This is a genomic window from Paenarthrobacter sp. NPDC090522 (genome assembly GCF_044769225.1).
GTDB lineage: Bacteria > Actinomycetota > Actinomycetes > Actinomycetales > Micrococcaceae > Arthrobacter.
In genome coordinates this window covers 74,800-131,222 of the sequence record NZ_JBIVXL010000004.1, presented here as the reverse complement: position 1 = coordinate 131,222, position 56,423 = coordinate 74,800, and the positions used below count along the sequence as shown (strand labels likewise).

Sequence of the window (56,423 nt, the reverse complement as noted above, 5' to 3'; positions counted from 1 at the left end):
TTCTGCAGGCACCACCCTGGTGGAACTGTTCGGTCTTGCCCGTGAGCTGAACACCGCAGCTGAAGGTATCGAGATTGGCCCGTCGCCGACTGACGCTGCACTTGCAGCTGACATGGCTCTGCCGATCGAGGATCTGGACCTCACGGTCCGTTCCTACAACTGCCTCAAGCGTGAGGGCATCCACACCGTGGGTGAACTCGTTGCCCGCTCCGAGGCTGACCTGATGGACATCCGCAACTTCGGTGCAAAGTCCATCGACGAGGTCAAGGCAAAGCTCGTTGAACTGGGTCTGTCCCTTAAGGACTCCCCTCCCGGTTTCGATCTCGCAGCCCGCGCCGCAGCCATCGAAGAGGACGACGCCGCGTTCAGCGACGACGAGCTCTAAAAAGCAGATCTTGGCCGCCGGGTCCAGTGATGGAACCGACCGGCCACCACAACAGGAGAAATAACTATGCCTACCCCCACTAAGGGTCCGCGCCTCGGAGGCGGCCCGGCTCACGAGCGCCTGATGCTCGCGAACCTGGCAGCATCGCTCTTCGAGCACAAGCGCATCACCACCACGGTTACCAAGGCCAAGCGCCTCAAGCCGTACGCAGAGCGTCTGGTCACCTTCGCCAAGCGTGGCGACCTCGCTTCCCGCCGTCGTGTTCTCGGCCTGATCAGCGACAAGGGCATTGTCCACGAGCTGTTCACCGACATCGCCGGTGCTGTTGCCAACCGTGACGGTGGCTACACCCGCATCACCAAGATCGGCAACCGCAAGGGCGACAACGCTCCCATGGCTGTCATCGAACTGGTTCTCGAGCCCGTTTCCCCGAAGCAGGCCGTAGTTGCTGAAGCAACCGCTGCTGCTGCCAAGGCTGCTCCGGCTGCCGAAGCTCCTGCTGCTGAGGAAGAGGTTGTTGAGACCGAAGCTGCAGAAACCGAAGCTGCTGAGGCTGAAGAAGCCCCCGCTGCCGAGGCCGAAGCTGCTGAATCCGAAGAGGCTCCGGCCGACGAGGACAAGAAGTAAATTTCAGTAGAATTGAGTCTATGAACGAACAAAAACCCGCTGCCCCCGTTTTGGAGGGCGGCGGGTTTTTGCGTATCAGGATGGATCTCTCGTACGACGGCGGTCCGTTCAGCGGCTGGGCCGTGCAACCAGGGCTCGTGACCGTCCAGGGGTCGCTTGAGGAAGCGCTTGCTCTTTTGGTGCGGCGCCCCGTCCGGGTGACAGTTGCGGGACGGACCGACGCGGGTGTCCACGCCCGTGGCCAGGTGGTTCACGTCGACTTCACGTCAGACGAATGGTGCGGCCTGACGCGGGGACACGACGTCGACCCCTCTGTTTCGCTGTTGCGGCGCCTGCGCGGCGCGTTGAGCCGCGTTCTCGGTGACCTCACCGGTGCCATCGAAGTGCACGACGCCGGTCCGGCGCCCTTGGGTTTCGATGCCCGGTTCTCTGCGTTGTGGCGCCGTTACAGTTACCGGATTGCCGATGGCCCCGGGCACTGGGACCCCGTGCTACGTGGGATTACGTTGTGGCACAAAGCTTCCTTGGATGTGTCGCTGATGAACGCCGGAGCATCACTGTTGCTCGGGTTGCAGGACTTCCGTTCCTACTGCAAACCCCGTGAGGGTGCCACCACCATACGTGAGCTCCAGCAGTTCTCCTTCTCCCGGGGGACTGATGGGATCATCGTGGCAACTGTGCAGGCAGATGCTTTCTGCCACAACATGGTGCGCTCTTTGGTGGGCTCTGCCTTGCGGGTGGGGGAGGGGCTGGAACCGCCGGCCTGGTTGCATGAGCGTTTGTTGGCCCGCGCACGCGACCCCAAGTCCCTGTTGGCTGCGCCGCATCCCCTGGTTCTGGAGGAAGTTGCCTACCCGTCCGATGATGAACTGCTGGCGCGGGCTGAACTGACGCGGGCCCGGCGGGAGTAACTCGGCGCTCAGGCGCAAGTGAGGTTCCCTTTGAGGACTTTGCCGGTCCACTGGTTGGAGGTGCCGGGGACCTTGTAGTAGCCGCGGATTTCGTAGGACCACGTGCCGATGACTTCGTAGCCGGAGGTGTAGGTCTTGCCGGCAGCCTTGCTGAGGTCACCGGTGAACTCAAGGTTTCCGGAGCGGTCGAAGATCTTGACTTCGTGGTAATTGGCGTTGGCCACCGCGCTGAAGGAATTCACTGTCACGGTTGCCCGGATGCCGAAGGTGCAGCTCATGGTGACGTTTGCACTGGCCGGGGCTGCGATGTTTGCTGCTGAGAACTGTGGAGCGGCCTGTTCGCTGTCCTTGAAGGATGCCAGAGCTGCGGTGGGTGCTGCGAGAAGTCCAATGACGACGACGGCGACGGCCATCAAGGTCCGGAGAAGGCGGTTGAACGTAAGCATCTGCAGTCTCCTTGTCCTGATGGCGGCCGGTCTCTTGGGTATTCTCGCCGGGGCTGATCGGGCTGGGGTAAAGAATCCGATCAGCCCCGGCGAAGCTCTTTGCGCAGCGCCTACTTGATGGTTTCGGTGCGTTGGGTGCCGGTGAAGGAGAAGGCGATGGTGGAGGTGGCGCCTTGGAAGGTGTTGTCCGCGGTGGTGGGGAACGCGGTGGTGACCTTGAGGTTGTCGGTCTTGGCCGAGGTCAGGGAGGTCAGGTTGCTCAGGACCTTGTTCGCGCCGATCACCGGGGCCGAGGCCAGCACGGTGGTCTTGGTCCCTGCGCAGGTGTACGGGGCAGCGGACCCGGTCCACGGCACGGAGCAGTTCTCGATGGTCAGCTGCAAACCATTGGTCGTGTCGGTGGTCAGCAAGGAAGAAGTGGCGCCGGCGGAGGTGGTCAGGGTGACGTTGTTCAGGTCCGAGTTGCCGGTGTTGGCCAGGGTGACGAGCTTTTCGACCTTGTCACCGGGCAGCAGGCCCGCGACCGGGACGTTCAGGGTGTTCGATGCCCCGGTGCCCAGGGCGATGGTCACGGTCCCGGCGGTCACGGCCTGGGAAGCGGAGGTGGAGGAAGTGAACGCACCATAGGTGCCCATCCCGGCGACGGCGGCAGCGGTGCCGACCAGAGCGACGGAGGCGAGGATCTTGCCGGAAGTGGTCTTGAGGCTGATGGCCATGTGAATCAGTGTCCTTTTCAAAGTGGCCACCGTTTCCCCGGACGGCCGTTTCCTTGTTTCCAGCCTTACTGGCTGACAAGAAATACTCTGACGGCCCCACCTCAAGAACCCATCCTGCAATCAATCAACAGTTCCTCAGGAAACCCTCAAGAGCTGACCTGGTAACGCACGGTGATACGGCCTTGCGCTTGCGTAGTGAATTAGGTCATAAAAGTATTACCAAAGTGGCTGCTTGGCGCAGCTGCCAGGGTTCCGCTCGTCCGAGTCGTTTGAATGGAGTAACCCATGACCGGTTTTTCTGAGGTGTTGAAGTCCCAGACCGCTTTGGCCCACGAGCAGGCAGAACAAACGGGCTTCGTTACAGAGCTTCTTGCAGGTCGCCTGGACGCCGAGCAGGTAGCAAGGCTGCTGCTGCAGAATCTGGTCATCTACCGGGCTCTCGAGTCGGCGCTGGCGAGCAACGGGGATCCCCGCCTTGCCGTTTTTTCGGACCCCGCGCTGCTTCGGGTCCATGCTTTGGAGAAGGACCTTGACGTCCATTTCGGCAGCGACTGGGAGGCAAGGCTCGACTCCGGATCACTGCATGTGACACCCGGGGCCGAAGCGTACGCTGCGGAACTCACATCCCTGGGTCCAGGGTCGGTGACCTACCTTCTGGCTCACCACTATGTGCGCTACCTGGGCGACCTCTCGGGAGGTCAGATCATTTCGTCATTGGTACGACGACACTACGGACTTGGACCGGAGGGCCTGAACTTCTACGCTTTCGAAGGCATCGACAAGATCAAGCCGTACAAGGACGCCTATCGTCATCACTTGGATTCGGCGCCCTTCAGCACTGAGGAGAAAGAAGAAATCGTTAGCCACGCCAAGAATGCTTTTGCCACCAACCAGCAAGTGTTCGTGGACCTCATGCAGGATTATCTGCGCTCCGGCCACGAATCGGACGCGCATACGGCGCTCTCCTGACGGCCCTGCGCCGGAGAGTGGCACGTACTTTGGGCGATCCACTCGCCGTTCCACTGAGCGGCAGCCCTAAACCGTGCCGAAGCTGCACGAATCACGGGAAGTTCCAGCACGATGGCGGGGAACGAACCAGCTTCGGCCAAGTTTTCGAGGTTGTGGCAGATGGCTTCCAGTTCCAAGGCACCCACCATGTTCGATGCCGTACCCAGGCTCAGGAGTGCCACGGTAAGCCCCTTGTCGTCGTGGTCCATGACGGAGTCCACGATCCGTTCAATGCGTTGGGGGAGCATCAGCACGAAGGCCGACAGGAACCGCTGGGCTTCCTCGGAAGAGGCAAGTTCGTCGGCCAGCAACTGCAAGCGTTTCAGGTCCAGAATGGGCGGTTCGGGATCGTGGCAGGCGCACGCGATTGACTCGCCGGGCACTACGACGGCGGCCGGTGGCAACGCCGCAGGGTTGTTGATGCTGGTCAGCGCGCTCATGAATTTGGCGTCCCTTCCCTGGATCTGTTCATGTTCTGGATGAGAGTGTGCGCGGCTTGGCTCAACTCCGGTGGTGGGAATGGCTCAAGAGTTCCTCAAAAACCTTGCCGGTCCCACCATGGCTGGCCATGGGTGATTGGTGTCGAGTGTCCGGACATCAGGGGCGCGGGCCGTTGCCAGGCTGCGGTGGTTCCTGCATCCAAGGCAACTGGGGGCCTGCGGGCGGTGGGCTGGCAGGCGACTGGCCTGCGGGGAGCTGGGCATACACGGCAGGCTTCCGCTGTTTTCGCATGTTCACGAACAGGAGGGCGGCCATCGCCAGAACAGCGAGAATCAGTACTGCGATGGTGGCGATGATCCATACAGGAATGCCCTGCCCGCCCTGGGTATTGCTCGCCGGCACATCCGCGACGGCTGCCGGCGTCGGACTCTTGGACGCCGCCTCTGCCAGCTTGACGCCATTGGACGTCAGGAAATCCCGAAGGGTTTGCGTGTCGGTGATGTAATTGGCCTGACCTGCCCCTTGGTAGACGTAGGCGGAGTTGATGCCGATGACTTCACCGGCTTCGTTTACTGAGGGGCCGCCGGACATTCCTGGTGTGATGTCTGTATCAATCTCCGTGCGGGGCACGCCTTGGGTCGAGTAGCTTCGCGAGCTCACGGCTCCCGAGCGGTAGGACGGCTTCTGCCGTTCGACATCGGAGGTAGAGCCAACCAGGTCAGGGAAGCCTATGGACGTGACCTTGTCACGGACCTTGGGAGCTTCGCTGCCCAGCGCCAGTGCCGGGGTGTCCTTCATATCCGCTATGCGGAGCAGGGCGTTGTCGCCTTTTTCGAAACCTTGCTTGGCTATGAGCTGGGCCGTGATGGCCGTCTTGCCGCTCAGGACGCCGCCGTCGATGCCGGAGGGCTGGTCAATCTTGATCTGAGGGTCGGCCAGCGACAAGGGCCAGTCAACGTTTTCCGGCTTGACGCCCGTGAGGCTCTGCTCATCGATGACCTTCGCGTAGATGCTGGTGTACAGGGCGTCATCCGCGTCCACACAATGGCCGGCAGTGGCGACGTGCCCTGTGCTGCTGACGAACCAACCGGTACAAAGCGTCACCAAAGTAGTCTTGAAGGTCTCCGTGGTTCCATCTTTAAAGGGGACTTGAACGGTTGCGGACCACGCAGTGTCCACCCACACGATGGACTTGTCGATGGTGTCCGAATTGACGTCGGCCCAGGCGGAAGTGGACCCCAAGAGCGGTGCGGTCAGAGCCGAGGCGATGGCGAAGGTTACTGTGCCTTTCTTCCCCGGTTTCCAGGACGAGCTTGATAATTTCATGGCGGCTTCCTGATGCTCAAAATGCTCTGAATAATGGCGCACCCCAGCCTGTATGTGGAGTGTAGATGAACTGAAAGGGATGAAACATGCCTTGGAGGTACTCGACTTTTCGCCAGGCCGCTACTTGCCGGGTGGACTCCGGGTACTCGGGTTTCTTGGGCAGACCCCCTCCCGGCTCTGGGTACCGGGAGGGGGCCCTGTCGGCCGCCCGTAGTCTGGGATCCACGAACGGCCGGTCCTGGGGCCGTCTCTAGTCAGCGCTGCTCATTCGGGCAACCTGATGAGGCGGGAACTTGTGCTGATGGCGTTGACGGCGGAGGCGAAGATCGGGCCCATTTCCGCGCCCGTTGCTGCGCAGAAGAAGAAGTCACCGTCCGCGTTTTCGGTGGCCCTCAACGCAGTGGTGGAGCAGTCATTGGATGCCGCGCTGGGGACACCGGCTGTCTTGGGTGAGGCGGCCGCGGCGAGCACATCCCGAACGAACGATCCTCCGCTGGTGCACCGGGCCGAGTTGGCGTCACCAAAGGCAACGGTGATGATCAGCAGGCCTTGAGCCTTGGCATTGGTTGCGACGTCCTTGAGGTTTTGGCACGCTGTGGCACCGTTCGTCGTGCCAAGATCGCCGCTGTTGCTCAACGCTGTGGTTCCGCCGGTGATGTTCTGCTCGTTCGGCTCGCCGTCGGTTTCCAGGATGATGGCCTTCTTGGCAGGGGTTGACCTGACCGGGAGCGAACCGAGGTTGTTGGGTGTCAGCCCGAGCGCGTACCTGGCTGCCGACTTCAGCGGTGATGCGAGATAGGTGCCGGTACTGGAGGCGCCCAAGCAGTTCAGGCCACTGACCAGCGTGCTGCTGTTGTTCAGTGGTGGGGTTCCGCCTGGTATTGCGGGGTTGGTGGTGTAGTTGTTGGAGAACGGCACTGGAAGCCATGGTCCCGTGGTCTGCGATGTTGATGGGGTGGTGATGCAACTGCCCGGGCTGGTGCTGCTTCGGCCGATGGTGCCCAGGGCAACGTATTGCTGTTCCTTGGTCATGGTTTGCAGGGTGCTCTTGATCCCGGCGACCATGGCGTTACGGTCCGCAGTGTCCATACTGCCGGTACGGTCCGCGACCATCACGATGTCCATGGGGTTCGGTATCTGCGATCCGCATGACCCTTTGCAGGCAGTGGAGGACAGTGCACCGGTGTTCCCTGTGTTGACCCCGATGACGGGTGCAAACGCGAAGGGAACATCTTTCGCTGCTGTCACGATGATGGTGTTGCACGTCTTGGTTCCGCCCGGAACGCACGGGATGGAGCACAGTGTCTCGTTGCATTTCGCGCCGGCAGTGGTGCCGGGATCGCACACATTGGGTACCTGGCCGGCCGCCACGGTTTTGGATGCACCCGTGGAAGCGACCAGGCACCGGAAGGTAATGACGGGGTTGGCCTCCGGGTCGTTGGTTTTCGCGTAGGCGACTGCAGCGCTCTGCGCCGTTGTGGGGTCATTCGGCAAGGATCCCGCCCCTGCCAGGGCTGCAGCGTCCAAAGCGTTGCTGAGGTCCTGGCGTTCGTAGGCGAGCTTGCCGAAATCCAGGGCCAAGGCCAGTGCGGCGAACAGCAACGGCACCATGAGCGCGAAGATGACGACTGAGGCACCCCGCTCGTCACTATTTTTCCGCCCAGCGGAGGTGGCTGTCCGGGACTGGCGTCCTGAGGTCTTTAGGCGGCGCATGTTCCACCGGTCCAGTTTTTGGCTCCTGAGGTCACGGTTGCCGTGCCTTCCATTTTCATGACGTATTTCGTGTCGAAGTAGCCGTCGAGCATCCAGCTGAAGAACCCGCTGACGGAACGTTGCGGGTAGCGCAGACAGACTACGAGCTTCCCTGGCGTGCCGCCGGTAGTGTCGACGACGAACTTGGATTGGAGCTTCGTGGCATCGAGGTTGCCTTTGGAACCGGTCACGGAGGCGATGACGTCGCCGTTGGTGACACCCTGCCGAGCGCCTTCCCGGGCTGCGGCCTGAAGGCTGATGTTTTCGCTGTAGGCGACTCCGAAGTCGATGACCCCGAGCAGCATGGACAGCAGCAGAGGGACGATGAGGGCGAACTCGACAACGGAGGCTCCGCGTTGCCGGTCGCCCTGTGTCCCGGGACGCGTCTTGACTGACCTTGACATGGTTTCCTCCCCGCTTCACTTACCAGCGAATGTGGCAATGGCGTTGATGATGGCCGGGCCCAAGATGATGATGAACAGTGGCGGGAAGATGAACAGGATCAGCGGGAAGATCACCGCGACGGGGAGCTTCATGGCTTTTTCTTCGGCCCGCAGTTTCCGCTTGATGCGCATCTGTTCGGCTTGGGGTTTCAGGATCCGGGCGATGGCCAGGCCCTGGATGTCGGCCTGGATGACGGCGCCGACGAAGCTGCGCAGGTCAGGGACCGTGGACCGGTCGGCCAGGGCCCGGTACGCCTCCCTCCGGGACCGTCCGGCCTGGATGTCCTGGAGGGTGCGGACGAGCTCCTCAGCCAAGGGACCGGTTCCGCTGCCGCCCACGCGGGCGACCGCGGCCTCGAACCCGAGGCCGGCTTCGACGGAAATCAGCAGCTGGTCCAGCACGTTGGGCAGGTCTTTCTCGATACGCTGCTGCCGTTTGATGCCGTTGTTGTAGACCAGCAGGTCGGGCAGGACATAGCCCGCGGCAGCGAGGACCACGGCCAGGAACACCCCGGCGGCGGAGCGTCCCCCGCCCAGGACCAGGACCAACAGGCCTCCGGCTAATGCGGCGAGGGGCTTGATGGTGATCAGCCGCTCCAGCGGCATGGAAGCCGGCCGTCCGGCTTTAGCCAGGATCTGGTCGAGGCGTTGAACGTAGGCGTCGGGGGTCAGTTTGCGGGCCACCCGGGTCATCATGGAGGGGCCGGCGGAAGCATCGGTTCCCGTTCCCTGCCTCACGGACTGGAGCCGTGTACGGATCAACCGGCCGGAAGCACGGTCAACGGCGATCAGCGACCAAGCGAACCAGGACGCGGGCAGAACCACGGCGGCGATCATGAGCCAAACAAGTGCGGGCATGACTGGCACCTCCCTAGAATTCGATCTTGACCATGCGGCTGATCCAGAACGACCCGATGGCCATCATGATCACGCCGACAGCAATGAAGATCCAGCCGAGCAACGACTGGAAAAGCGTGGCCATGTATCCGGGATTGACCACGTTGATGAGGATGGCAACGACGAACGGCAGACCGATGAGGATGAAGGCGGAGAATTTGCCTTCTGCTGCCAGGGCACGGACCTGGCCTTTGATCTGGGACCGTTCCCTGACCGTTTCGGCCGCGTGGTCCAGGACACCCGCGAGGTCGCCACCGACTTCCCGGTTGATCTCGATCGCCTGGCTCAGCCATTCGAAGTCCTCGCACTGCATCCGGCGCCCTACCTCGGCCATGGCGTCGGAGACCGGGCGTCCGACGCGGTTCTCATTGACGATGCGGGAGAGTTCTTCGGACATTGGTGCCGGCATTTCAAGGCTGGCGGTGTGCATGGACGAGGTGATGCTGTGCCCGGATCGCAGGCTGCCGGAGATGGCCCGGAGCATGTCGGTGAGCTGGTCCCCGAACTTCCGGCGCCGCTTCCCGGCCCCGACGGTGACGAGCATCCAGGCCACCAATGGCGAGATGACAGCGAAGAGGATGCACAAGAGCAGCCCACCGACGGCGAAGCCGGCGACTCCCAAGACCAGGCTGCCTGCCAGGATGAGCACGATGAATTCCGAGGCCTTCAGGGCCAGGCCGGCTTCCTGGAGGGCTGTGGCGCCGAAGACCCCGCCCTTCCCGGGCCCGACGCCGCGTTCGACGGCGGCGACCGTGGCGTCTGCCACCCGGGTGACCATGGAGGGGCCGGTCTCGACCGGCGCGGCCTGCCGTCGTCGGGCGACGGCGATGTCCTGGTAGCGGGGGCGGAGCGCCACGAACAACAACAGGGACAGGGCCACGAGGAGCGCACCGACTCCGGCGGGCAGTGTGAGGTCCTGCACCAAAATCACCGCCCCATCTGTCGTTGCGGCGTGAACGCTTCGGCGGGCAGGTAGATCCCCATGCCGGCCAGTTTCTCCACGAACCGTGGGCGGACTCCGGTGGCGACGGTCTTGCCGATGAACCGTCCCTCCGCGTTCACGCCAGCGGCGAAATCGAACGAGAACGCGTCCTGCAACGTGACGACCTCCCCTTCCATCCCGAGGACCTCGGTGATGTGCGTGACACGGCGGGCGCCGTCCCTGAGCCTGCTCAACTGCACGATCAGGTGCACGGCCGAGGCGATCTGTTCCCGGATGGCCCGCAGGGGCAGTTCCATGCCGGCCATCAGCACGAGCGTTTCCATGCGGGCGATCGCGTCCCTGGGGGAGTTGGAGTGCACCGTGGAAATGGACCCGTCGTGGCCGGTATTCATGGCCTGCAGCATGTCCAGGGCCTCCCCGCTGCGGACTTCGCCGACGACGATCCGGTCTGGTCGCATGCGCAGGGAGTTCCTCACTAGGTCCCGGATGGTGATCGCTCCGCGGCCCTCAATGTTCGCCGGGCGGCTTTCCAACCGGACGACGTGGTCTTGCTGGAGTTGCAGTTCCACGGCGTCTTCAATGGTGACGATGCGTTCCTCTTCGGGGATGAAGGAGGAGAGCACGTTCAGCAGCGTGGTCTTTCCGGTGCCGGTTCCGCCGGAGACGATGATGTTGAGGCGGGCTTTGACGCACGCGTCCAGAACCTGGGCCATGGCCGGGGAGATCGAGTCAAACTTGATCAGGTCCTCCACGGTCAGCGGAACAGCGGAGAATTTCCGGATAGTCAGCGAGGGCCCATCCACCGCCAAAGGTGGGATGACGGCGTTGACGCGGGAGCCGTCCTCCAACCGGGCATCGACCAAGGGCGAGGACTCGTCGATCCTCCGCCCGATCCGGGAGACGATCCGTTCGATGACCCGACGCAGGTGGGCGTCAGAGCTGAACGTCGTTCCGGTCGGGTGCAGCCTGCCGGCGCGTTCGACGTAAATGCTCTGGGCGCCGTTGACCATGATTTCGGTGACCAGGGGATCGTCGAGGAGTTTCTGCAACGGGCCCAGTCCCAGGACTTCGTCGACGATTTCGCGGATCAGGCGGCGCCGTTCCTCCGGTGTCAGGGGTACCTGTTCGTCGTCGATGAATTCGCTCAAGGCTTCACGGACCATACGCCGGACATCCCCTTCATCGAGCCCTGAGTCGGTGATGCGGCTGCCCAGGCGGCTGGTCAACTCGTCCGCAGCGCGTTTCTTGATACCGGCCAAGGCGTCCGTTGATGGTTTGACCGACGCCCGTGCCAGTTGTTCCAGGAGTCCCGGTTCGGCAGAAATACCTGACGCTGTCGAGAGCGGTGCTGGCTGAGGCTGGGTTCCGATCGTTTCCGATGCCGTTGAGGCGGTGGCAGCTTCCAGACGTGCGATGAGGCTCATGAGACGGCCACCCTTCGGCGTGAAGACCGTGCCGTGGGAGCAGTTGTTCCGGCGGCGAGTTTGGCCACGAGCGATCCGAGGCCCTTGGCGACGGGGTCGCGGCGGCCGGCTTGGAGCATCGGCACGCCGGCGTTGGTGGAGAACGGCACGGCGCGGGAATGCGGCAGCACCACTTCCACGGGCAGCCCTACGGTAGCCTCGACGTCCTTGACGGTGAGGCCGCTGCGTTTGTCCGCGAAGTTCAGCACCACCGTGCTCGATGGCGGCAATAGGTCCAGTTGGCGCAGGACCTCAAGTCCGTGATTGAGGCCTCGGATGGAGGGGATGTCCATCCCGCACACCCAAACGGCATCGGTTGCCATTTCCAGGACGGCCAGCACCACGTCCCCCAGGCCCGGCGAGGTGTCCAGGACCACGTACGGGAATTCGAGGGAGAGCTGATGAACCAGCGCAGCCACGTGGGCCGGTTGGATGAGGTCGGCCTCAGCCGGTCGCAGTGGCGCGCACAGGGCGTATAGTCCGCTGGGGTGCGGGGCCAGGAAGGCCTTGAGCACCATGGCGTCCGTGGCCGCGGATCCTTGTACAGCATCGGTGATGGTGTGGGCCGGTGCCAGTCCCAGGCCGGAGGCGACATCGCCGAACTGCAGATCCAGATCGACGATCACGGCGCCCATCGGGGCGGTACGGGCCAGTCCGACGGCGAGATTCGTGGACACCGTGGTCTTTCCGACCCCGCCCTTGGGTGACATGACCGAGACCACCCGGCCGCGCGGAGTGGCCTCCTGGGCCAGGGGCTGCGCAGCTTGCCTGCGGCCAGCCGCAGTCCGGGCCGCCCGTTCCAGGGCCTGGGCGAGGTCGTGCGCATCAAGCTCCGGGTCGATGATGTCGCGGATGCCCGAGCGGAGCGCGGCCAACGTTACATCGTTGCCAGGTGCTGCTGCGAGAACGACAACGATCTCCGGGTGGTCCACGTCGACGGTTGAGGCCAGGGCGAACCAATGCTCGGCGTTGATGTCCGGGCCGATGACCACGACGTCGATGGGCCCGCCGACGTTCCGACTCAAAACGTCGGCGGGAGCTTGGTGGGCTGCCATCCCGGGAAGGACCTGCAGTTCGTGGCCGGCGGTCAGGGACAGGGCCAGGCGTTGTTCAAACCCGGTGGCATCCGTGAGGGCTAGGAACCGGCTCATTGGAAGATCCCGGAGGTGCTGACCGGCGTCTTGGGGCTCTCCGGCGTCGTGGCCGACTGCTTGGTCAGCCAAATGTTTCCGACCCGGGCGCTCAGGATCACCTTGGCCGCGTCGGTGGAATTCCGTGCCAGGGTGACGAACGAGGCACCGCTGGGTACGGCTGAGGTGCCTTCCTGCGCGGTCCCTGTGCTGGCCGGGGCCTGCTGGATGGCGGTGACCAGGACCTTGTCGAAGACCAACTGGGTGCTGGCGACCTGGGCATTGTTCGGGTCCGTTTGAGTGACGAACAACCCGACCAGGTCACCGGCGCGGATGGTGCCACCGACGACGCTCTCCGGCGGCAACAGCACGGTTACTTCCTGCATGCCGTCGGGCACGGGAACGGCGCCGGGCATGATCCGCTCGGCAGGGTTGATAAGCCGGCTGCCGAGCAGCTGCTCGCCAGGTTCCAGTGCCACGGACGTGACCTGCCCGCTGGTCTTATCGAGAGCGGTCAAGGCCCCGTCAGCCTTCGCGGTGCTGGGGACGGACCGGATTTGAACGTAGGAACTGAGTTCCTGGACACTGGTGCCGGCCGGGACCGGCTTTTCGACGACAACGACGTCGACGGGATCCAGGGACGATTGCGCCCTGCGGTCCGCGTTGGAGACATAGTTCACCAGCAGCACGGTCCCGATGACAGCCAGGACCAGCGCGGCGATACCCCCTAATAAGCGCATTTTCATGATTGCTTCCTCACCTTTTGGTACACCTCAACACCGCGGAGGTTCACCCGGGGCCCAGACCCCTTGATGTGCTCCGTAAACGACGCTGCCGGCTGTCCTGGATGGGCGGACAGCCGGCAGAGTAGTGGCGGTAGCCAGAGTCTTCGGTTGTTTGATCTACTTCGGCTTGACCTGGTCGGCGATCTTGTCGAAGCTCAGGTCGAGGTTGGTACCGATGGCTGTGACGGCACCGATGATGACCACCGCGATGAGTGCGACCATGATGCCGTACTCAACGGCGGTGGCGCCCTTCTCGGAGGTGAAGCGTTCCTTGATGCCGGCGACGAAAGCAATCATGTTGACCATAAGCGAGTTCATGGTAAATCCTTCCCAGAATTTTTTATGTGAAATTGTGTTACATAGGTCCAGCAAATTATCGGAATTTGCTTCGAATTCCAAACTACCCCCGTTTTGCCTTTAGCGGTTCGGATTTCGATATGACAAGAATTGCTGGTTTGGGATGGATTCAACAATGCGTAGGCGTACTCGAATTTTTTTCCAGGGTCGGCTGCCAGGTACTCGATGCCGTGGAGGCGGGTACTCAGTTTTCGGCGCCAAAGCAGCGAGTGACTACTTGGAAAATTAAGGCCCCTTATGAGTTTGGGGGCGTCGTCGCCAGGTCCGGGGACGGTACTCAGGAGGTCAGTGCATGAAGAGGACAACGCCCAGTGCCGCAGCCACCATGGCTGGCCCATGAGCCGTTTCAGCAGGTTTTTCCGCGGATCTCAGCCGTAACATCAGCACCGTGAGCACCCCGCCCACCACGAATCCCAGGAGTCCGCCGTAGAGTACCTGCGGCCAACCCAAGTAGCCCAAGTACATTCCCAGCGGTGCAGCGAGCTTCACATCGCCCATTCCGAGGCTTCTCGGCGAAATAATTCCCAAAATGAGGTAGCCGGCGAACAGGATCGCCCCTCCTGCGAGGGCCCGGAGGAGCTCAGGCCATCCGGGGTCCACCAATGAAGACACCCCAAGGAGCAGCAAGCCGCCGCCAAGAAGGGCCAAAACGAGCCGGTTGGGGAGCAAGTGGAGGGTGAAATCAATGCGTGAAAGCTGCACGCCCAAAAGCGCCAAAAGAAGATAAGCCGGGAGTTCGAAAGAAAAGCCAAAACGCCACGCAAGCAAGCCGAACAGCAGTGCGGTGACGGCCGCCGTCGTGATCCGTACCCTTACGGAGGGGAGTCCGCCAAGCCGTGGCAGTGCGCGGGTAATCAGCAGCTCGCAGAGCGGGCTCAGGACCAGGCCGGCCAGGGCAAGCAGGAGTGCCAGGGCAAGTCCGTCGGTCATGTGCTCTCCTCCATTAACACAGTCGCCCCCAGGTGCGGTCACCCCATTTTGACCCGGACATACCGTTGAAGGTATTGTTTATAGTCGTTGTGCGTGTCCTATCTCGATGACACATGCCCACCAGGGGATCCAGTTGCAGGGTCAGTAACTCAGGTGGCATATCGAGACTCCTGGATGACTGGTCTATAGAGCCCTCACCTCTGCTCCGGTAGCGCATACATAGTAGGTGCACGTCTTATTGCGTGCCCTGAAACATGAACGCCAGAACAAGAACGAGGCCAAACCGTGCGTACGTACACCCCGAAGCCCGGCGATATCAACCGCCAGTGGCACGTCATTGACGCCACCGATGTTGTCCTTGGTCGTCTTGCCAGCCAGACCGCAACACTGCTGCGCGGAAAGCACAAGCCGACCTATGCATCCCACATGGACATGGGCGACTTCGTCATCATCATCAACGCTGAAAAGGTCGCCCTTACCGGTGCCAAGCTGGAGCAGAAGCGCGCATACCGCCACTCCGGTTACCCGGGCGGCCTGACCTCCGTCAACTACGCCGAACTGCTGGAGAAGAACCCGGTTCGCGCTGTTGAGAAGGCCATCAAGGGCATGCTCCCCAAGAACTCCCTCGCCGCTCAGCAGCTGGGCAAGCTCAAGGTCTACGCAGGCTCCGAGCACCCGCACGCTGCACAGCAGCCGAAGACTTTCGAAATCACCCAGGTCGCCCAGTAGTCCTGGCCACCAACTAACTTTTTATTCCAAGGAGAACCGTGGCTCAGAACGAAGAACTGACCGCCGAGGCCGTCGAGGCCGAGGAAAACCTCACCAGCTACACCTCTGAAAGCGCACCCGCCGAGGACGCGCCCAAGAAGGAGCGCCCGGCACTGACCGTTGCCGGCGCAGCTGTTGGCCGCCGTAAGGAAGCCGTTGCACGCGTTCGCGTTGTACCGGGCTCCGGCAAGTGGATCATCAACGGCCGCGAGCTGGCCAACTACTTCCCGAACAAGCTGCACCAGCAGGATGTCAACGAACCCTTCCGCGTTCTTGACCTCGAAGGCGCCTACGACGTCATCGCCCGTATCCACGGCGGTGGCCCCTCCGGCCAGGCTGGCGCACTGCGTCTCGGCATCGCTCGTTCGCTGAACGAGATCGACGTCGAGAACAACCGCCCCACCCTCAAGAAGGCTGGCTTCCTTACTCGTGACGCCCGCGTCATCGAGCGTAAGAAGGCCGGTCTCAAGAAGGCACGTAAGGCTCAGCAGTACTCCAAGCGCTAAACCGCGCTTCGCAGGAAGCCCGTCCCACTCCGGTGGGGCGGGCTTTCGGCGTTTAATCCATCGGTTGTGACGCTCCGGAACGTGCCGTGGCCGGTCGCTGTGCCGTCGTCGTCTAAACTTGAGCCGATGTCTAGATTATTTGGAACAGATGGCGTGCGCGGTCTCGCGAACGGATTGCTCACCGCCGAGCTGGCTATGCAGCTCGCCCAGGCCGCCGCCGTCGTACTCGGCCATGACCGCACAACAGACGGCAAGCGGCCCCGTGCCGTGGTAGCTCGGGACCCGAGGGCCAGCGGCGAATTCCTCGCCGCCGCCGTTGAAGCCGGGCTGTCCAGCTCCGGTGTGGACGTCTTCGACGCCGGTGTTCTGCCCACCCCGGCTGCGGCGTACCTGGTAGCCGACCTCGACGCCGATTTCGGCGTCATGCTCTCGGCCTCCCATAACCCGGCCCCGGACAACGGCATTAAGTTCTTCGCCCGCGGCGGCCAGAAGCTGCCGGACGACGTCGAGGACGCCATTGAAGCGCAGCTCGGCAAGGAGCCGCAGCGCCCGGTGGGCGGGGACGTGGGACGCATCCAGCGCTTCTCGGATGCCGAGGACCGCTACATTGTCCATCTGCTCGGTACCATCCCCAAGCGACTCGACGGCCTGAAGGTTGTCCTGGACTGCGCCCACGGGGCAGCGAGCGGTTGCTCTCCCCAGGTCTTCAAGGACGCCGGCGCCGACGTTGTGGTGATCGGCGCCGAACCGGACGGCCTCAACATCAACGACGGCGTTGGCTCCACGCACCTCGGCCCGTTGAAGGAAGCCGTGGTGGAATACGGCGCGGACCTCGGGATCGCCCACGACGGCGACGCTGACCGCTGCCTTGCCGTGGACCACGAAGGCAACGAAGTGGACGGCGACCAGATCATGGCGATCCTGGCGCTGGCCTTGGACAAGGCGGGCAAGCTCAAGGACAACGTCCTGGTGGCAACGGTCATGAGCAACCTCGGGCTCAAGCTCGCGCTCCGCGATGCCGGAATCACCATCCGTGAAACCGCCGTTGGCGACCGTTACGTGCTGGAAGAAATGCGCGACGGCGGCTACAACCTTGGTGGCGAACAGTCCGGACACGTGATCTTCTCCGATTACGCCACAACGGGCGACGGCGTACTCACCGGCCTGCAGCTCGCAGCCCAGGTAGCCCTCACGGGCCGCAGTTTGAAGGACCTGGCCACCGCGATGACCAAGCTCCCGCAGCTCATGATCAACGTCAAGGGAGTGGACAAGGCCCGCGCAGCCACCGACGAAGGCGTAGCTGCTGCCGTGGTTGCCGCGGAAGAGGAACTCGGCGAGACCGGCCGCGTCCTGTTGCGCCCGTCCGGCACGGAGGCTTTGGTGCGCGTCATGGTGGAGGCCGCCGACATGGAAACCGCTGAGCGTATCTGTAAGAGCCTCGCTGCCGTCGTGAAGGAACGCCTGAGCGTCACCAGCGACGTCGCTGTCTAGGACACCGTACTCAGCAAAAGGCGGCCCGCTCCGGTTTGGAGCGGGCCGCCTTTCGCTTGCAGGCTAGGCCAGGTAATCCGGTGCAGCCTCCAGGCCGAAGTACTCTTCGAGAGTGGCAATGCCTTTGCTTGCCATGGCCGTGGCTGCCTCGACGCCGATGTACCGCAGGTGCCATGACTCGTAGTAGTAGCCGGTGATCTCATGGAACATCCACGGGTAGCGGACCACGAAGCCGTACTTATGGGCGTTGGCTTTTGCCCAGACGGCTGCGGGCTGGTCAGCGAAGCACGGTTGGAAGCTGCATGCGCCGCCACCGTCAGCGATGTCGAAGGACCAACCGGTTTGGTGCTCCGAGTAGCCCGGGCGGGCGGAGGCCCGGTCCGCGGCTGCCTGTCCGCTGCTGGTGACGTATCCGTTGTACGTGGTGATCTGCGTCGAGTAGGAGCGGTAGCCAGAAGCCAGCGTCATGATGACGCCTTCGGCTGCAGCTGCGCCGAACATCTTTTCCGCGGCAGCCGCCGTCGTGCTGTTCAGAAGGGTGGCTTCGCCGCTGACGGCGAGGCGGATCTTCGGCTGCACCAGGTCGGCCGGCACATAGTTCTGCGGGTTGAGCGGCCTGTGCTTGTTGACCACCACCCACGGGCTGGTGGGGTCGGTGAGGGAGAACTGCGTGGTTGCCGCGCTCGACGGCGACGGCGACGGGCTGGGTGGGGTGCTGGTGGCGGCCGCCGCCGGGGTCACGCTGGGGGTGGCAGTGGGTGTGGCGCTGGGCGAAGCCGTGGGAGCGTCCGCAGCGGCAGGGGAGGGGGCCGTGCTGTCCGGGGTGCAGGCAGCCAAGGCAAGCATGCCGGCCCCTGCGGTGAGCAGGCCTGCGAAAGCACGTCGGCTGGGCTCGGGATGAGTCAACGGATCAGACCTTCCGCAGGAGCATGCGCCTGATGGAGTGATCCGCATCTTTGGTCAGGACCAATTGTGCGCGTCCCCGGGTGGGCAACACGTTCTCCTCGAGGTTGGGCTCGTTGATGCGCTTCCAGATGCCGCGGGCCGTGGATTCGGCGTCGTCGTCGGAGAGGGTGGCGTAGCGGTGGAAGTAGGATTCCGGCTGGGCGAAGGCCGTGGAACGCAGCTTGCGGAACCGGTCCACGTACCACTCTTCAATGTAGGAGGTCTTGGCGTCCACATAGATGGAGAAGTCGAAGAAGTCGCTCAGGGCCAGCCCCTGCTTGCCATCGATGCGGGGCCTGGCAGGGGCCAGGACATTGAGGCCTTCCACGATCAGCACGTCAGGGCGGCGCACCACTACCTCCCGTCCCGGCACGATGTCATAGGTCACGTGCGAGTACCACGGCGCCCGGACTTCCTCCGCTCCACCCTTGACCTCCGACACAAAACGCAACAGCGCGCGGCGGTCGTAGGACTCCGGAAAACCCTTGCGTTCCAGGAGGTGCCGGCGTTTGAGCTCAGCCAGGGGATAGAGGAATCCGTCGGTCGTAATGAGCTCCACATTGGGCGTGCCGGGCCAGCGGCGCAGCATTTCGCGGAGCACGCGGGCGATGGTGGATTTGCCTACGGCCACGGATCCTGCCACCCCGATGACAAAAGGGGTACGTTGCGTCTGTTCGCCGAGGAACGTGGTGGTAGCGGCGTGGAGCTGGTGCGAGGCCTCGACGTAGAGGTGCAGGAGGCGTGAAAGCGGGAGATAGACCTCCCGGACTTCCTTCATGTCCAGGGGATCGCCGAGGCCGCGGAGGCGGAAAATGTCCTCTTCGTTAAGGGGCTGCTCCATCTGGGCCGCAAGCCGGGACCAGGTGTGTCGATCGAGCTCAACAAAGGGAGAAGCGCCGTCGCCGTTTGCTTCGGTGCGTTGCAAAGTCACGCTCACGATTCTGCCCTTCACGCGGCGGAACAGGAAATGCGCGACGACGGCACAGTGAATTGTCAGTGATGCACGCCCCGCCGGCGGGAAAGGAGGGGGGATGTCCCACGTCAGTTGTTTGACTGAGCCGGTAGGCTTGGACCCATGTGTGGAATCGTAGGCTATGTTGGCAATTCGTCTCGTAAGGCAGCTGGTCACAGCGCCCTTGACGTCGTTGTGGAGGGGCTGCGTCGTCTTGAGTACCGCGGCTACGACTCCGCCGGCGTCGCAGTAGTGGCTGACGGGACCATCTCGTCCCGGAAGAAGTCCGGAAAGCTGAGCAATCTGGTCAGCGAACTTGAAGCAAACCCGGTCCCGGAATCCCTGACCGGCATTGGCCACACCCGTTGGGCCACGCATGGTGGACCCACCGATGGCAACGCCCACCCGCACCTTTCCGACGGCGGGCGCCTCGCCTTGATCCACAACGGGATCATCGAAAACTTCGCAGAGCTTAAGCAGGAACTGCTGGCCAAGGGCGTCACCTTCTTGTCCGAAACCGACACCGAGGTTGCGGCCGCCCTTCTGGGTGACATCTTCCGCAACGAGCTCAACGGCGACGCCGGCAACCTCACCCAGGCGATGCGCCTGGCCTGCCAGCGCCTCGAAGGAGCCTTCACGCTCCTGGCCGTCCACGCCGACCAGCCTGACGTGGTTGTCGCTGCCCGCCGCAACTCCCCACTGGTTGTGGGTCTTGGCGAGGGCGAGAACTTCCTGGGCTCCGACGTCTCCGGCTTCATCGACTACACCCGCCGTGCGGTCGAGCTGGGCCAGGACCAGATCGTGACCATCACCGCCGACTCCGTGGAGATCACCGACTTCTTCGGCGCTCCCGCAGAGGGCAAGGAATACCACGTCGACTGGGATCCCGCTTCCGCCGAAAAGGGCGGTTTCAGCTCCTTCATGGAGAAGGAAATCCACGACCAGCCCGACGCTGTCGGCCAGACGCTCCTGGGCCGCTCGGACCTCGACGGCAAGCTGACCCTGGATGAGCTCCGTATCGATCCGGAACTGCTCAAGCAGGTCAACAAGATCATCGTCCTGGCCTGCGGTACCGCAGCCTACGCCGGCCTCGTAGCCAAGTACGCCATTGAGAACTGGTGCCGCATCCCCACCGAGGTGGAGCTCGCCCACGAGTTCCGCTACCGCGATCCGATCGTGGACGCCAACACGCTGGTGGTTTCCATCAGCCAGTCCGGCGAAACCATGGATACCCTCATGGCCGTCCGCTACGCACGTGAGCAGGGCGCCAAGACCATCTCCATCTGCAACACCAACGGCTCCACCATTCCGCGTGAATCCGACGCTGTGCTGTACACCCACGCCGGTCCGGAAATCGCCGTTGCCTCCACCAAGGCGTTCCTTGCGCAGATCACCGCTGCCTACCTGTTGGGCCTGTACCTGGCACAGCTGCGCGGCAACATCTTCAGCGGCCAGATCAAGGATGTCCTGGCGGACCTCGGCAAGATTCCTGCCAAGATCCAGCAGATCCTGGACACTGCCGGTCCGTTGCGGGAACTCGCGCGCAGCATGAAGGACGAGAAGTCCGTGCTGTTCCTGGGCCGCCACGTTGGCTTCCCGGTGGCACTCGAGGGTGCCTTGAAGCTCAAGGAGATCGCGTACATCCACGCTGAGGGCTTCGCCGCCGGCGAACTCAAGCACGGCCCGATCGCCTTGATCGACGACGGCCAGCCGGTATTCGTGGTGGTTCCGTCACCGCGCGGCCGTGACTCCCTGCACTCCAAGGTAGTCAGCAACATCCAGGAAGTCCGCGCACGTGGTGCCCGCACCCTGGTGATTGCCGAGGAAGGCGACGAGTCGGTCAAGGACTACGCAGAGCACGTGTTCTACGTTCCCGAGACCCCCACGCTCCTCATGCCGCTGCTCACCACGGTTCCGCTGCAGATCTTTGCCGCAGAACTGGCCGGTGCCAAGGGCTACGACGTGGACCAGCCGCGTAACCTCGCCAAGAGCGTGACCGTAGAATAACCGCATGATTGTTGGCATTGGCGTAGACGTCGTAGACATCGAGCGGTTCGGGCGGCAGCTGGAACGGACCCCTGGCCTGAAGGAACGCTTGTTCGTTCCTGCTGAACGGGAACTCAACACCCGTTCCCTGGCTGCCCGTTTCGCGGCGAAGGAAGCCGTGGCCAAGGTTCTGGGGGCCCCTGCCGGCATGAACTGGCAGGACTGCTGGATCGGCCTGGACGAGAACGGTCCCACCGTGCAGGTCAAAGGCACGGTCCTGGCGGTCGCCGAGAGCAAGGGCGTCAAGCGCTGGCACTTGTCCATCAGCCACGACGGGGGCATCGCTACGGCGACTGTCCTTGCCGAGGGCTAGAGCGGGCACAAAAGAATAATGATCAGCGCCTTCACCGGACAACAGATCAGGGATGCGGAAAAACCGTTCCTGGACTCCGGTGGAGGCGCTGTTCTCATGCAACGGGCCGCTCACGGGCTGGCGCAGGAAGTTGTCCGGGAGATAAGCAAACGCCGCAGGCTGGCAGGAGCCGGCGTCGCCGTCCTGGTGGGCAAGGGCAACAACGGCGGTGACGGCCTCTTCGCCGCGGCCATGCTGGCGGGGCGGGGAATGCGTACGACGGCGGTACTCGCCTCGGACGGTGCCCACGCCGAGGGCTTGGCCTCCTTTGTGGCGGCAGGCGGCCGGGTGCTCAGGCTGGACGCCGGCAACGCCGAGGAGCTTGCGGTTTTCTGCGCAGGTGCCGACGTGCTGATCGACGCCCTCCTGGGAACAGGTGCCCGGGGTGGCTTGCGTGGAGCCGCAGCCGAGTTGGTATCCCTGATCCAGGAACTTGGTCCCACTTGCGTTGTAGCCTGCGATGTCCCCAGTGGGCTGGACGCCAACACGGGCGAGGTCCACTGGCCGGTCCTGGAGGCCGACATCACCGTCACTTTCGGGGGTACCAAGGCGGGGCTCGTGGTCGATCCCGGCGAAGGTTGCGCGGGACGGGTAGTTGTTGTGGAGATCGGCATCGAGGCTCCGTTTTGGTTGCTCCCTCCCGAAGTGCGCCGCCTGGCGTCATCCGATCTTGCACGCGTGCTTCCCAAACCGGAGCGGCGTTCGCAGAAGTACACGCGCGGCGTCCTGGGCGTGGTGGCGGGTTCATCCCGGTACGTCGGGGCCGCCGCGTTGTGCGTCCACGCTGCAGCCCTGTCAGGGGTGGGCATGGTCAGGTACCTGGGACCCGAAGCCGCGGCCCGGCAGGTCCTCTCCGTTACTCCTGAAGCGTTATGGGAAGCCGGGGAACCAGGGCGGGTCCAGGCCTGGCTCGTAGGGCCGGGCGTTGACGGCGACGAGCAGCGAGACCGCGTCAAGAACGCGATGACGGCGGCGCTTGGGGCTGGAACGCCGATGATCGTCGATGCCGGCGCCTTGTCCCTGCTGCCGCAGAAGTGCCCTGCAAACTGGATCCTGACCCCTCACGCCGGCGAACTGGCCACGCTCCTGGCCGCGTTGCCTGCCACCGGCGACGTGGCTGTCACCCGTGACGACGTGGAAGCACGTCCACTGCACTTTGTCCGCCAGGCGGCCGAACTCACCGGGGCCACAGTGCTCCTGAAGGGTGCCACCACACTGGTGGCGTCGCCGTCGGGCGTTGTCTTCAGCCAGTCCGAAGGCACGCCGTGGATGGCAACCGCGGGGAGTGGTGACGTGCTGGCGGGCATCCTGGGCGCCTTGGCGGCCCAATCCACGGATGCGTTGACTGACGACGACGGCGCCTACGCCGCCCTTGGACTTGAACGGGACGATCGATGGGCTGCCGTGGCTGCCGTGGCGGCAAGCGTCCATGGCCGCGCAGGCTCTGCCGCGTCACAGGAATTCGATGGAGGACCCCTTACTGCCTCTGCGATCAAGAACGCGGTACCCCGCGTTCTTGGTTCGCTGTACGCGGAATGCGACCGAACAAGACCATAAGGTTACTGTCCGTGTCATAGGTCATGAGTAGGCTTGCAGCAGTTGTTCGCATCACCCAGAGGAGAACGCATGGAAGTCTGGCCTGGATCGGCTTATCCGCTCGGTGCCACCTTTGACGGTACCGGCACAAACTTTGCGCTGTTCAGCGAAAAGGCAGAAAAGGTAGAGCTGTGCCTCTTCGACGACGACGGTGAGGAAGTCCGCGTCGAACTCAAGGAAGTGGACGGCTACGTCTGGCACTGTTACCTGCCCCAGGTACAGCCCGGACAGAAATATGGCTATCGCGTGCACGGTCCCTACGACCCCGACTCGGGCCAGCGCTTCAACGCCAACAAGCTGCTGTTGGACCCGTACGCGAAAGCAATCCACCGGCAAATCGACTGGGACCCGTCCCTCTTCGCCTACAACCTGGGAGACCCGGAATCCCGCAACGATGAAGACTCCGCGCCGCACATGATGCTGGGCGTGGTCATCAATCCGTTCTTCGATTGGGACGGCGACAAGCTCCTGCGGATTCCGTACCACAAGTCGGTGATCTACGAGGCCCACGTCAAGGGACTCACCCAGTTGCACCCCGAGATTCCCGAAGAGCAGCGCGGTACCTATGCCGGCGTCGCGCATCCCGCCGTGATTTCCCACTTGCAGAAGCTGGGCATCACCGCGATCGAGCTCATGCCCGTGCACCAGTTCGTCAATGACGGCATCCTGCAGGACAAGGGCCTGAACAACTACTGGGGCTACAACACCATCGGCTTTTTCGCCCCGCACAACAGCTACAGTTCCAAGGGCGATACCGGCCAGCAGGTGCAGGACTTCAAGGCCATGGTTCGCTCCCTTCACAACGCCGGTATCGAAGTGATCCTGGACGTCGTCTACAACCACACCGCGGAAGGCAACCACCTGGGTCCCACGCTGTCCTTCAAGGGCATCGACAACTCGGCCTACTACCGCCTGGTGGAAGACGACCAGAAGTACTACATGGACTACACCGGAACGGGTAACTCCCTGAACGTCCGCAGCCCGCACTCCCTGCAGCTCCTTATGGACTCCCTCCGGTACTGGGTCACCGAGATGCACGTTGACGGCTTCCGCTTCGACCTCGCATCCACGCTGGCCCGCGAGTTCTATGACGTGGACAAGCTCTCCAGCTTCTTCGAACTCATCCAGCAGGACCCGGTGGTCTCCCAGGTAAAGCTCATCGCCGAGCCGTGGGACGTCGGTCCCGGCGGATACCAGGTGGGCAACTTCCCGCCTCAGTGGACGGAATGGAACGGCAAGTATCGGGACACCGTCCGCGACTTCTGGCGCGGCGAACCCTCCACGCTCGGCGAATTCGCCTCCCGCCTCACGGGATCCGCGGACCTTTACGAGCACTCAGGCCGCCGGCCTGTCGCCTCCATCAACTTCGTCACGGCCCATGACGGCTTCACGCTCGCGGACCTGGTGTCCTACAACGAGAAGCACAACGAGGCCAACGGCGAGGACAACAACGACGGCGAATCCCACAACCGCTCGTGGAACTGCGGCGTGGAGGGACCCACGGACGATCCCACGGTCATGGGCCTGCGCGCACGCCAGCAGCGGAACTTCATTGCCTCGCTCTTCCTGTCCCAAGGCGTGCCCATGCTCCTGCACGGCGACGAGCTGGGCCGGACCCAACAGGGCAACAACAATGGGTACTGCCAGGACTCCGAGATCACGTGGATCAACTGGGAGAACGTCGATCAGCCTTTGATTGAGTTCACCGCGGCAGTGAGCGCGCTTCGCGCCAAGCACCCCAGCCTGCGCCGCAGCCGTTTCTTCGATGGCCGGCCAGCGGTCCGTGGCGAGGGTGAGCGTCTCCCGGACATCGTGTGGCTCGACGCCGACGCCAGCACCATGACGCCCGAGGACTGGGACACCGCCTTGGGGCGCTCCGTTGGCGTGTTCCTCAACGGGGACGGCATCCGCGGCCGGGACCACCAGGGCCGCCGGATCACCGACGTGAACTTCCTGCTGTACTTCAACGCGGACCAGGAGGAAGTGGGCTTCCGCATTCCGTCGGACGAGTACGCCCCGGCGTGGGACGTCATGATCGATACCGGCGGGGAAGGGGCCGATGCGGGCGTGGTCAAGGCGGACCAGATCCTGATGGTCGCCGGTAAGTCCCTCGTGGTGTTGCGCGCCCATACGGCTCCGGAGATCGAGCCGGACCACTCCGTCGCTGCATCGCTGGCTGCCCTGACCCACACCAGCACGCCGGAGACCGCGTCCATGACGGCGCCGGCTGTGACGTCGCTGCCCTTGGAGTACAAGGACGACGATGCCGGGGCCGAGGCTGCCGGCGATGAGGCCGCCGACGCTGCTCCCGACAACGCAGAAGCCAAGGAGGAGAAGGCGTGAAGACTCCTGTCTCCACCTACCGGCTCCAGATCCGCCCCGGGTTCACCCTGCAGGAGGCCGCCGGGCTCACAGAGTATCTCCATCGGCTGGGCGTGGATTGGGTCTACCTTTCACCCATCCTGACCGCCGAAGAAGGCTCGGACCACGGTTACGACGTCACCGATCCGTCCTCTGTGGATCCTTCCCGCGGAGGCGAAGAGGGCCTGGCGGCTCTGTCCAAGGCGGCGCACGGGCTGGGCCTTGGGGTCCTGGCGGACATTGTTCCCAACCACATGGGTGTAGCCACCCCCCGGCAGAACGCCTGGTGGTGGAACCTCCTTAAAGAAGGGCGTTCATCCAAGTACGCCGAAGCTTTCGACGTGGACTGGGACTTTGGCGGAGGAAAGATCCGCGTCCCGGTCCTGGGCAGCGATGACGATCTTGACCAGCTGACCGTGGCGGACGGCGAGCTGCACTATTACGATCACCGCTTCCCGCTGGCGGATGGAACCTACAGCGAGGGCGACGATCCCCGCGAGGTGCACGTCCGGCAGCACTACGAACTCGTGGGGTGGCGTCGGGCGGATGCCGAGCTGAACTACCGGCGTTTCTTCGCGGTCAATAGTCTGGCGGGCGTCCGCGTTGAGGTTCCCTGGGTCTTCGACGAATCCCATCAGGAGATCGTGCGCTGGTTCCGCGAGGGCCTGGTCGATGGCCTCAGGATTGACCACCCGGACGGCCTCGCCGATCCCGAGGGGTACCTGGCCAGGCTGCGTGAGGCAACGGGCGGCGCCTACCTGCTGGTGGAGAAAATCCTGGAACCAGGGGAGAAGCTCCCGGAAACCTTCCAGTGCGAGGGCACCACCGGCTACGACGCGCTCGCCGACGTGGACCGCCTGTTCGTGGACCCAGCGGCTGAGCCCTTCCTGGACGATCTCGATGCCCGGCTGCGGGCCGAGCCGGAACCGGCCGACTATCAGGCCATGATCCACGGAACCAAGCGGCGAATCGCCGATGGCATCCTCCGCTCCGAGGTCCTTCGCTTGTCCCGGCTGGTTGCAGAGACACCGGCATTGCCCCGCCTTGAAGTGGCCGATGCCTTGGCTGAGATCATCTGCTGGTTCCCGATCTACCGGACCTACCTGCCGTACAGCCAAGAGGTACTGGAGGAAGTGGTGCACCACGCCGCACGGCACCGCCCGGAGCTCAAGGGTGTCCTCGATGCCCTGCTCCCGCTTCTCACGGACACGTCGGGAGAACTGGCCCGCAGGTTCCAGCAGACCTCGGGCATGGTGATGGCCAAGGGTGTGGAGGACACCGCGTTCTTCAGGTACACCCGCTTGGGCACGTTGACGGAAGTGGGCGCCGACCCCACGGAATTCGCCATTTCCACCGAGGTGTTCCACGAACGCATGGCCCGTCGCCAGGCCGAGCTTCCGTTGTCCATGACCACGCTCAGCACCCACGACACCAAGCGCAGCGAGGATGCCCGTGCCCGCATCTCCGTCATCTCGGAGTCGGTGCCGGAATGGGAGCTCTTCCTGGGAACCGTGCAGGAGCGGGTCACCATCCCGGACGGTCCGCTGGCCGCGCTGGTGTGGCAGGCGATTGCCGGGGCATGGCCCGCTGACCGCAGCCGGCTGCAGTCCTACGCGCTTAAGGCAGCACGTGAGGCGGGCAATTCCACCAACTGGACCGATCCGGACCTGGACTTCGAACGCCACGTGGCTGCCGCCGTCGACTCCGTCTTTGACGATCCCGAAGTGGAAGCCGCGCTGGACAACTTCGTCGCCGAACTGGAGCCCTACGGAACGTCCAACTCGCTGTCCGCCAAGCTCATCCAGCTGACCATGCCCGGCGTCCCGGATGTCTACCAAGGCACCGAGTTCCGGGACGGTTCGCTGACCGACCCGGACAACAGGCGGCCCGTGGATTTCGAGGCCCGGATCGCGGCGTTGGCCGAACTCGATTCCGGTGCCAAGCCGGAGTACACCGAAGAAGAGGCCAAGCTGTTGGTGGTTTCCCGCGCTCTTCGCCTGCGCCGTGATCACCCCGAGCTGTTTGGCGGCTACCGTCCCGTCCAGGCCACTGGGGAAGCGGCCGGACACGTGGTTGCGTTTGACCGCGGACCGGAGGGACGCGGGGTCCTGACCGTGGCTACGCGCCTGCCCAAGCGTTTGGCAAGCGACGGCGGCTGGCGGGATACGGCTATCGAGATTCCCGTGGACAGTCGCGATGAACTGACGGGGACTGCCTACCCTGCTGGACCGTTGCAGCTCGGCACCCTCCTGGAGCAGTACCCGGTGGCCCTTTTGGTCCCCGTCGACTGACGATCCGACGAACACAGGCAACGCACGCTGACAAACACAGGGAGCATGATGTTGGAGCACGCTGGAGAAGGACTTTTTGATGTCTGGGCACCGAACGCCGCTTCGGTGACGCTGCTTGCGGATGGCCGCGAGTACCCCATGGAGCAAAACCACGACGCCGGAGCACGGGGTTGGTGGCGCGCCCCGGCTGACATCGTGGTCGGTGACGGCGCGAGTTACGGCTACAAAGTTGATGGCGAAGGTCCGTTCCCGGATCCGCGGTCCCGGCGGCAGCCCGACGGCGTCCACGGATTGTCGGCGACGTTCGACGCCACTGTCCACGAGTGGCAGGACCAGGCGTGGAAAGGCCGTGGGCTCAAGGGTGCCCTCATTTACGAGATGCACCTGGGTACCTTCACTCCCGAGGGGACGCTGGAAGCTGCTGCCGGGAAACTGGATTACCTGGTGGAATTGGGCGTCGACTTCATTGAACTCCTGCCGGTGAATGCCTTCAACGGCGTCCACAATTGGGGCTACGACGGCGTGCTGTGGTACGCGGTCCACGAAGCCTATGGGGGCCCGGCAGCCTACCAACGGTTTGTTGATGCCGCCCACCAGGCCGGGCTTGGCGTGATCCAGGACGTGGTCTACAACCACCTCGGCCCGAGCGGCAACTACCTCCCCAAGTTCGGGCCGTACCTGAAGTCCGGAGAGGGGAACACGTGGGGCGACTCCGTTAACCTTGACGGCCAGGACTCCGATGGGGTCCGCCGGTACATCCTGGAGAACGCAGCCATGTGGCTGCGCGACTACCACGTTGATGGCCTTCGCTTGGACGCGGTCCACGCACTCCGCGACGAACGCGCAGTGCACATCCTGGAAGACTTCGGGGCCTTGGGGGACCGCATCGAAGCAGAAACCGGCATCCCGAGGACGCTGATCGCGGAATCGGACCTGAACAACCCGCGGCTCATCTATCCCCGGAAGGACAACGGCTACGGCCTGGCGGGGCAATGGAGCGATGACTTCCACCACGCGCTCCATGTAAACCTGAGCGGAGAGACCACCGGGTACTACGGGGATTTCGACTCCCTCGCCGTCCTGGCCAAGGTCCTTGAGCACGGCTTCCTGCACGACGGAAGCTATTCCAGCTTCCGTGGACGCCATCATGGCCGGCCCATCCGGCATGACCTGGCGCACCCGTCCGCGTTGGTGGTCTGCCTGCAGAACCATGACCAGATCGGGAACCGGGCCATCGGGGACCGGCTCACGGAGACGTTGTCCGACGGGAAGCTGGCCATCGGTGCCGTCCTCACCATGACCTCGCCGTTCACGCCCATGCTCTTCATGGGCGAGGAATTCGCCGCCTCCACACCCTGGCAGTTCTTCACCTCCCACCCGGAGCCAGACCTGGGGAAGGCCACGGCGGAAGGGCGGATCAAGGAATTCGAACGCATGGGCTGGGATCCCGCGGTGGTTCCCGATCCCCAGGACCCGGAAACCTTCCTGCGCTCCAAGCTGAAGTGGGAGGAGGCCGGGGAAGGCAGGCATGCACGGCTGCTGGGGCTCTACCGGGATTTAGCACAGTTGCGCCGCGAAAACCCGGAGCTGGTGGACGGTGGATTCTCCGAGACAGCCGTGGAGTTCGACGAAGACGAGCACTGGCTTCAGTTTTCGCGCGGTGGGGTACGGGTGGTCTGCAACTTTGGCGCAGAGGCCTTGGAAACCCCGGTGGAGGGATCCTTGCTCCTGTCCACCGACCACGAAGCAGCCCTGAACGAAGGCAAGCTCACCCTCCCCGGTGAGAGCGCCGCCGTCGTTCGCGTCAACTAAGCGGTACCGAAGAGAGGTGACGGCGCCCACATAGCGGACGGCGCCGTCACCACTCCCGGCGCGGTGGCAGGATGGTACGTATGACTTATTCGGCTGCGGAAAACCGCTACGAAACCATGCCCTACCGCCGCGTCGGACGCAGTGGCCTGAAGCTCCCCGCCATTTCGCTGGGCCTCTGGCACAACTTCGGTGACGACAAGCGGTTCGACGAACAGCGCGCCATCCTGCGCCGGGCGTTCGACCTGGGCGTCAACCACTTCGACCTCGCCAACAACTACGGCCCACCGGACGGATCCGCCGAAACGAACTTCGGCCGGCACCTGAAGGACGACTTCAAGCCCTACCGTGACGAACTCGTCATTTCCACCAAGGCCGGCTACTACATGTGGCCCGGCCCCTACGGTGAGTGGGGCTCCCGCAAGTACCTCATCTCCAGCCTGGACCAGTCGCTGCAGCGCATGGGCCTGGAATACGTGGACATCTTCTACAGCCACCGCCCTGACCCCGAAACGCCGCTGGAAGAAACCATGGGCGCCCTGGACTACGCAGTCCGCTCGGGCAAGGCCCTGTACGCCGGCATCTCCTCCTACACCCCGGAGCAGACCCTGGAAGCGGCCCGGATCCTGAAGGAACTCGGCACCCCGCTGCTGATCCACCAGCCCAGCTATTCCATGCTGAACCGCTGGACCGAAGATGGCTCACCCAACCTCTACGAAGCCCTGGACCAGGTGGGCGCAGGCTCCATTGCGTTCTCGCCGCTCGCCCAGGGTATGCTGACCAACCGCTACCTCAACGGAGTCCCGGCTGACTCCCGGGCGGCCAAGGAGCGTTTCCTGTCCGAGGCCTCCTTGACGGAAGACAGGTTGAACCGGGTGCGGGGCCTGAACGCGATCGCCGAAGGACGCGGCCAGTCCCTGGCGCAGATGGCGATTGCCTGGATCCTCCGCGACCAGCCCAAGGGTTCGCCGGTCACGTCTGCGCTGGTGGGGGCATCCAGCGTCACCCAGCTCGAAGACACCTTGGGCGCCCTCAACAACCTTTCCTTCACGGACGAGGAGCTCACCGCGATCGACGAATTCGCCGTGGAATCGGACATCAACCGCTGGGCACAAAAATAGCCTCAAGCAACTGACACATTCGGAGGGGGGCCAGCCGGGAATAACGGCAGCCCCTCTCCTGTTGGTTAGAATGCAAAAGTATGCGCCGAATGGCGCCGTGCCTATCAGCCGCTCTCCGGGCTCAGCCGAAGCAGCGCATGGCACCTGAGGTTTTTTCCAAAGGAGTTCCGTGTCTTCACATCCGATTCGTGTTGCCATTGTCGGCGTAGGTAACTGCGCCGCGTCGTTGGTCCAAGGTGTCGAGTACTACCGCGATGCCGACCCGAAGTCCACGATCCCGGGTCTGATGCACGTTGAGTTCGGCCCGTACCACGTCAACGATGTTGAGTTCGTTGCCGCTTTCGATGTGGACAGCAAAAAGGTTGGGTTGGACCTCGCGGACGCCATCGGCGCCAGCGAGAACAACACCATCAAGATCGCCGACGTTCCCGCCACCGGCGTGAAGGTCCAGCGCGGCCACACCCTGGACGGCTTGGGCCGCTACTACCGCGAGACGATCGTTGAGGCTCCCGAAGAAGCCGTCGACGTCGTTGCTGCCTTGCGCGAAGCCAAAGCCGATGTCATGGTTTGCTACCTGCCCGTCGGTTCGGACCAGGCCGCCAAGTTCTACGCCCAGTGCGCCATCGACGCCGGCGTGGCCTTTGTCAACGCCCTGCCGGTGTTCATTGCCGGTACCAAGGAATGGGCCGACAAGTTCACCGCTGCCGGACTCCCGATTGTTGGCGACGACATCAAGAGCCAGATCGGTGCAACCATCACGCACCGCGTCATGGCCAAGCTCTTCGAAGACCGCGGCGTCACCCTGGACCGCACGTACCAGCTCAACGTTGGCGGCAACATGGACTTCAAGAACATGCTTGAGCGCGATCGCCTGGAATCGAAGAAGATCTCCAAGACGCAGGCCGTGACCTCCAACGTCGAGGCCGAGCTCCACGCAGACGATGTCCACATTGGCCCGTCGGACTACGTTGCCTGGCTTGATGACCGCAAGTGGGCCTTCGTCCGCCTCGAGGGCCGCAACTTCGGCGACGCTCCCGTGTCGCTCGAGTACAAGCTGGAGGTCTGGGACTCCCCGAACTCCGCCGGCGTGATCATCGACGCCATCCGCGCCGCCAAGATCGGCCTGGACCGCGGCATCGGCGGCCCACTGCTCTCGGCGTCGAGCTACTTCATGAAGTCCCCGCCGGAGCAGTTCAACGATGATATTGCCCGCGAGAAGGTTGAAGCCTTCATCCGCGGCGACATCGAGCGCTAGGCTTCACTCGCCGCCCACTGAAACGGCCCTCCCGGATTGCTTCCGGGAGGGCCGTTGCGTTGCAAACCCTCTCTCACCGAATCCCCCCTTTCCGGCTGACGCTCTCTCACCGAGTCACCCTTTCCGGCCGACGCTCTCTCACGGAATGACCCCTTTCCAGACGACGCTCTCTCACCGAATCCCCCCTTCTCAGCTGACGCTCTCTCACCACGGTGAGAGAGGGTTCGCCAAATGGGGCGGTTTGGTGAGAGAGGGTTCGCCAAATGGGGCGGTTTGGTGAGAGGGGGTTCGCCAAATGGGGCGGTTTGGTGAGAGAGGGTTCGCCAAATGGGGCGGTTTGGTGAGAGAGGGTCAGAAGAGGCCTTGGGGGTTGCCGTCGGGGTCTACATTCATGCGCATGGCCGCAGGCTCCTTGGGCAGTCCCGGCATGGTCATGACGGCTCCGGTCAGCGCCACTATGAAGCCCGCGCCGGTCTTGGGAATCAGCTCCCGGACATGGACGCGGAAGCCCTTGGGGGCGCCCAGCTGCGAGGCATCGTCGGTAAACGAGTATTGGGTCTTGGCCATGCAGACCGGCAGCCCGCTCCACCCGTTCTTTTCGATGTCCGAAAGCCTCTTCAGCGCGGGTACGGAGAACTCGACGCCGTCGGCACCGTAGATCTCCTGGACGATGGTCCGGATCTTGTCCTCCACCGACATCTCCAGCGGGTACAGATGGTGGAAATTCGACGGCGACTCCAGCGCGGCCGCCACCTTCGCGGCGAGTTCGTCCCCGCCGTCGCCTCCGCCACCCCGGCCCCACACATCAGCGACGGCGGCCTGCACGCCTTCCGCGGCGCACCACGCAAGCAGCCAATCGATCTCTTCCGGGGTATCGGTGCTGAACTTGTTGATGGCCACCACGGGTGAGATCCCGAATTTGGCCACATTGCCCACATGCCGCTTCAGGTTCTCGACGCCGGCGGCCAAGGCTTCGACGTTGGGAACCTTGAGGTCCTCCTTGGGTACGCCGCCCTGCATCTTGAGCGCGCGGATGGTAGCCACCACCACGACGGCGGATGGGGACACGTCGGCGATCCGGGACTTGATGTCCATGTATTTCTCGGCGCCGAGGTCCGCGCCGAAGCCTGCCTCCGTGACCACGATGTCCGCCAACTGCCGGGCGGTGCTCGTGGCGATCAGCGAATTGCAGCCGTGGGCGATGTTGGCAAACGGGCCGCCATGAACCAGGGCGGGAGTCCCCGCGATGGTCTGCACCAGATTCGGTTTGATGGCGTCCTTCAGCAGCAGGGTGAGGGCCCCTTCCACGCCCAGGTCCGCGACCGTGACGGGTTTCCGGTCGAAGGTATAGCCGAAGGTGATCCGGCCCAGCCTTGTCCGGAGGTCGTCCAGGTCCGTGGCGAGGCAGAAGACCGCCATGATTTCGGAGGCGACGGTGATGTCGAAGCCGTCCTGCCGGGGCACGCCCTGCGCCGGCCCGCCGAGGCCAATGACGACGTCCCGGAGCGCGCGGTCGTTCATGTCCAGCACGCGTTTGAAGGTCATGCGGCGGGGATCGATCCCGAGCTCGTTGCCTTGGAAGATGTGGTTGTCCACCAACGCCATCAGCGCGTTGTTGGCTGAGGTGATCGCATGGAAGTCGCCGGTGAAATGCAGGTTGATGTCGTCCATGGGCAGCACTTGGGAGTAGCCGCCTCCCGTCGCCCCGCCCTTCATGCCCAGGATGGGTCCCAGGGAAGGCTCACGCAATGCGATCATCACCTTGTGCCCGGCCCGCGCGAGCGAGTCCGCCAAGCCCACAGTGGTGGTGGATTTGCCTTCGCCTGCCGGGGTAGGGGACATGGCCGAGACGAGGACTACCTTTCCGGCTGGCTTCGCGGCAGGGAGGTTGAGCAGCGCCGGATTGATCTTGGCCTTGTAGGGTCCGTAGAGCTCCAGTGCATCCAGGTTGATGCCCGCTTGTTCGGCGATTTCCTCGATGGGCCTGATCCGGGCGCGCTTGGCGATCTCCAGATCTGACAGGACGTTGTTTTCAGACATCGTTGTCCTTCGACTCGGTGCTTACGCTGTGCGCGTCAATCTACCAGCCGGCACGCCCTCACCAACGGATGTCAGCGCCCGGGAACCAGCAACCCGGAGACGGCCTCGCGGTAGCTCTCCAAAGTGATGGCGGCAGTGCGTTGCCAACCGAAGGACTCGGCGTGGGTTGCCGCCGCCCGGCCCATGTCCTCCCGGGTCCGGATATCGTCGTACAGGTCTTCCAGGGCATCGGCCCAGTCGGAGGGATCATGCCCGTCCACCAGGATGCCGGTCCGGCCGTCGGAGACGGCACGGGACAATCCGCCAACGTTGGTGGCTACCACCGGGGTACCGCACGCCTGTGCTTCCAAGGCCACCAGCCCGAAGGATTCACTGAAGGAAGGCATCACCACGACGTCCGCTGAGCGGAACCAGCCGGCCAGTTCCGGTGCCACAACCGGCGGACGGTGTGTGACGACGTCGTTCAATCCGGCCCCTTCGACGTAGTGCTGCAGGTCAAAATCCTTGGCGCCGCTGAGCGAACCAAGGATGGTCAGCTCAAGGTCGATGTCCGGGCGACGCTGCCTCAACAATCCGGCAGCCTTGACGAACACTTGTGGCCCCTTGAGGCGTTGGATCCGGCCGGCGAAAACCAGGTGGAAGCTGTCCGGCCGCACCTCCCGTTCCCTGCGGGACTTGCGCCGGAACGAGGGCGTGAAGACGCGCAGGTCCACGCCGGGAGGTGCCACATCGATGCGGTCCATGTCCGCGCCATAGTGCGAAACCAGCTCCTCCGCCTCTGCGGGCGTGTTGGCGATGAGCCGGGTGGCGCCGTCGACAATCCGCTGCTCGCCCTCTTCCCGGCGCCGGGGTTCGGGCCGTTCGCCGGATTCCAGCACCAGGTTCTTGACCTTGGCCATGGTGTGCATGGTGTGGACCAGCGGAACACCCCACAGCTGGGACAACTCCAAACCCGCAACCCCTGACACCCAGTAATGCGAATGGACAGCGTCATAGCGGCCGTGCGGTTGTTGTTGCCTGATCCGGTCGATCTCCTCCACCATCTGGTGCAGCAACGCGGGCAGTTCTTCCTTGGGCAGCTTGCGGCGCGGACCGGCCATGACATTGTGGACGCAGACGTTCGGTCCGGGATGTTCGACGGCGGGCTGCCCGGCTTTGGTGGCACGGGTGAAGATCTCCACCTCCACCCCGGTTTCTGCCAAGGCCATGGCCAACGCACGCACGTAGACGTTCATGCCACCGGCATCCCCGGCCCCCGGCTGCTCCATGGGGGAGGTGTGCAAGGACAGGAACGCGACCCGACGGATCAATGTCACGGTTGACTCCTGCCCTTCATCGCAAAACCGGCTTTCCCTGCAGAAAACACTACTCCTGCCCGGAACCCACAAGGCTGCTACCGTGTCCGCTGTGAGCCAAGAAAACAACTATGACATCCGCCCTGCCACGGACAATGACTGGCCGGGCATCTGGTCCGTCCTGGAACCGGTGATCCGCGAGGGCGAAACCTTCACGTGGGACAGGGACACCGATGAGGAAACCGCCAAGGCCAAATGGATGAAGGAAGCCCCCGGGCAATCCTTCGTGGCCGTGCGTTCAGCGGATGGTGCAATCCTTGGGACCGGCGAGTTCCATGCCAACCAGGCCGGCGGCGGCAGCCACGTAGCAAACGCAGGCTACATGGTGGGTGCCCAACATTCCGGCCAAGGCATTGCGCGGGCACTGTGCGCTTACTCCCTGAAGGAGGCCAAGGCAGCCGGGTTCCGATCCATGCAATTCAACGCAGTGGTGGAAAGCAACGTCCGCGCGGTGTGGCTGTGGCAGTCCATGGGCTTCAAGATCCTTGCCACGGTTCCCGAGGCCTTCAACCACCCTGAGATTGGCTACGTGGGCCTGCACGTCATGTATCAGAAGCTCTAGTGTTCCACCCATAACTGCACCAGCTCAGGGAAACCGTCCTCATAGCCTTCCAGGAGCTGCCGGCCCAGATCCGCCGAACCCACCAGGGGATGGGCCGCGAAGGCCTGGAGCGCAGCCTCACGGCTGCCTTCCCGGACGGCCTGGATAGTGAGCCGTTCCACCTCCTTGACGTGCCGCATCAAGGTAAGGAACTGCCCGCCGGGACGGTCCTGCGCAAGCGGCAACGCGCCGTCGGACGTCACCTGGCAGGGAACCTCGACGACGGCGTCCGCCGGCAACCCGGGCACGGCCACCTTCGCAGTGGCCACCCCGGCGACGGCCGCCACGGGGGAGTTGGGCACGTTCAGTATCAACTCGGTGGCCCCGGACGACGAACCGGAGAGCGCCCGCATCACCGCCAAAGCCACCCGTTCGTAGCCGCCACCGGCCAAGTCCGACTCGTCCCGCTGTTCGCCCTCTTCGCGCGACTCAGCCAAATAGCCCTCCTCGCGGGACAGCCGGGCAGCGTCCCATCGGGCGTACGCATCGGCGGAACCAGCCAAGCCAGGGTAGAGCGCTGCCTGCTGCCCATGGATGGAGGCCCCGCGCGTCTCGGACTGCCTGCGGATGGCCTGCGTGGCGTGGTGCGTTTCGTAGTAGTAATACAGGTACTCGTTGGGGAGGCAACCGAGCAGTTCCAGCATGTGCTGGCCAAACAGCCGGCCCTCCTCCATCGAGGCAAGCGCGTCGTGGCTGGACAGCAACCCGGGCAGCAGGTCCGTTCCTGCCGGCGCCAACCGGTAAAGCCAACCGAGGTGGTTCAGCCCGTAGTAGCCCACGCCGTCGAGCCGCCCGTCCGGCAGCGGCGTCCCCGCAGCCGCCGCGGCCCGCTTCACCAGGCCACCGGCCGAATCGCAGATGCCGATCACCCGCTTGCCCAGTACGGGCACCAATGCCTCGGTGACCATCCCGGCGGGATTGGTGAAGTTGATGAGCCAAGCGTCGGGGCAGTGCACCCGCATGGCCTCGGCGAGTTCGAGCATCCGGGGGATGGAACGCAGCGCGTAGGAGATGCCGCCCGCTCCGGTTGTTTCCTGGCCCAGGACGCCCAGGTCCAAAGCCACGCGTTCGTCGATCATCCGGCCCGCCGTCCCGCCTGGACGGATCGCCGCGAACACCATGCGCGTCCCGGCCAGCGCCTGGCCAAGGTCCGTGGAAATCACGACGGCGGGCCGGGAACCTTCCGGTACCGGCATGGCCGCCAGGACCGACTCGATCGCCACCAAACGTGAGGCATCCACGTCGTAGAGGACCAGCTCGTCCACAAGCCCGGCAAAAGGACCCGAACACAAGGCACGGTACACAAGGGGAACCCGGAATCCGCCGCCGCCGGCGATCATGAGCCGCATGGTCCGAGTCTATGCAGCCCCGAACGTGCAGCGTAGTCTGCCGTGCATGGATGCCATGCCCCAGCGTCGCTATGATCCCCTTGCCTCCGTTCGGTCCGATGGCGAAAACCAGTGCGATCTCCTGCTCACCGGAACGGTTTTCCAGGACATCATCTTCACGGGCCTTCCGCACGCACCCGAACCCGGCACCGAAGTGTGGAGCGAAGGCATGGGCAGTTGCCCTGGCGGCGTGGCCAACCAGGCGATCGCTGCGGCCCGCCTGGGTCTGCGAACCAATCTGGCAGCCACTTTCGGCGACGACGGGTACGGCGACTACAACTGGGAGATCCTGGAAACCCAGGAGCACGTGGATCTCTCCTTGTCCCGGCGCGTGCCCGGCTGGCACTCGCCGGTGACGGTGTCCATGTGCGTCAACCAGGACCGGTCCATGGTGACCCACGGGCACCCGGCACCGGTGAACGCCTCGGAACTCATCGGCCTTCCGCCCAAGGCGCTCGCAGCCGTAGCGGACCTCGGCGAAGAACTGGAACCGTGGATGCTCGCCGCCAAGACAGCCGGCACCAAGCTTTTCGGCGTGGTGGGCTGGGACCCCAGCGGCGCATGGTCCCAACGCAGGCTGGAGCAGCTGGAGCATTACCACGCGTTCTTGCCCAACGCGCCCGAGGCCATGGCCTTCACCGGGAAAGCCGACCCCTGGGCGGCGCTCTATTCGTTGGCGGACCGTGTTCCCGTGGCGGTGGTGACGCTCGGGCCGCAGGGGGCCATGGCCGTGGATTCCGAGACCGGCGAGGAGGAATGGGTGCCCTCGTTGCCCGTCTCCGCCTCGGATCCCACGGGGGCAGGGGACTGCTTCGGGGCGGCGTTCATTGTGGGCAGCCTCGCGGGTTGGAAGCTGGGGGACCGCCTGAGGTTCGCGAACCTCTGTGCCTCGCTGGCCGTACAGCAGGTGGGCGGCTCCCTGGCAGCCCCGGGCTGGGGCGACATTGCCGACTGGTGGCAGCGGGCCAACGCGCGGAAGGAGCGCCAGTCAAGCCAGTGGCTGCGGCGGTTCGCTTTCCTTGAGCCGATCGTGCGTGACATCCCGGCCGAGGCCCAGCGGCGGGCCCGGGCAACCATCGCGCACCTGTCCGACGCGCAGTAGCCGGCCATGCCAGGGGCGCAGCGCAGTTAACCCCGGTTCACCCACAGCACTAGAATCTCTAGGGTGACTTACGAAGCAGCAGCAGATATCGGGATCGGGTCCAAGCCCTCCATAGCAAAGTCGGCAATGCTTGAACGCTCGGCCGTGATCGACCTCGAAGCTGTTCGGCACAACGTTCGCCAGTTCGTCGGTATCGCTTCGCCCGCCTCCGTCATGGCCGTCGTCAAGGCCGACGCGTATGGACACGGAGCGGTGCAGGTTGCCCGTGCCGCCCTTGAAGCCGGGGCCTCCTGGTTGGGTGTTGCCCATATTTCCGAAGCACTCGCCCTGCGCGCGGCGGGCATCGATGCGCCCTTGCTTGCCTGGCTGCACACCCGCGAGAGCAACTTCCAAGCGGCAGTCGCCGCCGGCATCGACGTCGGAATTTCCGGCTGGGAACTGGACTCCGTAGTGGCGGCAGCCCGTGACCAGGAACGCCCCGCGCGCGTGCACCTCAAAATCGATACCGGACTGGGCCGCAACGGCTGCACCATCGCCGACTGGGACCAGCTCCTGGGCCAGGCCATGGAGTACCAGGACGAGGGCCTGCTGCGCGTGGTGGGGATCTTCTCCCACCTGGCCGTTGCCGATGAACCGCAGCGGCCGGAAACCGATGAGCAACTTACGGTCTTCCGCGATGCCCTGGCCATGGCCGAGGACGCCGGGGTGGACACCGAAGTCCGGCACATCGCCAACACTCCTGCCACATTGTCCCGGCCCGACTCGCATTTCGACCTGGTCCGCGTGGGGCTGGGCGTCTACGGTCTCTCGCCATTCCAGGGAGCGACTTCCGCAGAACTCGGCCTCCGCCCGGCCATGACGGTCCGGACACTTCTTTCCAACTGCAAGAAAGTTCCCGAAGGCCAGGGCGTGTCCTACGGACTGAACTACCACACCACCACCGAAAGCACGCTTGGGCTGATCCCGCTGGGATACGCGGATGGTGTGCCACGTGTCGCTACTGGCGGGCCGGTCCGCGTGAACGGGGTCACCTACCCCGTGGTGGGTCGGATCGCCATGGACCAGATGGTCATTGACCTTGGACCCCTCACGGAAGAGGAAGCTGCCGGACTCAAGGGCAGTGAAGCTGTGATGTTCGGCGACGGGACGGACGGCGGACCCACGGCCGACGACTGGGCTGCCGAAGCCGGCACCATCAACTACGAGATCGTCACCCGCATCAGCCCCCGCGTTCCCCGGACCTACGTCAACGAGGTTCCCTCAGCGGCCGAGGTCGCAGCGGCATCGAAGGCAGCCGCCCTGTGAACAGCACGCCGGCAAATTGGGAACGCAGTGTCAAAGTCACGACGTCGGATCAGACCCACGCGCTCGCCGCAGCGCTCGGTGGGGTACTTGAGGCCGGAGACCTGCTGGTCCTGACTGGTGAACTGGGGGCCGGGAAGACGACCTTCACCCAGGGACTCGGAGAAGGCCTCGGTGTGCGGTCCGGCATCATCTCACCCACATTCGTCCTGGTCAGGATCCATCCAAACCTGCCTGACGGTCCGCGTCCCGGCGGCCCGGACCTGGTCCATGTGGATGCCTACCGCCTGGAGTCGTCGGGGGAGATTGACGACATCGACCTTGAAAACACCATGGACACCTCGGTCACTGTGGTGGAGTGGGGCCGCGACCGGGTGGAGCACCTGTCCGAGAGCCGGCTGGACGTGGACCTGCACCGCTCGGTTGGCGGTGAGGCCGCGCCCGGTGGTCAGGTCCTCGACTTTGACACCGAGGACGACGACGAGCCACGCACCATCGTCTTCCGCGGCTTCGGCCCACGCTGGCGGGAAGCCCCGGCACTCCTTGAAACCACACTTCCCGAAGGGGGCAACTGATGCTGATCCTGGCCATCGACACCTCGGCCGTGGCAAGTGCCGCCCTGATTTCCGAGGATGCCATGGAAGGCGTGGTGGACTCCTTCGCCACGGAAGACACACGCAGCCACGCTGAGGTCCTTGCCCCGGGAATCGAGAAGCTCCTGGCTGGCGCCGGCGTCACGGGAGCCGACATCGACGCGATCGTCACCGGCGTGGGCCCGGGTCCGTTCACGGGACTCCGCTCCGGTATCGCCACAGCCCGGACCCTGGCCTTCGTCTGGAACAAGCCCCTCTACGGCCTGATGAGCCTCGACGCGATCGCGTTGGAAGTCGCGGAATCCACCGCCGCTGTCCCGGAGTTCCTCGTGGCAACGGATGCCCGGCGCAAAGAGGTGTACTGGGCCCGCTACACCCTCGCCGAGGGCCAGCTTCCGGAGCTCGTGGACGGACCCCAAGTGGGCTTCGCCGCCGACCTCCCGGACCTCCCCGTTTTCGGTGCCGGTGCCGGGCTCTACGCAGAGGTGCTCAACGCGAACGAGGATTTCGTGGAAACGCAACCGGACGCCGCTTCGCTGGGACAATTTGCCTTGGCCAAGCTCACGGCAGGGCAGGAGCTCCTTGATTCAACGCCGCTCTACCTGCGGGAGTCCGATGCCCAGGTTCCCGGCCCACGGAAGCGGGCGCTCTGATGAAGCTCTCACCCCAACTTGAACTCGAGGGTGTCTCCCTGCGGGACATGACCGAGGCGGATGTCGCTGCCGTCGACGCCCTCGAACGCCGCCTGTTCCCTGTGGATGCCTGGCCGCTGCAGATGTTCTTCGATGAGCTCTCGCAGCCGGAGACCCGTCGGTACGTCGTGGCCGAGGCCGCGGGTGAGATCATCGCCTACGCCGGGTTGATGTGCATCGAGCCCATTGCGGATGTCCAGACGATCGCCGTCGTTCCTGAATTCGAAGGCAAGGGCATCGGCTCCGCGATCCTCACCGAACTGATCGAGGAAGCACGGCGCCGCCGTGCGGCCGACGTCCTGCTGGAGGTGCGCGCGGACAATCCCCGTGCCCAACAGCTGTACCTGCGTTTTGGGTTCGAGCAGATCCACATCCGTCCCCGCTACTACCGCGACGGCACGGATGCCCTGATCATGCGCTTGCCGCTGAACAACTCCACCCCAACCGAAGGAGCCTCCGCGTGAGCGCCGCATTTTCCACGCAGCCGCTGGTGCTGGGCATCGAGTCATCCTGCGACGAGACCGGCGTCGGGATCGTGCGCGGAACCACACTCCTGACCAACACGGTGTCCTCGTCCATGGACGAGCACGTGCGGTTCGGCGGTGTCATCCCGGAGATTGCTTCCCGCGCCCACCTGGACGCCTTCGTGCCCACTTTGCAGGAATCCCTCCATGAAGCCGGGGTGACCCTCGATGACATCGACGCCATCGCCGTCACCTCGGGACCAGGCCTGGCCGGTGCGCTGATGGTGGGCGTCTGCGCGGCCAAGGCACTCGCCGTTGCTACCGGCAAGCCGCTCTACGCGATCAACCATTTGGTGGCCCACGTCGGAGTCGGGTTGCTGGATGCAAAGAACGACGGCGGTGCTGCCGCCGGCCTCGGTGCCGGGGAACTGCCGGAGAACCTCGGCGCACTCCTGGTTTCAGGAGGCCATACGGAGATCCTGCGGATCCGCAGCATCACTGACGACGTAGAGCTCCTGGGCTCCACCATCGATGACGCCGCGGGCGAGGCGTATGACAAGGTGGCCCGTATCCTTGGCCTCGGCTATCCCGGCGGTCCCGCCATCGACAAACTGGCGCGGCAGGGAAATCCGAAGTCCATCCGCTTCCCACGCGGCCTGACGCAGCCCAAATACATGGGAACCGCCGAAGAGAGAGGCCCGCACCGCTACGACTGGTCGTTCAGTGGCTTGAAGACCGCTGTGGCCCGCTGCGTGGAACAGTTCGAAGCCCGTGGCGAAGACGTCCCCGTGGCTGATATCGCTGCGGCGTTCCAGGAAGCCGTGGTGGACGTCATTACGTCCAAAGCGGTGCTGGCCTGCAGGGAACACGGCATCACGGATCTCCTGTTGGGCGGTGGCGTCGCTGCCAACTCGCGGCTTCGCGAACTGACGGGGCAGCGCTGCGCCTCGGCCGGCATCACGCTCCACGTTCCGCCCTTGAACCTGTGCACGGACAACGGTGCCATGGTTGCGGCTCTTGGTGCGCAGCTCATCATGGCTGGCATTGGTCCCAGTGGAGTGTCCTTCGCCCCGGATTCGTCCATGCCTGTAACCACGGTGTCGGTCCCCGCGTAGCCCCGGGTTGCTTGGGAGGGGACGTTAGGCGTCCGGTCCTTTGCGCATTTGCTGCACGAGGTCCATCACCACAGCCTGGAGGTCGCCGTTGTGCTCGGCTGCCACGCGGCGCTGGCGCTGGTAGCTCGCGCCCCGTTCGATGATCCGGGCCACGTCCGCGAGTTCCTCGGAGCAGCCGAGTTCGGCGGCGATGGGGCCCAGGCGCTCGAGGGTTTCGGTCAGATGGTCGGTCACCAGCTTCTCGTTGCCCTCGGCGTCGAGGATGATGATTGCTTCCATGCCGTACCGCGCCGCGCGCCACTTGTTTTCCTGGACGTGCCACGGCGGCATGGTGGGGATGGTTCCTCCGGCGTCGAGGATGCCGGAGAACTCATGGACCAGGCACTGCGTCAGCGCTGCGATCGCGCCCACTTCTTCAAGGGTGGCCAGGCCATCGCAAATGCGCATCTCGATGGTGCCCAGGGCGGCAACCGGGCGGATGTCCCAGCGAATCTCTGAGATCGCGTCGATGACGCCGGTGGTAAACATGTCCTGGACATAGGCCTCGTACCCTTCCCAGGCGTCGAACTGGAACGGAAGTCCCGCCGTCGGAAGCTGTTGGAACATCAGGGCGCGCTGGGAGGCGTAGCCCGTTTCCTCGCCTGCCCAATAGGGGCTGGACGCGGACAGTGCCTGGAAGTGCGGGAAGTAATTGACCAGGCCGTCCAGGATGGGCAGGACCTTGTCCTTGCGGTCGATGCCCACGTGGACGTGCACGCCGTAGATCACCATTTGGCGCCCCCACCACTGGGTGCGCTCAATCAGCTTTGCGTAGCGTTCCTTGTCCGTAACCGGCTGGAGCAGCGGAGGGCTGAAAGGGTGGCTGCCTGCGCAGAACACCTCCACACCCATGGTGTCGGTGACTTCGCGGACGGCGGCCAGGGAGCGGCTGAGGTCTTCCTTGGCCTCTTTGACCGTTTCGCAGACCCCAGTGACAAGTTCGACGGTGTTGAGGAGGAGTTCGCGCTTGATGTGCGGGTGTTCGTCATCCTCATTGAGGTCGGGGTGGTTGGCGGCGACGCCCTTCAGGACATCGTTGGCGACCGAGACCAGTTCCCCTGTCCGTGCGTTGACGAGCGCCAGCTCCCATTCCACACCCAGTGTCGATTGCCTGGATGGCGCAAAATCAATCTGCACGTAGTCCCCTCGTTATGTTCGTCGCGCTTCCCCGCTGCGGGGCCGCCAGCGGTCGGCTCAAGTCTAGTGCAGCGGCCCGGCCCGGAGTTGCCGGAGTTACCGACCATGAATTGCTAATGAGAATGATTCTTAACTAGAATGATGGCATGCACCTCTCCATCGTCAGTTCCCTGGATAGTCATTGCCGCGAAGTGGCGGCAGCCCGGCTGGGCCGGACCCACAGCAACTCCGCCGTCGTTTTCCATGACCTGCTGGATGGCTCCGTGGTCCTCCGTCGCGTATACCGGGATGGTCAACTCTTTGAGCGCGAATCCACCGTCCTCGAGCATGGATGCCTGAGCTGCACTGTGCGGCTGGACATTATTCCGACGGCGGAGCGGCTCGCCTCGTGCGGCTTCGACCACGCGGTCCTTGCCCTGCCGCCGGGGGTGGCCGCGGGCATGGTGGTAGCCGAACTCCGTCAACGCCCGGAGAGCTTGCTGGTGATCGACAATGCGGTACTGGCTTTGGATCCGGCCGACGTGGAAGACCATGTCTGGGACCGCCATACCCTGTTCGAATCCGGGTTCACGTCCATGCCGCAGGATGACCGCACCAGTGGGGAATTCCTCATTGGCGAATTCGGTCAGGTGGACACCGTCATGCTGTCGGCGGGCTTGGGGGCCGAGCTCGCGGGTGATTCGCGGGTGGATTCGGAGGCCTGGGGATCCGGAGTTGAATTGCTCGGTGAACTGGCTCCGCATGCCGCTGTGGTGGGCTCCGCCGATGAGTTCAGGCCGGGATGCTATGACGATGCCGAGGCGACAGCCCGGACCAAGCCCGGTACGGTGCGCATTCCGCTGGACGAAGCTCCCGGGCTTTTCAGTACTGTCCTGCACAAGGCGGACAGGCCGCTCCATCCTGGGCGCTTTCGGGAGGCCTTGCCCCAACTGGCGGCTGGAACCCACTGGATGCGGGGTCGCCTATGGATTGCGTCCGCGGCGGGGGTCCGGATTGCCATCCAGGGCATTGGTCCCCGCGTGTGGCTGGAAAGCACCGGGCCTTGGTTGGCGGACGCGGCCGGTACCGCAGGTCCGGGAGCCGACGTCGACGCCGTCCTCGACTGGCATCCCCGCCATGGTGACCGCGGTACGGTCCTGGCCATCACTGGACGCTCGGAGGACGTAGACCCCGGGGAGATCCGCCGCCTGCTGGACGATTGCCAGGTTACCGAGGCAGAAATGGCGCTGCATCCGGGGGAATGGAACGACCCCTTCGAGCTCAGTGAAACCCTTTGATCCCTACAACACAAGGAGAATAACCATGAAAGTCAGGAACTCGCTCCGCGCGCTGAAGAAGATCCCTGGAGCGCAGATCGTCCGCCGGCGCGGGCGAACGTTTGTCATCAACAAAAAGAACCCTCGCATGAAGGCTCGGCAGGGCTGATGCCCGGCGGGCAAGCCGGCAAAATAAATATGACTTATTCTCCCGGCTTGCCCCTTGGAGTTGTTTAATGGGTGCATGCCCATCCTGAACAAAGACATGGCCCTCTGCATCTCGCTTGCTGCCCGACCCAGCAACATTGGAACCAGGTTCCACAACTATCTCTACGACCTGCTCGGCCTGAACTTTGTCTACAAGGCCTTCGCGCCCGCGGACATTGCCCTCGCCGTGGCCGGAATCAGGGGCCTTCCCATTCGCGGTGCGGCGGTATCCATGCCCTACAAGGAGGCCGTCATCCCGCTGGTGGATGTGATGGACCCGTCCGCCAAGGCCATCGACTCCGTCAACACCATCGTCAACAATGATGGCGTGCTGACTGCTTACAACACCGACTACATCGCTATTGCCCGGCTCTTGAAGGACCATGAAGTGCCTACTGCGCACTCGGTCCTACTGCGGGGAGCGGGCGGCATGGCCAAGGCCGTGGCGGCTGCTTTGCGGGATGCCGGCTTCACCAACGTGACCATCGTGGCACGTAACGAAACCGCGGGCAGGGCGCTCGCTGGACTCTACGGCTTCGGATGGCAGGATGACGTCAACGGAGCCACCGCCGATCTCATCATCAACGTCACGCCGCTGGGCATGGCTGGGGCCGACGAGACTGCCCAGTCCTTCGACGATTCCGCCATCGCTGCGGCGATGGCGGTGTTCGATGTGGTGGCCTTGCCGTCGGAAACGCCTCTCATCGCTGCGGCCCGCAGGGCGGGCAAGCCGGTCATTACGGGAGCGGAGGTCATTGCGATCCAAGCCGAGGAGCAGTTTGTCCTCTACACCGGCGTCAGGCCAACGCCGGAACAGGTTCGTGAAGCCTCGGAGTTCTCCCGTCGCTGACGTTCGGATGTCCTAGTCCGATCCAGCTGAGAGTCTGCTGTCGGTATACGCTTCGTGAGAGATTAATCATTTCGATGGATTAATCAGATTCCTTACGAAGTTGGTGGAGCAGCAGTGACGTTCGACATTGATACGGGCAGGACTCTGGCGGTGGTGGCTGCCTCGAAGCAGCGCATGGAACAGCTCCCGGCCGTTCAGGCCAATCTGAGGCATGTGTGTGATGACATTCGTGGCGCACTGCGGAGTGGGCCCGTTTACTCGGCGATGGAGAGTTATGAGGACTCTGTACTCACGGTGGATGTCCATGGGCTGGCGCGGCGAACGGCCAACATCTTTGGTGGTACCCGCGAGGCGGTAGCTGCCTACGTGGCGTGCGACGAGACCATGGCGGCCACGGCCCTGGCGAACGCCCGGAGCATCGTGGTGTTGCGTCCCGGCGATTTGCCGCTGGACATGTCCTACTGGAATCCCAACTCCAGGGATTTCCCACGTGACATGTCCCCCTGGAATCCGGCGAAGTAGGGCTGTCGTGTATCAAGTTGATGCATCCGCGATGGACGGATGGCCGGATCCTGAAGCGTTGGAGATGGCGGCAAATCCTCTGACAGAGAACGCGCAAGGCATCGTGAACATTGTGCAAATGGCGGCGTCGGAGTGGTCTGCCATGGCGGATGCGTACCGGGCTCCGGAGGCACCGGAATTGTTGGCCTTGTTCAAGCCGGTAACCCAAAAGAGTGAGGGGATCCGGGCCGGTCTTGCTGTGGTGTATAGGGCGTTGATGGCGTATGCGGATGACATCCGGGACCTGAACCGGCGTCGTGCTTTGTTGCTGGATGAGATCGGGCAGTTTCATCGCGAGCGGGACCGGTATGAGGAGCGGGCGGCGTTCATGGAGCAAGCGGGTGACCTGCTGGCTTCGTCGGGCGGTGCTGCTCTTGCTTTGCGGGCCGCGGACCTGGAGCGCCGGGTGCGGTTGCTGGCCTCGCAGCATGAACAAGCGCAGCAGGACTGCGCCCGCCAGATCAATCGCATCTATTCGATCGACCCGTCAGTTCCGGTGTATTACGACGGCGGAGCGGCGAGGGAGTTCCGGGCGGACTTCACCAGGTTCCGGTTGCAAAAGTTGGAGGCCAGCGGTGGGGGCGGCACTGAAGGTGCTGTGGAGACGTTGGCCCTGCTGAAGTCCATGTCGGCCGGGGAGTTGCTGGACTACGGTTCGGCTGAGACGGATTACCTCCGCAACGGGCTCAAGGCCCAGCCAGCCGTTGCCTATGTCCAAGGCTGGTGGACCGGGCTGACCTCCGAACAACAGGCGGCGTTGTTGGTCGCGGCGCCCGGGATCATCGGAAACCTCAACGGGATCCCATATGCGGTCAGGGCGAAGGCGAACCGTGCCAACCTTGATGCCATATATAACGACACCCGGACGAGCGAGGGGGACAAGGCAGTGCTGCGGGTGATCTACGATTCACTCCTTCCTGCCGACGACAGGACGGATGCTCCGCCGCGAAGCATCGTGTCCTTCACGCCGGATGACAATTCCAAGCCACTGGTGGCCATCGCGATCGGGGACCTGGACACAGCAGCCAATGTGACCTGGAATGTCCCGGGCATGAAAACCACCGTGGCTGACGGCTTGGAATCATGGACGAAGTCGGCACAGGACCTCTATGACGGACAAGGGCGTGCAGTCGAGGGGACCGGGAACTTGAGTCGTGCTGTTGTCTCTTGGGTTGGCTATGACACTCCCGAGGCTCCGCCGAGTGGTGAGGTGTTGTCGACAGACTTGGCCAAGGCTGGCGGGGTGAAGCTGGCCGCGGCGTTGGATGGCTTCAGCGAGACCCGCGCCGTATTAGGGGAGAACGCCATGAAACTGAACGTTGTGGCCCATTCCTATGGGACCACTACGGCCTCTTATGCCTTGAAGACCATCTCGCATGAGGTCGCGACGGCTACGTTCTTTGGCTCTGCTGGGATTGCAGGGCAGGATGTCGGGTCTACAGAGGATCTGCATGTTTCTAAAGACATCGACGGCGGGGCCGAGGTTTATCTGACCGCGGCGAGCGAAGACCGGGTGGCGCCCTGGGGGATTATGGGGAGTGGGCTGCGGGGTCGCGAGGGGCGCCTCGATCCAACTGGTGAGTGGTTTGGGGGTAAGACCTTCTCATCCGAAGGCGGCTACGATCCGGACACCGGCCACTTCTATAAGCGGACCACCGGCCACGATGCCAAAGGGTGGGCAGTGAATGGCAGCGGAAACTCATTGTTCGCCGCCACTGAACTCCACGGCTACCTCGACCCGGACACCGAGTCTGCGCGCAACATCGCCATGACCTCAACTGGACGAGGCGGCCAGATCAAGCACCTTTTACCACTGCGCCGCGAAACACAAGCGGGCTACGGCGGCATGTACTTTTCGAATGGGTCGTGGATCGAACGTGACCTGACTCTTGAGGAACTTGCGGAGGAACGAGGCAAATGACAGCGACAAAGTCCAACCGCAAAGCGTGGTTGGTATCGGTGATGGTGGGGTGCTTCATGGTGTCAGGGTGCAGTGCAAACCAAGCGGGTGGTGGCCAAGGCGGGGGTCCGGGGCCAGGGCAGCGGAGCGCGGCGGAGGTGTTCACGGACTTCATGGATGCCATGGACGACACGGTGCAACATTCGGGAGCGACCTGGCCCAACTGGAATCCCAACGACACTTCCGGCTACTTTCCGCCACCGTGTTCGGTGAATGCCCGCGATGATGGCAGGGCCTATCAGACGCAGATCGAAGGCGGCCCGGTCGTGGATCCGCAGGCTTCCGTGGAAGCCATGAAGGCCCACTGGGAGTCGAAGGGGTACAGGATTACACACGTCTTCGACAACAGGGGCCCAAACACCACGGGAATTGAGATTCATGCCGTGACTCCGCGGGGCATGCTCCTAATTTTCACGCCGACGAAAACTGTTTCGTTTATCAAAGTTGTCGGTGAATGTACATTGGACCCTGCGGCCGCCAAGAAGACGACGTAGTTATGGTTCGCGAATTCGCCGTACCCTCCTGGCCTGCCCGGCGGTGCTCAAAGGTCTTAGCAGTGATGGCCGTGTTGGGTTTGGGCATGTCAGGGTGCGCTGCAAACCCAGCGAGTGGCGGTCAGGGCGGCGAACCGGGGCCAGGCGAGCGGAGCGCGTCGGGGGTGTTCGAGGACTTTATGGATGCCATTGATGACACGGTGCAACATTCAGGGGCAACCTGGGCGAGCTGGGACCGCAATGATACGTCAGGATACTTCCCACCACCTTGCTCAGTACATTCTCGGGATGATGGCCGCGCATATCAGACTCAACTCGAGGGAGGACCTGTTCGCGATCCCCGAGCCGCGGTGGAACAAATGAAGGCCCATTGGGAGAGCAAGGGCTACAAGATTGGAAACGTCTTCGACAACATGGGCGCCAACGCTACCGGTATTGAAATCGGCGCCTCGACTCCTCGGGGCATGGTCCTGGTTTTTACCCCGTCGAAAAACACCTCATTCATAGATGTGCAGAGCGAATGCACCTTGGACCCGGCTGCCGGCAAGAAGACGACGTAGTTGTGGTTCGTGAATTCGCAAAACCCGCCCGGCCGATGAGGCGGCGTTCGAAGGTCTTCGCAGTGATGGTTACGGTGAGTTTGGGCTTGTCAGGGTGCGCTGTAAACCAAGCGGGTGGTGGCCAGGGCGGAGAGCCGGGGCCCGGAGAGCGGAGCGCCCAGGAAGTCTTTACGGACTTCATGGATGCCATTGATGACACGGTGCAGCAGTCCGGTGCCGAGTGGCCCATTTGGGATCGCAAGCACACCGCGGGATTCTTCCCGCCGCCGTGCTCGGTTCACGCCCGTGAGGACGGAAGGGCATATCAGACACAGATCGAAGGTGGCCCCGTTGACGATCCCCGGGCCGCCGTGGAACGGATGAAGGCCCACTGGGAGAGCAAGGGCTACAAGATTGGCAACATCTTCGACAATATGGGCGGAAACACCACGGGCATTCAGATCAATGCCCGCAGCTCGAGGGGATTGCTCGTACAGTTCACACCATCATCGGAAACCAGCTTCATCAAGGTAGTCAGCGAATGCACCTTGGACCCTGCTGCCGACAAGAAGACGACGTAGTTGTGGTTCGCGGATTCGCCGTACCCTCCCGGCCGGCTCGGCGGCGTTCGAAGGCCTTCGCAGCGATGGCGGTGGTGGTCTTGATGATGTCGGGGAGAGCAGGCCTAAACGCTGACCGGCTCCACCACCACAACCACCCGCTCCTCGCCGATCCTGGTGAGCACCAGCGTGGCTGTTTTGGCCATGCCGGCCTTCCCGGCCGTCTTCCCAGACAGCAGTTGTTTCCGGAGTTCTTCAGGCGTGACGGCGGTGCCGCGTTTCTTGATGTCCAGCACGGTGACGCCGTTTGCCTTGACCCACGCCTTGAGGGCTTTGACGTTGTAGGGCATCACCTCCAGCACGCGGTAGGCGCGGGCAAAGGGGGTGTCGTGGAGTTCGGGGGCGCAGATGTAGGCAATGTGTTCGTCCACAAGATGCCCGCCGATCCGTTCTGCGATGTCGGCCACGAGGCCCGCTCGGATCACCGCGCCGTCGGGCTCATACAGGAACCCTTCCACGGGGCCGACGGCGGCCACCGGACCGCCATCGAAATCCTCGCCGCTGGTGATTTCGGCAGCGCCCTGGGCGCCGATCACCAGCGCTGCGCGGCGAACCCCGGGGCGGGCTACGGCGTTGAACCACAGGGTCACTTCGGTGACGTCACCGCCCACGGAAACCCACTGGGCCTCACAGCCGCCCGGGACGGAATCGTGGGGCATGCCCGGACCCATTTTGACCCCCACCGCACGGCCGGATGCTGCCAGGCCCTCGACGAACGAGAGCGGGGGAGAGAATGCCTCGGGGTCCCAAATTCGCTTTGTTCCAGAGGTTGAGGTGGTCCGTCGGGCCGGATCGAGCCACACACCGTCCACCCCGGAGAGGTCCACAGACGTGGCATCGGAATGTACCACCGTGGCATGCGGGAACGGCATCAGGTTGATGGTTGCGCAGGCGGCCGTCGTCTCGTCCATCTCCACCGCGGTCACGTTGACGTCCATGGACGCCAGCGCCAGGGAATCGGCACCCAACCCGCACCCCAGATCAGCAACGTGGGAGATCCCTGCCTTCACGAAGCGCTCGGCGTGCCGGGCTGCAACATTGAGGCGGGTGGCCTGTTCCAAGCCCGCCTGGGTAAACAGCATCTGATGGGCGAACTCGCCGAACTTGGCCTCGGCCTTGGTCCGCAGGCGCGACTGCGTCAGGACGGCGGCCACAAGCTCGGGGGAGTGCCCGGCCTTGCGCAGCGAGGCGTTCAGGGCCAGCGCGTCGGCTTCCCGGTAGGGTCCCAGCGAGCCAAGCAGTTCCCATCCTTCGGTGGTGAGCAAGGGCGCGAGGTGTTCCTGGGGAGCGTTGGGCATGGCATCCAGCTTAACGTTTCGCGTCCGGGGCTGAGACCGGACCGATCAGCCCGATAGGGTTGATTTCATGGAAGACACCGCAGCTCCGCAGCCCTCCGACGCCGACAGCCCGGACGGGAACCAGCCCGTCCATCCAGGAGCCGCAGAGCATTCCGCCGGCCGGTCCCTCTCCACCTATGCCCGCCCGGCCTTGATTGCCGGCGTCGTGATCGCCGTGATCTGCGTCGGCCTTCTCATAGTGATTTTTGCGTTGGACTCCTTCAATGCCGCCGCCTATTCGGTGACGGGCAAGAGTGTCAATGACGCAACCGACGAGGCCCGCGACATCCGGGAGCTGTACAGCGGAGTCCGCGCAGGCGGGATCATCGGCTTGGTGGTTTCCGGCGTCGTCGCCGTTGCAGCCGGCATCGTTCTGTACCTCAACCGCGGGGCCTCTGCGGCGGACGGCGACGACGAGGACTTCGACCTCGATGACCTGAGGGACCAGTAAGCCGGGTTCACCCATGACGAAATGCTGGCACTCACCTTGACCGAGTGCTAACGCCTTACATAGAGTCTTGGTTAGCACTCTCCCTTGGTGGGTGCTAACCACGCCAGGCAGCTACCGGCACCGCGACGACGGTTGCACGCCTCGGCACCCTTGTTCTTTGTCCATGAATCAGCTCATGAAAAGGAGAGATCCGAGTGTCGGTCTCGATTAAGCCTCTTGAGGATCGTATTGTTGTTCGCCCGCTCGAAGCAGAGCAGACCACGGCTTCCGGCCTGGTCATTCCGGACTCCGCACAGGAGAAGCCGCAGGAAGGCGAAGTTGTTGCAATCGGCCCCGGCCGCTTCGATGACAATGGCAACCGCGTACCGGTGGACGTAGCCGTTGGCGACGTCGTTATCTACTCCAAGTACGGTGGAACCGAAGTCAAGACCGGTGGCAGCGAGTACCTCGTTCTGTCCGCCCGCGACGTCCTCGCGATCGTCGTCAAGTAACTTCCTGGAACCCCGCACCGCAGGCATCGTTGGAATATCCTCCAGCCGCCAGTGGTGCGGGTTTTCCGTTCTGAAAGGACACAACCATGGCAAAGCAGCTTGCGTTTAACGACGCTGCCCGCCGGTCGCTTGAGGCCGGTATCGACAAGCTCGCCAACACCGTCAAGGTGACCCTCGGCCCCCGCGGCCGCAACGTGGTGCTGGACAAGAAGTGGGGCGCCCCCACCATCACCAACGACGGCGTGACCATCGCCCGCGAAGTTGAGCTGGACGACCCCTACGAGAACCTTGGCGCACAGCTGGCCAAGGAAGTCGCCACCAAGACCAACGATGTTGCCGGTGACGGCACCACCACGGCAACTGTGCTCGCCCAGGCCCTGGTCAAGGAAGGCCTGCGCAACGTCGCAGCCGGCGCCGCTCCGGGCGAGATCAAGCGCGGCATCGAGGTTTCCGTGGAAGCCATCGCCGCCCGCCTGCTGGAGAACGCCCGCGAAGTCGAAGGCACGCAGGTTGCCAACGTCGCAGCGATCTCCGCACAGAGCGACGAGGTTGGCGAACTGCTGGCCGAGGCTTTCGGCAAGGTGGGCAAGGATGGTGTCATCACCATTGAAGAGTCCTCCACCACGCAGACCGAACTGGTCCTCACCGAGGGCATGCAGTTCGACAAGGGCTACCTTTCCCCGTACTTCGTCACCGACGCAGAGCGCCAGGAAGCCGTCCTCGAAGACGCGCTGATCCTGATCAACCAGGGAAAGATCTCCTCGCTGCAGGACTTCCTGCCGCTGCTGGAGAAGGCCCTCCAGGCTTCCAAGCCGCTCTTCATCATCGCCGAAGACATCGAAGGCGAAGCCCTCTCCACCCTGATCGTCAACCGTATCCGCGGCACGCTCAACGTTGTGGCCGTCAAGGCTCCGGGCTTCGGCGACCGCCGCAAGGCCATGCTCCAGGACATCGCCACCCTCACCGGTGCACAGGTCGTGTCTCCGGACCTCGGCCTGAGCCTGGACACCGTTGGCCTTGAGGTCCTGGGTACGGCACGCCGTATCACGGTCACCAAGGACAACACCACCATCGTGGACGGTGCCGGTACCGAGCAGGACGTAGCCGACCGCGTTGCACAGCTCCGCGCTGAGCTCACCCGCACGGATTCCGACTGGGACCGCGAGAAGCTGCAGGAACGCCTGGCCAAGCTGGCCGGCGGCATCGGCGTGATCAAGGTTGGCGCAGCCACCGAGGTTGAGCTCAAGGAAAAGAAGCACCGCATTGAGGACGCTGTCTCCTCCACGCGTGCCGCCCTTGAAGAAGGCATCGTTTCCGGCGGTGGTTCCGCCCTCATCCACGCCCTCAAGGCGCTGCACGAGGCTCCCGCCGTCAAGGCTCTCGAGGGTGACGCAGCTGCCGCTGTCGGCATCGTCCGCCGCGCCCTGACGCAGCCGTTGCGCTGGATCGCCCAGAACGCCGGCTTCGACGGATACGTGGTGGTTTCCAAGGTCTCCGACCTGGACGCCAACCACGGTTTCAATGCCAAGTCCGGTGAATACGAGGACCTGATCGCCGCCGGCGTGATCGACCCCGTCAAGGTCACCCGCTCCGCTCTCCGCAACGCCGCTTCGATCGCTGCCCTGGTTCTCACCACCGAGACCCTGGTTGCCGAGAAGCCGGCAGAGGAAGAAGACGCACACGCAGGCCACCAGCACTAAGCTGCCTGCTCCTGGAAACCCCGGTCACGCCTGCGTGGCCGGGGTTTCTTTGTGCCTTCTGGGGGGTTCGGGATGGCTATTGTCCGCGTACGACGGCGGGCGGTAACCTGACGCTGGAAGTGGCGGTTGCGTACGCCAACCGTGCCGCTTCCACCGGAGAAGTGAAATATGACAGCACCTGTCACTGCCCTGGACCTGGGTCGCTCGGCTTTCACGGAACGCCGCTGGAGCGACGCTTTGGAGTGCCTCGTCCGCGCCGATTCGGAGGGCGGGCTGCCGCCCCAGGACATGGAGCTCCTCGCCTCGGTTGCCATGTTGCTGGGGCTTAACGGTGACGGGGTGGAGTACCTCAGCCGGGCGCACGACGAGCATCTGACCGTGGGGGATCCGGACAGCGCTGCACGCTGCGCCGCATGGCTGGTGATGTTCCTGATGGACATGGGCGAATACGCGCGGGGAAGCGGGTGGCTGGCCAAGGCCAAGCGCCTGGTGGAGGGACTTGGACATCCTTCTGCCGGCGAGGGCTACCTGCTCATACCGACGGGCCTCGGCACTCTGCGTGGCGGCGATCCCGAAGCGGGTTACGGGTTCTTCAACAGAGCGCTGGAGATTGGGGAGTCGCTTGGCGAAAAGGACCTCCAGGCCATGGGCCGCCTTGGCCTTGGCACGTCCCGGCTGGCGCTGGGCTACCCCGAAGAGGGCCTCCTGTTGCTGGACGAAGTGATGGTTTCGGTGACTGCCGGCGAAGTTTCACCCATACCCACCGGGATCATCTACTGCGCCGTCCTGGGTAGTTGCCGGTTGGCCCAGGACGTAGGAAGGGCCCAGGAATGGACGGCCGCACTGGAGCGGTGGTGTGGGGAACGCCCTGACATGGTGATGTTCGGGGCGCAGTGCCAGGCTTTCCGCGCCGAGTTGCTGATCCTCCATGGTGCCTGGGACGAAGCTTTGGCCGTGGCCCGTGCCGCCGAGGGACGGATCCGCAAAGGCGATCCCGACGCGACGTTTGGTGCCTGGTACCAGGAGGGCGAAGTCTTCAGGCTCCGTGGCCAGTGGGAAGAAGCCGAGCAAGCCTTCAAGATTGCGTCGGAGACAGGCTTCGAACCGGAACCGGGCCTTGCCTTGCTTCGGCTCGCGGCCGGCAAGACAGCAGAGGCGAAGGCACGCATTCACCGCGCCGCGGCCGCCGCTGACCCGGCCAACCGGCGAAGGCTGCTTCCCGCCGTCGTCGAGATTGATCTGCAGTCCGGTGACCTGGCAGCGGCGAGAACCGCCGTCGACGAATTGGCCGGCGGGCTGAATCCCCGAAGCCGGCCTTTGGAGGTCGCCCTCGCCGCCCAGGCCGAGGCCGCCGTCCTGCTGGCAGAAGGGGAAGCGGAGCGCGCCCTTGGAGCGGCCCGGCGGGCTTGGCGGCTGTGGTACACCCTGGAGGCGCCTTTCCACGCAGCAGCGGCGCGGGTCATGGCTGGAAGAGCGTGTGCCGCACTGGGGGATGCCGATTCGGCGGCCATGGAATTTGAGGCAGCCTTGGCCGATTTTGCCGACCTCGGCGCAGCACCGGCGATGGCCGGGGTTCAGGCTCTCCGGGGTGGACAATCCGGAAACAAATCATTGCTCTCGCCCAGGGAGTCCGAGGTCCTGGCATTGATCGCGGCGGGGCATTCGAATAAATCCATTGCGAGACTGCTCTACCTCAGCGAAAAAACGGTGGCCCGGCACGTCAGCAACATCCTGGCCAAGCTCGGCGTCCCCTCAAGGGCGGCAGCCACCACCTACGCTTTCGAACACCACCTCATCCCCTGACCCTCTCTCACCTAACGCCCCTTTCCGGCGGATACTCTCTCACCTAACGCCCCCTTTCTGGCGGATCCTCTCTCACCGACCACCCCTTTCCGGCGATCGCTCTCTCACCGAACGCCCCTTTCTGGCGGATCCTCTCTCACCGAACGCTCCTTTCTGGCGGATCCTCTCTCACCGAACGCCCCTTTCCGGCGATCGCTCTCTCACCGAACGCCCCTTTCTGGCGGATCCTCTCTCACCGAACGCTCCTTTCTGGCGGATCCTCTCTCACCGAAC

54 protein-coding genes (1 of these 54 running past the window's edge) are annotated in these 56,423 nt (G+C 63.9%); 34 read left to right on the top strand and 20 right to left on the bottom strand.

All coding sequences use genetic code 11. The features are described from left to right. The 3 genes from ACIQT2_RS06195 to ACIQT2_RS06185 form a co-directional block, all read left to right on the top strand. Positions 1–385, top strand: the 3' portion of a protein-coding gene (locus tag ACIQT2_RS06195) for a DNA-directed RNA polymerase subunit alpha (protein WP_347108054.1). The gene continues 626 nt to the left of window position 1, outside the view; the window shows 385 of its 1,011 coding nt (coding positions 627–1,011); the start codon falls outside the window, past its left edge; it ends in the stop codon at positions 383–385. Between the two features lie 66 nt (positions 386–451). Continuing rightward, entirely contained in the window at positions 452–1,012 is a 561-nt protein-coding gene (gene rplQ, locus ACIQT2_RS06190; protein ID WP_402944595.1) for a 50S ribosomal protein L17, read from the top strand. 20 nt (positions 1,013–1,032) lie between these two features. Next, complete coding sequence (locus ACIQT2_RS06185) at positions 1,033–1,923, top strand: tRNA pseudouridine synthase A (RefSeq protein WP_402944592.1); 891 nt, start codon at positions 1,033–1,035, stop codon at positions 1,921–1,923. A gap of 8 nt (positions 1,924–1,931) precedes the next feature. Here ACIQT2_RS06185 and ACIQT2_RS06180 read toward each other — a convergent pair whose 3' ends face one another. Both ACIQT2_RS06180 and ACIQT2_RS06175 read right to left on the bottom strand, forming a co-directional pair. Further along, a complete protein-coding gene (locus ACIQT2_RS06180) occupies positions 1,932–2,369 on the bottom strand; it encodes a hypothetical protein (RefSeq protein ID WP_402944589.1) in 438 nt (145 codons plus the stop codon). Positions 2,370–2,479: 110 nt separating this feature from the next. Beyond that, positions 2,480–3,085 carry a TasA family protein gene (locus ACIQT2_RS06175; RefSeq protein ID WP_402944587.1) on the bottom strand — a complete coding sequence of 202 codons (606 nt, stop codon included), beginning with the start codon at positions 3,083–3,085 and terminating at the stop codon, positions 2,480–2,482. Between the two features lie 285 nt (positions 3,086–3,370). Here ACIQT2_RS06175 and ACIQT2_RS06170 point away from each other — a divergent pair, with 285 nt between their 5' ends. Beyond that, positions 3,371–4,054: a heme oxygenase (biliverdin-producing) gene (locus ACIQT2_RS06170; RefSeq protein ID WP_400329162.1), complete on the top strand. Its 684-nt coding sequence runs from the start codon at positions 3,371–3,373 to the stop codon at positions 4,052–4,054. Here ACIQT2_RS06170 and ACIQT2_RS06165 read toward each other — a convergent pair. The 11 genes from ACIQT2_RS06165 to ACIQT2_RS06115 form a co-directional block, all read right to left on the bottom strand. Further along, entirely contained in the window at positions 4,006–4,533 is a 528-nt protein-coding gene (locus tag ACIQT2_RS06165; protein WP_402944585.1) for a hypothetical protein, read from the bottom strand. The two genes, ACIQT2_RS06170 and ACIQT2_RS06165, sit on opposite strands and share 49 nt — an antisense overlap. A 157-nt stretch (positions 4,534–4,690) precedes the next feature. Next, positions 4,691–5,860 carry a trypsin-like peptidase domain-containing protein gene (locus tag ACIQT2_RS06160; protein ID WP_402944583.1) on the bottom strand — a complete coding sequence of 390 codons (1,170 nt, stop codon included), beginning with the start codon at positions 5,858–5,860 and terminating at the stop codon, positions 4,691–4,693. A 264-nt stretch (positions 5,861–6,124) separates the two neighbouring features. Beyond that, a complete protein-coding gene (locus ACIQT2_RS06155) occupies positions 6,125–7,573 on the bottom strand; it encodes a pilus assembly protein TadG-related protein (RefSeq protein ID WP_402944580.1) in 1,449 nt (482 codons plus the stop codon). After that, positions 7,561–8,016 (bottom strand): TadE/TadG family type IV pilus assembly protein, encoded by a 456-nt coding sequence (locus ACIQT2_RS06150; RefSeq protein WP_400329170.1) that lies wholly within the window; start codon positions 8,014–8,016, stop codon positions 7,561–7,563. The genes ACIQT2_RS06155 and ACIQT2_RS06150 overlap by 13 nt, the downstream gene beginning before the upstream one ends. Before the next feature lie 15 nt (positions 8,017–8,031). After that, on the bottom strand, positions 8,032–8,913 hold the full coding sequence (locus tag ACIQT2_RS06145; protein WP_402944577.1) for a type II secretion system F family protein: 882 nt from the start codon (positions 8,911–8,913) through the stop codon (positions 8,032–8,034). 13 nt (positions 8,914–8,926) lie between these two features. Continuing rightward, positions 8,927–9,874, bottom strand: coding sequence for a type II secretion system F family protein (locus tag ACIQT2_RS06140; protein ID WP_402944575.1), 948 nt, complete (start codon positions 9,872–9,874; stop codon positions 8,927–8,929). Between the two features lie 5 nt (positions 9,875–9,879). Then, a complete protein-coding gene (locus tag ACIQT2_RS06135) occupies positions 9,880–11,319 on the bottom strand; it encodes a CpaF family protein (RefSeq protein ID WP_402944573.1) in 1,440 nt (479 codons plus the stop codon). After that, positions 11,316–12,509, bottom strand: a complete 1,194-nt coding sequence (locus tag ACIQT2_RS06130) for a CpaE family protein (RefSeq protein WP_400329182.1) — start codon at positions 12,507–12,509, stop codon at positions 11,316–11,318. Before ACIQT2_RS06130 ends, ACIQT2_RS06135 begins: the two co-directional genes overlap by 4 nt. Further along, positions 12,506–13,234, bottom strand: a complete 729-nt coding sequence (gene cpaB, locus ACIQT2_RS06125) for a Flp pilus assembly protein CpaB (protein WP_402944571.1) — start codon at positions 13,232–13,234, stop codon at positions 12,506–12,508. The genes ACIQT2_RS06130 and cpaB overlap by 4 nt, the downstream gene beginning before the upstream one ends. A gap of 156 nt (positions 13,235–13,390) precedes the next feature. Then, entirely contained in the window at positions 13,391–13,591 is a 201-nt protein-coding gene (locus tag ACIQT2_RS06120) for a Flp family type IVb pilin (RefSeq protein ID WP_400329189.1), read from the bottom strand. A 324-nt stretch (positions 13,592–13,915) separates the two neighbouring features. Beyond that, the gene (locus ACIQT2_RS06115; RefSeq protein WP_402944568.1) at positions 13,916–14,560 is read right to left on the bottom strand and encodes a prepilin peptidase; all 645 of its coding nucleotides are present in this window, start codon (positions 14,558–14,560) and stop codon (positions 13,916–13,918) included. Between the two features lie 285 nt (positions 14,561–14,845). Here ACIQT2_RS06115 and rplM point away from each other — a divergent pair, with 285 nt between their 5' ends. The 3 genes from rplM to glmM all read left to right on the top strand — a co-directional run bounded on the left by rplM (position 14,846) and on the right by glmM (position 17,325). Beyond that, positions 14,846–15,289 carry a 50S ribosomal protein L13 gene (rplM, locus tag ACIQT2_RS06110; protein WP_347108042.1) on the top strand — a complete coding sequence of 148 codons (444 nt, stop codon included), beginning with the start codon at positions 14,846–14,848 and terminating at the stop codon, positions 15,287–15,289. A 38-nt stretch (positions 15,290–15,327) separates the two neighbouring features. Next, the gene (rpsI, locus tag ACIQT2_RS06105) at positions 15,328–15,834 is read left to right on the top strand and encodes a 30S ribosomal protein S9 (protein ID WP_387435019.1); all 507 of its coding nucleotides are present in this window, start codon (positions 15,328–15,330) and stop codon (positions 15,832–15,834) included. Positions 15,835–15,960: 126 nt separating this feature from the next. Then, the gene (gene glmM, locus ACIQT2_RS06100) at positions 15,961–17,325 is read left to right on the top strand and encodes a phosphoglucosamine mutase (protein WP_400329195.1); all 1,365 of its coding nucleotides are present in this window, start codon (positions 15,961–15,963) and stop codon (positions 17,323–17,325) included. A gap of 63 nt (positions 17,326–17,388) precedes the next feature. Here glmM and ACIQT2_RS06095 read toward each other — a convergent pair whose 3' ends face one another. Further along, positions 17,389–18,171: a D-alanyl-D-alanine carboxypeptidase family protein gene (locus ACIQT2_RS06095; RefSeq protein ID WP_402944984.1), complete on the bottom strand. Its 783-nt coding sequence runs from the start codon at positions 18,169–18,171 to the stop codon at positions 17,389–17,391. A gap of 64 nt (positions 18,172–18,235) precedes the next feature. After that, entirely contained in the window at positions 18,236–19,207 is a 972-nt protein-coding gene (coaA, locus tag ACIQT2_RS06090; protein WP_397325817.1) for a type I pantothenate kinase, read from the bottom strand. A gap of 138 nt (positions 19,208–19,345) precedes the next feature. On the opposite strand from coaA, the gene glmS reads away from it, so the two are divergent. From glmS to ACIQT2_RS06050, 8 genes are all read left to right on the top strand, one after another. Continuing rightward, positions 19,346–21,229 (top strand): glutamine--fructose-6-phosphate transaminase (isomerizing), encoded by a 1,884-nt coding sequence (glmS, locus tag ACIQT2_RS06085; protein WP_397325816.1) that lies wholly within the window; start codon positions 19,346–19,348, stop codon positions 21,227–21,229. Positions 21,230–21,233: 4 nt separating this feature from the next. Then, complete coding sequence (locus tag ACIQT2_RS06080; RefSeq protein WP_397325815.1) at positions 21,234–21,581, top strand: holo-ACP synthase; 348 nt, start codon at positions 21,234–21,236, stop codon at positions 21,579–21,581. Positions 21,582–21,599: 18 nt separating this feature from the next. Continuing rightward, positions 21,600–23,177 carry an NAD(P)H-hydrate dehydratase gene (locus ACIQT2_RS06075; RefSeq protein ID WP_402944563.1) on the top strand — a complete coding sequence of 526 codons (1,578 nt, stop codon included), beginning with the start codon at positions 21,600–21,602 and terminating at the stop codon, positions 23,175–23,177. Between the two features lie 69 nt (positions 23,178–23,246). After that, positions 23,247–25,559, top strand: coding sequence for a glycogen debranching protein GlgX (gene glgX / locus ACIQT2_RS06070; protein ID WP_402944561.1), 2,313 nt, complete (start codon positions 23,247–23,249; stop codon positions 25,557–25,559). Next, the gene (gene treY / locus ACIQT2_RS06065; RefSeq protein ID WP_402944559.1) at positions 25,556–27,868 is read left to right on the top strand and encodes a malto-oligosyltrehalose synthase; all 2,313 of its coding nucleotides are present in this window, start codon (positions 25,556–25,558) and stop codon (positions 27,866–27,868) included. Before glgX ends, treY begins: the two co-directional genes overlap by 4 nt. A gap of 48 nt (positions 27,869–27,916) precedes the next feature. After that, the gene (treZ, locus tag ACIQT2_RS06060; RefSeq protein ID WP_402944981.1) at positions 27,917–29,680 is read left to right on the top strand and encodes a malto-oligosyltrehalose trehalohydrolase; all 1,764 of its coding nucleotides are present in this window, start codon (positions 27,917–27,919) and stop codon (positions 29,678–29,680) included. Positions 29,681–29,760: 80 nt separating this feature from the next. Continuing rightward, positions 29,761–30,798: an L-glyceraldehyde 3-phosphate reductase gene (gene mgrA, locus ACIQT2_RS06055; protein WP_402944556.1), complete on the top strand. Its 1,038-nt coding sequence runs from the start codon at positions 29,761–29,763 to the stop codon at positions 30,796–30,798. A gap of 169 nt (positions 30,799–30,967) precedes the next feature. Continuing rightward, entirely contained in the window at positions 30,968–32,053 is a 1,086-nt protein-coding gene (locus ACIQT2_RS06050; protein ID WP_397325810.1) for an inositol-3-phosphate synthase, read from the top strand. A gap of 351 nt (positions 32,054–32,404) precedes the next feature. On the opposite strand, the gene ACIQT2_RS06045 is transcribed toward ACIQT2_RS06050, so the two are convergent. Both ACIQT2_RS06045 and mshA read right to left on the bottom strand, forming a co-directional pair. Further along, the gene (locus tag ACIQT2_RS06045) at positions 32,405–34,093 is read right to left on the bottom strand and encodes a formate--tetrahydrofolate ligase (protein WP_402944554.1); all 1,689 of its coding nucleotides are present in this window, start codon (positions 34,091–34,093) and stop codon (positions 32,405–32,407) included. A 71-nt stretch (positions 34,094–34,164) separates the two neighbouring features. Continuing rightward, the gene (mshA, locus tag ACIQT2_RS06040; protein WP_402944552.1) at positions 34,165–35,409 is read right to left on the bottom strand and encodes a D-inositol-3-phosphate glycosyltransferase; all 1,245 of its coding nucleotides are present in this window, start codon (positions 35,407–35,409) and stop codon (positions 34,165–34,167) included. Between the two features lie 82 nt (positions 35,410–35,491). Between mshA and ACIQT2_RS06035 the strand changes: the two genes are divergently transcribed. Further along, entirely contained in the window at positions 35,492–36,010 is a 519-nt protein-coding gene (locus tag ACIQT2_RS06035) for a GNAT family N-acetyltransferase (protein ID WP_402944550.1), read from the top strand. On the opposite strand, the gene ACIQT2_RS06030 is transcribed toward ACIQT2_RS06035, so the two are convergent. Further along, positions 36,007–37,398 (bottom strand): 6-phospho-beta-glucosidase, encoded by a 1,392-nt coding sequence (locus ACIQT2_RS06030; protein ID WP_402944548.1) that lies wholly within the window; start codon positions 37,396–37,398, stop codon positions 36,007–36,009. The genes ACIQT2_RS06035 and ACIQT2_RS06030 overlap by 4 nt on opposite strands. Before the next feature lie 46 nt (positions 37,399–37,444). Between ACIQT2_RS06030 and ACIQT2_RS06025 the strand changes: the two genes are divergently transcribed. The 6 genes from ACIQT2_RS06025 (at position 37,445) to tsaD (ending at position 42,705) form a co-directional block, all read left to right on the top strand. Then, positions 37,445–38,539: a carbohydrate kinase family protein gene (locus tag ACIQT2_RS06025; protein ID WP_402944545.1), complete on the top strand. Its 1,095-nt coding sequence runs from the start codon at positions 37,445–37,447 to the stop codon at positions 38,537–38,539. A 63-nt stretch (positions 38,540–38,602) separates the two neighbouring features. After that, on the top strand, positions 38,603–39,844 hold the full coding sequence (gene alr, locus ACIQT2_RS06020; RefSeq protein ID WP_402944544.1) for an alanine racemase: 1,242 nt from the start codon (positions 38,603–38,605) through the stop codon (positions 39,842–39,844). Beyond that, a complete protein-coding gene (gene tsaE / locus ACIQT2_RS06015; protein ID WP_402944542.1) occupies positions 39,841–40,416 on the top strand; it encodes a tRNA (adenosine(37)-N6)-threonylcarbamoyltransferase complex ATPase subunit type 1 TsaE in 576 nt (191 codons plus the stop codon). Before alr ends, tsaE begins: the two co-directional genes overlap by 4 nt. Next, positions 40,416–41,087: a tRNA (adenosine(37)-N6)-threonylcarbamoyltransferase complex dimerization subunit type 1 TsaB gene (gene tsaB / locus ACIQT2_RS06010; protein WP_400329234.1), complete on the top strand. Its 672-nt coding sequence runs from the start codon at positions 40,416–40,418 to the stop codon at positions 41,085–41,087. The genes tsaE and tsaB overlap by 1 nt, the downstream gene beginning before the upstream one ends. Then, positions 41,087–41,590 carry a ribosomal protein S18-alanine N-acetyltransferase gene (gene rimI / locus ACIQT2_RS06005; RefSeq protein ID WP_400329237.1) on the top strand — a complete coding sequence of 168 codons (504 nt, stop codon included), beginning with the start codon at positions 41,087–41,089 and terminating at the stop codon, positions 41,588–41,590. Before tsaB ends, rimI begins: the two co-directional genes overlap by 1 nt. Next, positions 41,587–42,705: a tRNA (adenosine(37)-N6)-threonylcarbamoyltransferase complex transferase subunit TsaD gene (tsaD, locus tag ACIQT2_RS06000; protein WP_402944538.1), complete on the top strand. Its 1,119-nt coding sequence runs from the start codon at positions 41,587–41,589 to the stop codon at positions 42,703–42,705. Before rimI ends, tsaD begins: the two co-directional genes overlap by 4 nt. 24 nt (positions 42,706–42,729) lie before the next feature. Here the strand turns inward: tsaD and ACIQT2_RS05995 are convergent, their stop codons facing one another. After that, positions 42,730–43,881 (bottom strand): glutamate--cysteine ligase, encoded by a 1,152-nt coding sequence (locus ACIQT2_RS05995; RefSeq protein ID WP_402944535.1) that lies wholly within the window; start codon positions 43,879–43,881, stop codon positions 42,730–42,732. A gap of 146 nt (positions 43,882–44,027) precedes the next feature. Here ACIQT2_RS05995 and ACIQT2_RS05990 point away from each other — a divergent pair, with 146 nt between their 5' ends. From ACIQT2_RS05990 to ACIQT2_RS05955, 8 genes are all read left to right on the top strand, one after another. After that, complete coding sequence (locus ACIQT2_RS05990; RefSeq protein WP_402944532.1) at positions 44,028–45,158, top strand: GTP-binding protein; 1,131 nt, start codon at positions 44,028–44,030, stop codon at positions 45,156–45,158. 25 nt (positions 45,159–45,183) lie between these two features. Further along, entirely contained in the window at positions 45,184–45,306 is a 123-nt protein-coding gene (gene ykgO, locus ACIQT2_RS05985) for a type B 50S ribosomal protein L36 (RefSeq protein ID WP_011693081.1), read from the top strand. 75 nt (positions 45,307–45,381) lie between these two features. Continuing rightward, positions 45,382–46,194, top strand: a complete 813-nt coding sequence (locus ACIQT2_RS05980) for a shikimate 5-dehydrogenase (RefSeq protein WP_400329249.1) — start codon at positions 45,382–45,384, stop codon at positions 46,192–46,194. A 114-nt stretch (positions 46,195–46,308) separates the two neighbouring features. Continuing rightward, the gene (locus tag ACIQT2_RS05975) at positions 46,309–46,716 is read left to right on the top strand and encodes a DUF6507 family protein (protein WP_402944530.1); all 408 of its coding nucleotides are present in this window, start codon (positions 46,309–46,311) and stop codon (positions 46,714–46,716) included. Between the two features lie 7 nt (positions 46,717–46,723). Further along, entirely contained in the window at positions 46,724–48,676 is a 1,953-nt protein-coding gene (locus tag ACIQT2_RS05970; RefSeq protein ID WP_402944528.1) for an alpha/beta hydrolase, read from the top strand. A gap of 152 nt (positions 48,677–48,828) precedes the next feature. Next, positions 48,829–49,209, top strand: coding sequence for a hypothetical protein (locus ACIQT2_RS05965; protein ID WP_402944525.1), 381 nt, complete (start codon positions 48,829–48,831; stop codon positions 49,207–49,209). A gap of 359 nt (positions 49,210–49,568) precedes the next feature. After that, positions 49,569–49,769: a hypothetical protein gene (locus ACIQT2_RS05960; RefSeq protein WP_402944522.1), complete on the top strand. Its 201-nt coding sequence runs from the start codon at positions 49,569–49,571 to the stop codon at positions 49,767–49,769. A 65-nt stretch (positions 49,770–49,834) separates the two neighbouring features. Further along, positions 49,835–50,329: a hypothetical protein gene (locus ACIQT2_RS05955; protein ID WP_402944519.1), complete on the top strand. Its 495-nt coding sequence runs from the start codon at positions 49,835–49,837 to the stop codon at positions 50,327–50,329. Between the two features lie 104 nt (positions 50,330–50,433). Here the strand turns inward: ACIQT2_RS05955 and ACIQT2_RS05950 are convergent, their stop codons facing one another. Next, the gene (locus tag ACIQT2_RS05950) at positions 50,434–51,666 is read right to left on the bottom strand and encodes an SAM-dependent methyltransferase (protein WP_402944517.1); all 1,233 of its coding nucleotides are present in this window, start codon (positions 51,664–51,666) and stop codon (positions 50,434–50,436) included. Between the two features lie 67 nt (positions 51,667–51,733). Between ACIQT2_RS05950 and ACIQT2_RS05945 the strand changes: the two genes are divergently transcribed. From ACIQT2_RS05945 to ACIQT2_RS05930, 4 genes are all read left to right on the top strand, one after another. Further along, positions 51,734–52,156 carry a hypothetical protein gene (locus tag ACIQT2_RS05945; protein ID WP_400329271.1) on the top strand — a complete coding sequence of 141 codons (423 nt, stop codon included), beginning with the start codon at positions 51,734–51,736 and terminating at the stop codon, positions 52,154–52,156. A 194-nt stretch (positions 52,157–52,350) separates the two neighbouring features. Continuing rightward, the gene (gene groES / locus ACIQT2_RS05940; RefSeq protein WP_018776625.1) at positions 52,351–52,647 is read left to right on the top strand and encodes a co-chaperone GroES; all 297 of its coding nucleotides are present in this window, start codon (positions 52,351–52,353) and stop codon (positions 52,645–52,647) included. 86 nt (positions 52,648–52,733) lie between these two features. After that, entirely contained in the window at positions 52,734–54,347 is a 1,614-nt protein-coding gene (groL, locus tag ACIQT2_RS05935; RefSeq protein ID WP_402944515.1) for a chaperonin GroEL, read from the top strand. A gap of 168 nt (positions 54,348–54,515) precedes the next feature. After that, a complete protein-coding gene (locus ACIQT2_RS05930; RefSeq protein ID WP_402944514.1) occupies positions 54,516–56,150 on the top strand; it encodes a LuxR C-terminal-related transcriptional regulator in 1,635 nt (544 codons plus the stop codon). Positions 56,151–56,423 lie beyond the last annotated feature (273 nt).

Bases quoted from the DNA above. Each gene is read 5' to 3' on its own strand.
- ACIQT2_RS06025 (WP_402944545.1), top strand. From the start codon at position 37,445: ATGGATGCCATGCCCCAGCGTCGCTATGATCCCCTTGCCTCCGTTCGG.
- ACIQT2_RS06150 (WP_400329170.1), bottom strand. From the start codon at position 8,016: ATGTCAAGGTCAGTCAAGACGCGTCCCGGGACACAGGGCGACCGGCAA.
- tsaB (WP_400329234.1), top strand. From the start codon at position 40,416: ATGCTGATCCTGGCCATCGACACCTCGGCCGTGGCAAGTGCCGCCCTG.
- ACIQT2_RS06145 (WP_402944577.1), bottom strand. From the start codon at position 8,913: ATGCCCGCACTTGTTTGGCTCATGATCGCCGCCGTGGTTCTGCCCGCG.
- ACIQT2_RS05930 (WP_402944514.1), top strand. From the start codon at position 54,516: ATGACAGCACCTGTCACTGCCCTGGACCTGGGTCGCTCGGCTTTCACG.
- ACIQT2_RS06175 (WP_402944587.1), bottom strand. From the start codon at position 3,085: ATGGCCATCAGCCTCAAGACCACTTCCGGCAAGATCCTCGCCTCCGTC.
- ACIQT2_RS06135 (WP_402944573.1), bottom strand. From the start codon at position 11,319: ATGAGCCTCATCGCACGTCTGGAAGCTGCCACCGCCTCAACGGCATCG.
- cpaB (WP_402944571.1), bottom strand. From the start codon at position 13,234: ATGAAAATGCGCTTATTAGGGGGTATCGCCGCGCTGGTCCTGGCTGTC.
- rplQ (WP_402944595.1), top strand. From the start codon at position 452: ATGCCTACCCCCACTAAGGGTCCGCGCCTCGGAGGCGGCCCGGCTCAC.
- ACIQT2_RS05965 (WP_402944525.1), top strand. From the start codon at position 48,829: ATGGATGCCATGGACGACACGGTGCAACATTCGGGAGCGACCTGGCCC.
- ACIQT2_RS06185 (WP_402944592.1), top strand. From the start codon at position 1,033: ATGAACGAACAAAAACCCGCTGCCCCCGTTTTGGAGGGCGGCGGGTTT.
- ACIQT2_RS06165 (WP_402944585.1), bottom strand. From the start codon at position 4,533: ATGAGCGCGCTGACCAGCATCAACAACCCTGCGGCGTTGCCACCGGCC.
- glmM (WP_400329195.1), top strand. From the start codon at position 15,961: ATGTCTAGATTATTTGGAACAGATGGCGTGCGCGGTCTCGCGAACGGA.
- mgrA (WP_402944556.1), top strand. From the start codon at position 29,761: ATGACTTATTCGGCTGCGGAAAACCGCTACGAAACCATGCCCTACCGC.
- ACIQT2_RS06170 (WP_400329162.1), top strand. From the start codon at position 3,371: ATGACCGGTTTTTCTGAGGTGTTGAAGTCCCAGACCGCTTTGGCCCAC.
- ACIQT2_RS05950 (WP_402944517.1), bottom strand. From the start codon at position 51,666: ATGCCCAACGCTCCCCAGGAACACCTCGCGCCCTTGCTCACCACCGAA.
- ACIQT2_RS06155 (WP_402944580.1), bottom strand. From the start codon at position 7,573: ATGCGCCGCCTAAAGACCTCAGGACGCCAGTCCCGGACAGCCACCTCC.
- treZ (WP_402944981.1), top strand. From the start codon at position 27,917: ATGTTGGAGCACGCTGGAGAAGGACTTTTTGATGTCTGGGCACCGAAC.
- groL (WP_402944515.1), top strand. From the start codon at position 52,734: ATGGCAAAGCAGCTTGCGTTTAACGACGCTGCCCGCCGGTCGCTTGAG.
- ACIQT2_RS05960 (WP_402944522.1), top strand. From the start codon at position 49,569: ATGAAGGCCCATTGGGAGAGCAAGGGCTACAAGATTGGAAACGTCTTC.
- ACIQT2_RS05990 (WP_402944532.1), top strand. From the start codon at position 44,028: ATGCACCTCTCCATCGTCAGTTCCCTGGATAGTCATTGCCGCGAAGTG.
- ACIQT2_RS06030 (WP_402944548.1), bottom strand. From the start codon at position 37,398: ATGCGGCTCATGATCGCCGGCGGCGGCGGATTCCGGGTTCCCCTTGTG.
- glmS (WP_397325816.1), top strand. From the start codon at position 19,346: ATGTGTGGAATCGTAGGCTATGTTGGCAATTCGTCTCGTAAGGCAGCT.
- ACIQT2_RS05945 (WP_400329271.1), top strand. From the start codon at position 51,734: ATGGAAGACACCGCAGCTCCGCAGCCCTCCGACGCCGACAGCCCGGAC.
- ACIQT2_RS06080 (WP_397325815.1), top strand. From the start codon at position 21,234: ATGATTGTTGGCATTGGCGTAGACGTCGTAGACATCGAGCGGTTCGGG.
- ACIQT2_RS06045 (WP_402944554.1), bottom strand. From the start codon at position 34,093: ATGTCTGAAAACAACGTCCTGTCAGATCTGGAGATCGCCAAGCGCGCC.
- ACIQT2_RS06160 (WP_402944583.1), bottom strand. From the start codon at position 5,860: ATGAAATTATCAAGCTCGTCCTGGAAACCGGGGAAGAAAGGCACAGTA.
- ACIQT2_RS05980 (WP_400329249.1), top strand. From the start codon at position 45,382: ATGCCCATCCTGAACAAAGACATGGCCCTCTGCATCTCGCTTGCTGCC.
- ACIQT2_RS06075 (WP_402944563.1), top strand. From the start codon at position 21,600: ATGATCAGCGCCTTCACCGGACAACAGATCAGGGATGCGGAAAAACCG.
- ACIQT2_RS05955 (WP_402944519.1), top strand. From the start codon at position 49,835: ATGGTTACGGTGAGTTTGGGCTTGTCAGGGTGCGCTGTAAACCAAGCG.
- rimI (WP_400329237.1), top strand. From the start codon at position 41,087: ATGAAGCTCTCACCCCAACTTGAACTCGAGGGTGTCTCCCTGCGGGAC.
- ACIQT2_RS06095 (WP_402944984.1), bottom strand. From the start codon at position 18,171: ATGCTTGCCTTGGCTGCCTGCACCCCGGACAGCACGGCCCCCTCCCCT.
- ACIQT2_RS06130 (WP_400329182.1), bottom strand. From the start codon at position 12,509: ATGAGCCGGTTCCTAGCCCTCACGGATGCCACCGGGTTTGAACAACGC.
- ykgO (WP_011693081.1), top strand. From the start codon at position 45,184: ATGAAAGTCAGGAACTCGCTCCGCGCGCTGAAGAAGATCCCTGGAGCG.
- ACIQT2_RS06115 (WP_402944568.1), bottom strand. From the start codon at position 14,560: ATGACCGACGGACTTGCCCTGGCACTCCTGCTTGCCCTGGCCGGCCTG.
- ACIQT2_RS06120 (WP_400329189.1), bottom strand. From the start codon at position 13,591: ATGAACTCGCTTATGGTCAACATGATTGCTTTCGTCGCCGGCATCAAG.
- glgX (WP_402944561.1), top strand. From the start codon at position 23,247: ATGGAAGTCTGGCCTGGATCGGCTTATCCGCTCGGTGCCACCTTTGAC.
- ACIQT2_RS06180 (WP_402944589.1), bottom strand. From the start codon at position 2,369: ATGCTTACGTTCAACCGCCTTCTCCGGACCTTGATGGCCGTCGCCGTC.